We start from the raw sequence: 57436 nt of genomic DNA on the forward strand, positions 1-57436 counted from the left end.
GGCGGGCAATCGAAGGTGATCGGCGTTTGCCTGCCCGACATCTCGAACCCGGTGTTCCCGCCGATGGTCTGCGGCATCGAGGAGGAACTCGCGGCCGAAGGCTATGGCGTGCTGATCGCGAACATCGTCGGCAAGCCGAAGAACCAGGAACGGATGCTCGAGCAGATGCTCGAGCGCCAGGTGGACGGCCTGATCCTCGCGACAGCCGCGCGGCACGATCCGCTCGTGCGGCGCTGCATCCTCGACGGCGTGCCGGTGGTGCTCGTCAATCGCGGCGAGGACGGCGGCCACGTGCCGGAAGTCGTCAACGACGATTTCCTGTCGATGCGGCTCGCGGTCGAGCATCTGGTCGGGCTCGGGCACAAGCACATCGCGCACCTGTCCGGGCCGGAGCGGCTCGCGACCGGTCTGTCGCGGCTGCAGGGCTTCCAGATCGCCACCCAGCAGCACGATCTCGCGGCCAACGTCGTCGTGGAAGCAGCCGAGTTCACGCGCGAAGCCGGGCGCCTCGCCTGCGCGCAGTTGCTCGACACGCATCGCAGCGTGACCGCCATCATCGCGGCAAACGATCTGATCGCGCTCGGCTGCTACGACGTGTTTGCCGAGCGGCGGATCGTGTGCCCGAAGGACATCTCGCTGATCGGGCACAACGACATGCCGCTGCTCGACATGCTGAATCCGTCGCTGACCACGCTGCGCATCCAGCATCGCGAGATGGGCCGGCAGGCCGCGCGCCTGCTGCTCGGCATGATCACGACACCGGGCAAGGCGCCGATGCGCATCACGCTGCCGCCGGAACTGATTGTGCGTGGGTCGACCTGTGCACCGCGGGCGGCAGGCAGCCGGGCGCGCGCGACCTGACGCGTCGCGCCGATCGGCCTACCACCGAAACGGTCGCCGCCGTCACGGCGTGCGAGTGCGAATCAGGTGAGACAAATATAAGGTTGCGGGCGGCCGGAAACCTGACCGGAATGGCCTGCGGTTTGCCGGATCGTCCGATCTTCGCGGCAGCCCGGCCGATTGCGTTCACGGCGAGCTGCCGCGGGCGGTGTTGTGCCGCCCGGCCCGCGTTCGCAGCTAGTCGCGCGCAGGACGCGCGAACGGCATCGCGAGCAGGATCCTGGCGCGGCGGTCCGACCGGTTATGCAGCGCACGCCGCTCGCCCGGCGCGAGACGGCACGAATCGAACGCCTGCAATTCGACTTCGACGCCGTCCGCGTCGACGCACACCCGGCCTTCCAGCACGACGTAATGCTTCTCGACATCCGACCCGTCCATCGTCGTGTGCCCGCCCGGTTCGATCGTCGACACGCCGAGCCACAGCGATTCCGCCGGGCCCGCCTCGCGTCCTTGCAGGCGAACGCATTGCATCCCGAAGTGATTCGGCGGGAAGTAGTCGGGCGCGTCGCGAAAGCGCGTGACGTTCATGGCTTGAGCAGCACCCGGTTCGCGGTGCCGCCGAATACCGCCCGATACGCGTGTGCCGCATCCGCAAGATCGAACACGGAACCGGCATCGATCGGGAACGGCCGCAACGAACCCTGCTCGAACGACGGCAGCAACGCGTCGAGGATGTCGGCGCAGTGTCGCGTATCGAGCGCGAGCGTATCGATGCCGACGTAGGTGTGCTGTCCGCGATAGAACGCGAAGATGTCGAACGGCACCGCACGCTCGATCGTCGAGATCAGGATTTGCGTGCCACGCACGGCCATCGCGCGATTCGCACGCTCGAAGTACGGACTCCCGACCGTGTTGTAGACGATGTTCGCGCCGCGGCCGGCCGTCATCTCGAGCACGAGCTCGTCGAACGGTTCCGCGGACGCATTGATCATCGTGACATCACCGTTTGCGTGCCCGATGTACGACGGATCGTCGCGCACGACACCGATCACCTCCGCCCCCGCCATGGTCGCCAGCTGGACGGCCGCCTGCCCGACCTTGCCGTTGGCGCCCAGAACGAGCACGACGTCGCCGCGTCGCACGCCGCCGGCACGGTGCAAGCCCTCGAAAGCGGTGACGAACGGTACGCCGATCGAGCCTGCCTCGTCCATCGTCAGGTTTGCCGGTTTCTCGCGCACGCTGTGCGTCGGCACGACGAGATGGCTGGCGTGGGTGCCGTCGCGACGGATGCCGAGCTCGCCGCTGCTGCCCCAGACTTCCTTGCCGATCAGGCCCGGCGGGCCGTCGATCACGCGCCCCGCGTAGTCTCGCCCCGGCGTGCGCGGCCACACCGCGTGCGGCATGAAACCGAGCACGGCCTTCACGTCGCTCGGGTTGACGCCCGCGCTCTCGATTTCGACCAGGCAGTCGGTCGTATCGATCGTCGGGACAGGTTGCGTGTCGATGCTCAGTGCGAGCGCGCTGATATCAGCGCTTTTCTGCTGGACGCGAATGCATTTCATGCTCGATGGTTTCCTGGAAAATGTCGATTCGGACGCATGGCGCGGTGACCGTCGGCCCGTCGCGCATCCATGCGCCGCTCTTGAATACCGTGTGTCGCGTTGCACTCAGCGCGCGAGACCAAGGCATTCGCGCGCGTCGCGGCTCGTCGCGATCTCGCCGCCGAGCAGCGTGACGATCTCGCGTGCCCGCGCGACGAGCGCCGCGTTGCTTTCGGCGAGCACGCCTTTCTCGATATAGATGTTGTCCTCGAGACCGACACGCACGTGTCCGCCCGCGAGCCACGCCTGCGCGACGATCGGAAACTCGAAACGCCCGATCCCGAACGCGGACCATATCGCGCCCGGCGGCAACAGCCCGCGCGCATAGAGCAGGGTTTCCGGCGACGCCGTGAATCCATACTTGACGCCGCTGACGAAGGTCCAGAGCCCGGGGCCGTCGAGCACGCCGCTCGCAATGAGGTCCCGCGCCAGGTGGATATCGCCGGAGTCGAAAATCTCGAGCTCAGGCTTCACGCCGGCCCGGCGGATTACTTCGGCCATCCGCGTAACGTTCTTCGGCGTGTTGATCACCACATCGCCCCCCGAATTCATCGTGTTCAGGTCGAGGCTGCAGATGTCGGGCCTGAGCGCGAGTATGTGTTCCACGCGCTTTTCGGGCGGCAGGAGCGTAGTGCCCGGCGCGGCCACCTTGGGATCGTCGTCGCTCGGAATGAAACGCCCGCCCGGGCCGGTCGTCAGGTTGATGATCAGTTCGCGATCGACCGCGCGAATCCGGGCCATGACGTCGCGATAGAGATCGACGTCCATCGAGGGTCTGCCCGTGGCCGGATCGCGGACATGGATATGCACGACGGCGGCGCCGGCCTGCGCGGCTTCGAGCGAAGCATTCGCGATCTGCTCGGGCGTGACCGGCAGGCCCGGATGCTGGTCGGGTCGCGTGATGTTGCCCGTAACGGCGCAGGTAATGATGGTCTTGCGAGCATGCATCGAAAGGTCTCCAGGCAATCAGTTCAGCCGGCGGCCACCGTCGACGACGATCGTTGCGCCGGTCGTGAACGTCAACGTCGTCGCGCAGGCGACGATGGCGGTCGCGACATCGTCCGGTGCGCCGATCCGGCGAAGCGGTGTCGTCGCGGCGGCCTTTTCGTTGAAATCGTCGCCGCGCCCGGGAACGAACTGCGTATCCACGACGCCGGGCGATACATTCACCACCCGAATGCGCGGCGCAAGCGCGCGGCCGAGCGACAGCGCCATCACGTCGATGCCCGCCTTGGCCGCGCAATAGGCGACGTTGCTGCCGTTGCCGGTCGTGCCCGCGATCGACGATACGTTGACGACGAGCCCGTCGCCGGATTCGTCGAGCAGCGCGCGAAAGGCGCGGATCGCCGCGAACTGGCCGCGCCAGTTGACTTGCATGATCTCGTCGATCAGATCGTCCGTCAGTGCGTCGAGATCCGCGTGACGAACCGGCTTCGTGAAGCCGGCGGCGTTCACCAGGATGTCCGCACGCCCGTAACGCGCGCGCACCTCGTCGGCCAGTGCGGCGAGCGTCGCGCTCTCGGTGATCGTCGCGACCGCGGCGGAATGCCCGTCGCCGGGCAGCGTGTCGGCGAGGCGCTGCGCCGCATCGAGGTCGCTTCGCCCGACCACGACCACGCGCGCGCCCGCTTCGGCGAAACGCGCCGCGGTCGTGACACCTATCCCGCCCGTACCGCCGAGAACGACAGCGACTTTATCCTTCAGATTGCGTGACACGACTCTCTCCTGTTCAGTCGATCGGCGGCGTCGGGTACGTCGGCGTACCGTCGGCCATGACGAATTCGAAATCGAGCGTGTAGTACACCTCGTTCGTTTCAGCGTGTGGCCCCGTCCGCGGGTCATGACGCTCGAAATTGCCGACGAGGCGACGATTCACGCCAAATACGACGTCCGAGTCGAGATGCTCGGAATCGTCGGCAAACACCTGCGATACCAACGTCGCATAGCCTTCGGCGACGATCACGAAATGGATGTGCGCGGGCCGGTACGGATGACGGTTCTGCGCATCGAGCAGCGCGCCGACCGGGCCGTCGACGGGCACCGGGTATCCGGCCGGGCGCACGGTGCGGAAGTTGAACCACCCTTGCGCGTCGGTATGAAAGCGACCGCGCAGGTTGCGCTCGGGCTGGCTCGGATCCTGGTTCTCGTAAAGACCGACCGGCGATGCCTGCCAGACGTCGACTGTCGCGTTCGCGACCGGCCGGCCCGACACGTCGAGCACACGGCCGCGCATGAACAGCGGCGAGCCAGGCGACCCCGCGCTTGCGATCGACTGGCCTTGCTCGTAGACCGGCGAACCGCCACGGTAGAACGGCCCGAGCAATGCGCCCGGCGTACGCTCCGTCGAGTCGGAATTGTTCAGCAATGCGACGAGCGTTGAAAAACCGAGCACGTCGGCCAGGAGCACCACCTCGTTGTGTCGTTCGTTGCACGCATGCCCGGCGGCACGGATGAAGGAGAGACCGCGCTCGAACTCCTCGTCGGTCAGCTTCACCTGCTTCAGGAACGCGTGCCCATGATCGACCAGCGCATCGACGATCTCCTTCAACCGGGCGTCCCGGGTTCCCGCCATCGCCGCCTTGACGATCGCGGTAACAGACGCGGGATCGTCGGTAATCGCACTTGCAACTGTCTCTTCCGTCATGACTTTCTCCATGCAATCGTTTGCATAACTTGATGCAATAGTACTCGCCGATCTGCACCAGCGGATAGAGTGTTAACCCTGAATCAAGCGAATTATGAGGAGGAGATGGGTATCATCATGAACGCAATCGTTTGCATGAATATGGCTCGGAGCGCCTGGTGCTGTCGACGATTGCATGAGGCCAGCGTGCCCGGGCGTGCGGCGGGGCACCGTGATTCGCCCCGCGCCGGCGCAGCGGCGCGGGTCCCGGCGCCGGATCGTTATTGCCCGGGAGCGGGCGAGTCGCCGGTGCTTTTCTGGACTGCCGCCTTGTGCTCCGCCCTTTGGAGGCTCTGAGGATAATGATCGTCCTTGCTCACACGATAGCCATTCTTCTCGAGCGCGCTCAGCTCCTGGTTCCGCTTCTGCCGAGCGGCTTTGCGTTGCGCCTTGCGTTGCGCTTTCAACTCCTGCTTCGACGTCGGGGTGTCGGGGGCGGCCGATGTTCCGCCCGCATCCTGTGCGTTCGCGACCGGTGCACCCAGCAGCACGACTCCCGTCAGGACTGCGAGCGCGAGCGGCGCCAGCCTGGACTTTTTCATGTGATTCTCCTTTTTTCGTCGATGATCGAATGACAAGGTTCTACGTGCCGGCGCCGGTTCGACTGATATCGATCGTGCTTCGTCCGAGTCACGCCTCAACACGTTACACGACGGCAACGGGATTTTTATTAAGACACCTGAATTGTCCTGATCGGTGAAGCAAACGAGAGCAGACATCCGATCGGCCGAGGGGCGCGGCATGTCCTGCTGCGGCGATCGGACTGAATTTCGCGTGAAACACCATGAGCCACGAAAGCCTGTCGGGCATTCGCCCGTCTTTGCACCGAGGAAAACAACAATGAAGCTGTCATTCGAAGCCTTCGAGGCACTGGATGCGATCGACCGGACCAGCACGTTCTCCGAGGCGGCCGCGATGTTGCATCGCGTTCCGTCGACGCTCAGCTATCTCGTGCAAAAAATCGAAAGCGACCTGGGGGTCACCCTGTTCGATCGTAGTGGCCGCCGCGCAAAGCTGACTCGCGCGGGGCGAGTCGTCATCGAGGAAGGCCGCCGGTTGCTCGTTGCGGCCGAGCAACTCGAGCGGAAAGCGCAACGGATCCAGGATGGCTGGGAGACCGAACTGCGCATATGCGTCGACGAGATTGTTCCGCTGGCACGCTTCTGGCCCTATGTGCGCGAATTCGACGCGCTCGATCTGGACACGCGCTTGCACCTGTCGACCGATGTGCTTGGCGGCACCTGGGATGCACTCGTGTCGCGACGCGCGGATTTCGTGGTCGGCGCAACGGGGGAGCCGCCCGCGCTGACGGACATCGTCGCGCGCCCGATCGGCACGCTGCGTTATGTTTTCGCGGTCGCGCCGCATCACCCTCTTGCGACGATGCCGGAACCGCTCACGCTGGAAGCCGTGACTCGATACCGTTGCGCGGTGGTCAGCGGCCCTTCGCGCGAATCGCTCCTGCGTTCGTCGGCGTTCCAGCCGTCTCAACCGTATCTCGCGGTACCGACCCTCGAGGCCAAGCTGGCGGTGCAATGCGAAGGGCTTGCTGTCGGCACGCTTCCTGCAAGCATTGCCGCCCGCGCAATCGAAGAAGGCCGACTCGTCACACGCCGCGTAACCGGAATGCGCGAAACGGCCGAGTGCTACCTCGCATGGCGCGACGACGAAGCCGGCCGCGCGCTGCAATGGTGGCGAGACAAGTTCGACCACCCGGATCTGCTCGAGCGATTCATCGCGCGGCGGTGAACGCGAGCAGCCAGGTTCGCGCGGTTTTCGGAATGTGTTTCCCGTCGAGTCATTTTTATTCCTGGATGAATCGAACATTTCGAATCACCCATTCGATTTTTTCGAAATGACGTTTATAAATACGAAATAACGACTTTAAGCAATAATGTTTTACCAGCACGGGAGCGCGGCCTCGGCTACACTGTTCTTACCGGCAGCTGACAAGCAGGTTGTCAGCGCCGCGCTTAATCCGTATCCGAGGTAAATCATTATGGAATCCTTTCTTAAAGCTGTTGCGATCGGCGCGATGCTCGCCGTCCCGGTCGTATCGTTCGCGCAATCCGAACAGTCGACGATGACCCGTGCAGAAGTCCGGAACGAACTCGTTCAACTCGAAAAGGCCGGCTACAAGCCATCCATGGCCAGAAATACGCATTACCCGGAAAACCTGCAGGCTGCCCAGGCACGCGTGGCAGCCATGAACGGCCAGAACACGGGCGCCGGCCGGCAATGAGCGGGGCGTCGCAGTCGGGCGGGGCCACCCCGCCGGCCGCGCCATAGTCAGACGTTCGGGCCGCCAGTTCGCCGCGCGGCCGCTGGCAGGTTCGCAGCCGGCGTCATCGTCAACGGCCTGCGTCCCGAATGCGAACCACCCTTCGCACAATCCCCCGTACACACATCGATCGCACATCGCGGGCTGTACACCGACCGTGACGGAAAACGGCCACGCGACCCTGTCAGCGGCACTCGACAAGGTGTACTCGCACCGCGTCGTTCGATCTTCGGCATGAAATGTCGTCAAGCAACGCTGCGCTTGCGGGCCCCAACCTTCCCGGCGACTGACTCCAGCGCGGGTTCGAACCGCCCCGGCACGGCGCGCATGCCGATCGCGACGGCGGCGGGTTCGACGCGATTCCCACGTTCTTCGGCGACGACGCGTCACTTCCACGAGTGCGGCCGGGTCAGGCGTCCGCGCGAGCCAGCCGTTCACAGCCATCCCTAAAAACCGCAAAATCTGCAAACGCGCCGACCCTACATTGCTCCCCAGGAGCCCGCAATTGAAACCCCGAACCCGTACCCAATACGCGCTGCGCATGGAGCCTGTCCTGCGCTGGCTGGCAAGTCACCCCGAGGCCGACCCGGATCTGTACCAGCTGGCCGACCTCGCGTGCCTGTCGCCGTATCACTTTCACCGCGTCTACCGCGCGCTGATGGGTGAAACGGTGAACGCCACCGTGCAGCGCCTGCGCATGCACCGCGCGGCAGTCGCGTTGGGCGGGACCGGGGCGCCATTGCGTGATGTTGCGCAGCGTGCCGGCTATGCGTCGGACGCTGCCTTCACCCGCGCGTTCGGCGCGACCTTCGGCCTGTCGCCGGGGCGCTACCGCGCGGCCCGCTCCCGTCCGTTCAATCCCAAGGAGCTCGGCATGTATCCCGTCACCATCGAAACCTTCCCCGGCGCCGTCCTGGCCGCGTTGCCGCATCGCGGCAGTTATCAGGAAATCGGCCCGGTCTTCACCCGTGCGTTCATGCTGGCCGCCGCCCGCGGCCTGGCGCGTCCCGAAGCGATCGGCTTCGGCGTGTATTTCGACGATCCCGAACAGGTGCCGTCCGACCGGTTGCGCTCGATGGCGGGCATGTCCGTCGCGTCCGACGCCGACCTCGGCGACGAACTCGAGCGCTTCGAGATTCCGGCCGGCCGCTGCGCGATCCTGACTTACACCGGGCCGTACAACGAAATGGACCAGCCGTATAACTGGATGTTCTCCGAGTGGCTGCCCGCCAGCGGCATGGTGCCGGCCGATTTCCCGATGTTCGAGCAATACCTGAACGACCCGCGCACTACACCGCCCGCTCGCTTGCAAACGCGCATCTGCATGCCGCTGAAGTAAGCGCCGCGCGGCTCCGGCCGATACTGCCGGGGCCTGCCGGACGGGCACGCCCGCCGTGGCCTGTCCGCCCGGCAGGCCTAGCCGAGCCAGCGCGCGTCGGGCCAGTGGCCCTGTTCGAAGGTGCCCTTTACGCAGTCGAGCAGCACGGCGACCACACAGCGCACCGGCGCGGTCGCTTGCCGGCTGCTGGGCGCGGCCAGCACGATCGTGCGCCGCAGCCCGGGCGGCGCGAGCGGCGCCGCGCTCAGCGAGCGCTGCTCGATCTCCTGCGTGACGGCGACCGCCGGCAGAATCGTCCACCCGTGACCTTGCGCGACCAGTTCCTTCTGTACGCTCAGTGCATTGGTTTCGGCCACTACCCGCAACGTCACGTCGGCCTCGGCCGCCGCGTGCTCGATCGCCGCGCGCAGGCCCTGCGGCGCGGACGGCAGGATGAACGGCTCGCTCGCCACGCGCGACAGCGCGACCGGCCGCTTGCGCGACAGCCCCACGGACGGCGCGGCCACGGCCCACAGGCTTTCCTCGATCAGCGCCTTGACGTGCAGCGCGGGCGTTTCCTTCTGCCCGTACAACAGCGCGGCATCCACGTCGCCGGCTTCGAGCCAGTCCTGCAGGTGCCCGGCATAGCCGATAGTGAGCCGCAGGCAAATGTGCGGGTAACGCCGCGCGACCTCGCCGGCCAGCCGCGTGGCCAGCAGGTCCGACGTGCTGGCCAGCAGCCCGATGCTCACGATGCCGGCGACGGGCCCGTCGGTCGGCTGGATCTCGGCCTTGGCCCGTGCCACCTCGTTGAGGATGCGCCGCGCGTACTCGAGCATCGTCTTGCCCGACGGCGTGAGCTGCATCCCGTGGCGGCTGCGGTCGAACAGCTCCGTGCCCATGTCCTCTTCGAGCAGGCGCAACTGGCGCGACACCGCGGGCTGCACGAGATTCAGCAGGTTCGACGCACGCGTGACATTGCCGGTTTCCGCCACGGTGACGAACGCGCGCAGTTGCTTCAGATCCATCGCAGGGTCCTCGATACCGAAAACTGATCCATCGATCAAAAAATTCTATTTTTTAACGGATCCATCAAAACTTATTATGGACCGGGACGATGCCAGTGACGAGACAGGATTGATGAGCGCTTCCATTTTTTCCGCCCCCGACCAGTACCAGGCAATCCGCGATGCGGTGCGCGACCTGTGCAGCCAGTTCCCGGCCGAGTACCACCGCAAGATCGACGAAGCGCGCGGGTATCCCGAGGCGTTCGTCAACGCCTTGACGCAGGCCGGCTGGCTGGCCGCGCTGATTCCGCAGGAATACGGCGGCCCGGGCCTGTCGATGGCCGAGGCGTCGGTCATCATGGAAGAGATCAACCGCTCCGGCGGCAACTCGGGCGCATGCCACGGCCAGATGTACGTGATGAACACGATCGTGTTCAGCGGGACGGAAGCGCAGAAGCAGCACTATCTGCCGCGCATCGCGTCGGGCGAACTGCGCGTGCAGTCGATGGGCGTGACCGAGCCGACCACCGGCAGCGATACGACCAGGCTCCAGACCACGGCCGTGAAGAAAGACGGCCGTTGGGTCGTCAACGGCCAGAAGGTGTGGATTTCGCGCGTCCAGCACAGCGACCTGCTGATCCTGCTCGCGCGCACCACGCCGTTGGACCAGGTGCAGAAGAAGAGCGACGGCCTGTCGTGTTTCATCGTCGAGCTGGACAAGGCGATTGGCAACGGCCTCACCGTGCGGCCGATCCTCAATATGGTCAATCACGAGACCAACGAGCTGTTCTTCGACAATCTCGAACTGCCGGAGGACGCGCTGCTGGGCACCGAGGGCAAGGGGCTGAAGGTGATCTTCGACGGCCTGAACGCCGAGCGCACGCTGATCGCGGCCGAGTGCATCGGCGACGGTTACTGGTTCCTGGAGAAGGCGCGCGATTACGCGGTCGAGCGCAAGGTGTTCGGCCGCCCGATCGGGCAGAACCAGGGCATCCAGTTTCCGCTGGCCGAATCGTTCATCGAGCTGGAGGCCGCGAACCTGATGCGCTGGCGCGCGTGCGAGAAGATCGACGCGCGCCAGAACGCGGGGGTCGAGGCGAACATGGCCAAGTACCTGGCCGCGAAGGCGAGCTGGGAAGCCGCCAACGCTTGCCTGCAGACGCACGGCGGCTTCGGCTTCGCCTGCGAATACGACGTGGAGCGCAAGTTCCGCGAAACGCGCCTGTACCAGGTCGCACCGATCTCCACGAACATGATTCTCGGGCATGTGGCCGAGCACGTGCTGGAGCTTCCCCGTTCCTACTGACCATGCAAGCTCGAAAAGGCCCCCTGAGCGGGATGACCGTCGTCACGCTCGAACACGCGATCGCCGCGCCCTTCTGCACCCGCCAGCTCGCCGACCTCGGCGCGCGCGTGATCAAGGTGGAGCGCCCGGGCGTCGGCGATTTCGCGCGCGCCTACGATCACCGTACGCGCGGACTCGCGTCGCACTTCGTCTGGACCAACCGCTCGAAGGAAAGCCTCACGCTGGACCTGAAGCAGCCCGCCGCGCAGGACGTGCTCGGCGAGCTCATTGCCCAGGCCGACGTGCTGGTGCAGAACCTCGCACCGGGCGCGGCCGCGCGCATGGGGCTGTCGTTCGATGCGCTGCACGCGAAATATCCGCGCCTCATCGTGTGCGACATCTCCGGCTACGGCGGCGACGGCCCCTATCGCGACAAGAAGGCCTACGACCTGCTGATCCAGAGCGAGGCCGCGTTCCTGTCGATCACCGGCACCCCCGACGAGCCGAGCAAGGCCGGCAACTCGATCGCGGATATCGCGGCCGGCATGTATGCGTACACCGGCATTCTCAGTGCGCTCCTGCAGCGCGGCGTCACGGCCGAAGGCTCGCACGTGGAAATCTCGATGCTCGAGGCGCTGGCCGAGTGGATGGGCTTCCCGATGTACTACGCGTACAACGGCCAGCAGCAGCCGGGCCGCAACGGCGCGGCGCACGCGACGATCTATCCGTACGGCCCGTTCACGGCGGGCGATGGCCGCGTCGTGATGCTGGGCCTGCAGAACGAGCGCGAGTGGAAGGTGTTCTGCGACGCCGTACTGCGCGACCCGGCGCTCGCGACCGACCCGCGCTTCGACGCCAACGTGCGCCGCTCGGAACATCGCGCCGAACTGAAGGCCGTGATCGAAGCGGCGTTTGCCGGCCTTACCGCGCAGGAGGTCATCGCGCGCCTGGACGACGCGCAAATCGCCAACGCGGCCGTCAATCAGGTAGGCGATCTCTGGGCGCACCCGCAACTGCATGCCCGCCAGCGGTTTCGCGCCGTCGATTCCCCCGCCGGCGAACTGCAGGCACTGCTGCCGCCCGCCACGATCGACAGCTTCGACGTTCGCATGGACGCGGTGCCCGCGCTCGGCGAACACAGTACGACCATTCTCCGCGAGCTCGGGCGCTCCGACGCCGATATCGAACAACTGCGCGCCGCCGGCGCGATCTGAACCATGTCCACGCCCTCTTCTCCCGTGCATCACGCGCGCAGTTTCCTGTTCGTGCCGGCCACGCGCCCCGAGCGCTTTGCGAAGGCGTTCGATTCCGCAGCCGACTGCATCGTCATCGATCTCGAGGATGCAGTCGGCATCGACAGCAAGGACGCCGCGCGCGCGCAGCTCGCGCAACATCTGCCGCTGCTCGCTTCGGCGCAGCGCGCGCGCACCGTCGTGCGCGTGAATGCCGTCGGTACGCCGTGGCACGACGCGGACATCGCACTGCTGCGCGACTGGATGCCGCAAGGCGTCGCTGTGATGCTGCCGAAGTCGGAAGCGCCGAACGCGCTGCGCGCCGTCGCGGCGCAGCTCGGCGAGGAAGCGCGCATCGTCGCGCTGATCGAATCGCTGGCCGGGCTCGATGCGGCGGACGCGCTGGTGCGCGATCCGCAGGTCGTTCGCGTTGCGTTCGGTCATCTGGATTTCCAGCTCGACCTCGGCATGCGCGCATCGCCCGACGAGCCGGAGCTGGCCTTTGCGCGCAATGCGCTCGTGGCCGCGTCGCGCCGTGCACGGCTGCCCGCGCCGATCGACGGCGTGACCGTTCGTACCGACGACCCCGCCCAGCTCGCGGCCGATGCCCGGCGCGCACGCGCGTTCGGCTTCGGCGGCAAGCTGTGCATTCACCCGGCGCAGGTCGCCGGCGTGAACGAGGCGATGGGCCATTCGGCTGCCGAACAGGCGTGGGCGCACCGCGTGATCGACGAAGTCGCGAAACACGGCGGCGCGGTGTTCAGCCTGGACGGCCGCATGGTCGATCTCCCGGTGATCCGGGCCGCGGAGGCAATTGTCGCGAGCATGCGAAAGCCAGTGTAATTTTCTGAACGATCGATGCGGCTCGTCATCAATCGATGCCCGCCGACAGCCGCCTCCGTTTTCGTCCGGATCCCCCTGCTTGACCTTGAAGCTGCCTTCAAGGTTAGCCTCTGGTCTACCGTCCTTTGACGCAAGACCGCACGGGCAGACGACATGCAAACGATATTAGGGGCAAACGGCCAGATCGCCACGGAATTGGCCCGGGAACTGCACCATATGGGCACCGTGGACCTCCGTCTCGTGAGCCGCAATCCGCACAAGGTCAACGACACCGACAGCCTGGTGCCGGCCAATCTCCTTGACGCGAAGCAGACCGCGCAGGCGGTCAAGGGCAGCCGCCTCGTCTATTTCACCGCCGGCCTGCCGCCGGACACGCAACTGTGGGAAACGCAGTTTCCGGTGATGTTGAGGAACGCGCTGGATGCGTGCCGGGCCGAAGGCGCCGGATTCGCCTATTTCGACAACACCTACATGTATCCGCAGGACAGCCGGTTGCAGACGGAGGCCACGCCGTTCGCGCCGGTCGGTCGCAAGGGCAAGGTACGCGCGGCGATGGCGTCGATGGTGCTCGACGAGATGGCGCGCGGCGACATTCCGGTCCTGATCGGGCGGGCGCCGGAATTCTATGGCCCGGGCAAGACGCAGAGCTTCACGAATGCGTTGATCCTCGACAAGCTCAAGGCCGGCAAGAAGCCGAAGGTGCCGTTGCGTGACGACACGCGCCGCACGCTCATCTGGACGCCCGACGCGAGCCGCGCACTCGCGACGCTGGGCAACACGCCGGATGCGTTCGGGCAGACTTGGCATCTGCCGTGCTGCGACGACCGGCCGACGTACCGGGAGTTCGTCGCGATGGCCAGCGACGCGTTCGGACGCAAGCCAGCCTATACGATCGTCGGGAAATGGGCCTTTGCGGCCGCCGGCCTCTTCTCGCCGCAGGTGCGCGAAATCAGGGAGCTCCTGCCCCGCTACGAGCATGACAACCGCTTCGATTCCACAAAGTTCAAGCGCCGGTTTCCCGAGTTCGAGGTGACGACGTACCGGGAAGGGCTCGAACTCGTTCGACGGGAGTCCTAGGCGGACGGCGGGCCCGCCTTCGCCGCGACAGGAAAATGCTTTCTACGAATCGTTGGTTTGAGCCGCGCGGCGCTGCCCGTAGCATGGGCGCGTCACCCTCCTTCCAGCATCGGAATGTCCGCGCAAACAGACAAGGTCGTCCATTGGCTGCTCTCCAGCCTGGAGCCCAGAAGCCAGCTCTTTCACGTCGGCCAGTATTGCGGGGACTGGCAGGCGTCGACCGCCGGTCGGGCCAAGGCGAGCTTCCACATCATCCTGCACGGTGCCGCGTGGCTTCACTTTGCCGACGGGCGCGACAGCATCCCCGTCTCCGAAGGGGATGCGGTGTTCCTGCTGCGCGACGTGCCGCACGGGTTGTCGCCGAGCGCGGTCAACCCGAAGGCCTGCGCGATCGCCGAAGGCCAGCCCGTCGAGCGACGCGGGTCGATGCAACCGCTCGACCCGTCGGTCGACGGCAGCGTCGGCCTCGCGTGCGGCTTCATCGAATTCCGGTCCGCCATCTCGCGCGCGATCGTGTCGCTGTTTCCCGCGTGCCTGATCGTGCGGCGCGGCGACGGCGCCCATCGCGGCATCCACGGGCTGTTCGACCTCATTCGCGCCGAGGGCCGCCATGGCGTCGACGAGCCTTCGCCGCTGATCGACAAACTGGTCGAACTGCTGCTGTTCTACGCGGTCCGTGACGCCGCGGGGCACGATACCGTGGCCAGCGGGCTCGCATCGCTGATGCAGCGGACCGGCTTTGGCACGCTCGTGGCCGCGATCATCGATGCGCCCGGCGACGCGTGGACCACCGAGTCGATGGCCGCGTTCGCCAACATGTCGCGCACCGCGTTCTGCAAGCACTTCAGCGAAGCGTCGGGCCATCCGCCGATGCAGTTCGTCACGCTGGTGCGCATGCGGCTCGCGGCGGACCTGTTGCAGCAGGGCTTGCCGATTTCGCGTACGGGCGAACGCGTCGGCTATCAGTCGGAATCGGCATTTGCCCACGCATTCAAGCGCACGATGGGCATGCAACCCGGCGCATGGCGTCGTGACCGCGACGGCGCGTCGCAACCGGCCGCTCGCCTGCACTAGCCGGACGGCGCGACGCCGCCTCGCGGGACGAACGCACAGGAATCGCGGATGTTCGCGCATTGTCCGGCGGCGGTGCGGGCTCGACAATGATCTCACTGCCCTTCCGGAGAATCCTGTGAGTCGTCTGCCCTTGCCCACCGTCGAAACGGCCCCTGCGCCCAGCCAGCCATTCCTCGAAAAATCGCAACGTGCGAACGGCTTTCTGCCGAACCTCGTGCGCTCGCTCTCGAATGCGCCGGTCGCCCTCGAAACCTATCTGACCGTCGCCGAGATCAACGGCCGCGCGGGCCTCACGTTCGCCGAACGCGAAGCGGTTCAGATCACCGCGGCCGCCGTTCACGGCTGTGCGTTCTGCGTGGCCGGACACACCGCGGCCGCATTGAAAAAGGCGAACGTCGATCGCGCCGCAGTCGACGCGTTGCGCGACGGCGAGCCGGTGGCCGATGCGCGACTGAACGCCGTCGCTGAATTCACGCGCGCAGTGATCGCGACACGCGGCGCCGTGCCCGACGATGCGCTCGACGCGTTCCTCGCGGCCGGTTTTACCGAAGCGAACGCGCTCGAGGTGGTGCTGGGCGTGAGCCTCGCGACGCTGTGCAACTTCGCGAACAACCTGGCGCGCAACGAACTCAACCCCGAACTGGCGGCATACCGATGGGAACCCCGGACACAGGCCGCCTGACGGCGCCCGCCCTCGACGCATCGCTCGTCGACTGGCTCGACTCGAACGCGACGCAGCTCGACACGAGCGCCGACTCGAAAGCCGAGGTCGTGCCGCGCCTGGCGGCCGCCGGGCTGTTCCGGCTCGGCGTGCCGGCGAACCTCGGCGGCGCGGGCGGCACCACAACCGATGCGATCGCGAGTATCGCCGCGGTGGCCGAACATTCGCTCGCGGCGGCATTCGTGCTCTGGGGTCAGCGCAGCTTCATCGAGTATCTGCTGCAAAGCCCCAATACCGCGCTGCGCGAGCGCCTGCTGCCGGCACTGCTCGACGGGACCTGCGCCGGCGCAAGCGGCCTGTCGAACGCGATGAAATATCTGTGCGGGATCGAGTCGCTTCAGATCGAAGCCGCGCGGCGCACGGAGGCGGCCGAAGACTGCCGGTTGACGGGCCGGATGGCCTGGGTGACGAACCTGCGCGCGGAGCAGTTCGTCGTCGCGGCGGCCGTGTCGTTTCGCGATGGCCGTCCGTCCGCGATCGTCGCGATCCCGCATGACGCGCCCGGCCTGACACGCAGCGCGGATCTCGACCTGATCGCGCTGCGCGGCAGCAACACCGCCGCATTGCAGCTTGAAGACGTACCGACCGATAGCGCATGGCTGATCCACGCGGACGCGCAAGCGTTCCTGCCTGCGGTGCGGCCAGCGTTCCTCGGCTTGCAGTGCGGGCTGTCCATCGGGCTCGCGCGTCGTGCGTTGGCCGAAGCGCGCCACGCGGCGGAGACGACGCGCGGCATTCTCGGCCCCGAAGTCGATACGTGCGCGGCCGAATTGAGCGCCGCGTGTGCGCTGTTGTCATCCGGTATTGCCGACGGCAGCCTGCGCATGCACCCCAACCGCCTGTTCGAGCTGCGCATCACGCTCGCGACGCTGGTGGCGAGCGCGGTGAACCTTGAACTCGAGGCCAGCGGCGGCCGCGGCTATCTGCGCGATGCCGGGCTCGGCTTCGATCGGCGCTGGCGCGAAGCGGCGTTCATTCCGATCGTCACGCCGAGCGTGGTGCAGTTGAAGGCGCAACTCGCGGCGCAGACGCGGAGTATCGCCGCATGACGCCCGCGCTGCTGGATGCCCGCCACCTGACGCTCGGCTACGGCGAACCGCCACGCAATATCGTGCTTGCCGATGTCTCGCTGTCGGTCGACGCGGGCGAAATCGTCGCGTTGATCGGCCCGAGCGGCACCGGCAAGTCGAGCCTGCTGCGCGCACTGGCCGGCCTGGAGCAAGCGCAATCGGGCACCGTGTCGATCAACGGCGCGACGCTGCAGGGCCCGCATCCGCGGATCGCGATCGCGTTTCAGGATCCCTGCCTGCTACCGTGGCTGTCGACCGAAAGCAACGTCGCGTTCGGGCTCGCATTCAAGCATCAGGCGCGCCTCACGCGCGACCGGCAACGCGAGCGGGTCCGATCCGCGCTGCGAGCGGTCGGGCTCGAAGCCGCCGCGGCGCTGCGCCCTGCCCAACTCTCCGGCGGCATGGCGCAGCGCGCGGCGCTCGCACGTGCGTTGGCGCGTCAACCGCAGGCCCTGCTGCTCGACGAGCCATTCTCGGCGCTCGACGAAATCACGCGCGCCGCGATGCAACGGCTGCTGGTGAGCATCGTCTCGTCGACACGCTGCGCGACGGTGCTCGTGACCCATGACATCGACGAAGCGCTGCTCGTGGCCGACCGCATCGTGCTGCTCGGTACGCAAGGCCGCTTGATCGATGCATGGCATGTCGATTTCCCGCATCCGCGCGACGCGTTCGTCAGCGAACTCGGCACGATGCGCATCGACATCCTGAAGGCGTTGCAGGCCGGCATGAAGCGCCCGCACGCCACCGAACTCCCCTCCCTGACCTGACCTGCCTACCCATGTGCCAGATTCCGATGTCGCGCCGCGAATGGCTGAAGCTTGCGGCCCTGTTCACCGCGACGGGTGCCGCCCCGCTGCTGTCCGCGGCGAACGCGCACGCCGCGACGGAACCCGATGCGCCCGTTCGCATCGGCTATCTGCCGATCACCGACGCAGCGCCGCTGCTGGTGGCCCACAACAACGGCTATTTCGCGGCCGAAGGGCTGAACGTCGAGCAGCCGAAGCTGCTGCGCAGCTGGGCGCAACTCGTCGAAGCGTTCCTGTCCGGCCAGGTCAACGTCGTGCACCTGCTGTCGCCGATGACGCTCTGGGCGCGCTACGGCAGCCGCGCACCGGCGAAGGTGGTCGCATGGAATCACGTGAACGGCTCCGGGCTGACGGTCGCGCCCGACGTCGATTCGCTGCGCGACCTCGGCGGCAAGACCGTCGCGATTCCGTTCTGGTATTCGATCCACAACGTCGTGCTGCAGGACATGCTGCGCCAGCAAGGGCTCGTGCCCGTGCTCAAGCGGCGCGGCACACCGGCGGCGAACGAGGTCAACCTGGTCGTCATGGCGCCGTCGGACATGCTGCCCGCGCTCGCCGCACGCCAGATCGCCGGGTATATCGTCGCCGAGCCGTTCAACGCGACGGCGGAATTGATGAAGATCGGCAAGATCCTGCGCTTCACCGGCGATGTCTGGAAGAACCATGCGTGCTGCGTCGTGTTCATGCACGAGCACGATCTGGCGCAGCGCCCCGCGTGGTCGCAGAAAGTCGTCAACGCGATCGTGAAGGCGCAGGTGTGGGCGCGCTCGCATCCGCAGGAAACCGCGCAGTTGATGTCGAAGAACGGCGCCCACCGCTATTCGCCGCATACGCTCGCAGCGCTGGATCGCGTGCTGGTTCCGTCGGCGTCGCTTGCCGATACGTATCGTACAAGCGGCGCGATCCGCCATGCCGACTGGAACGGAAAACGGATCGACTTCCAGCCGTATCCGTTCCCGAGCTATACCGAGGCGCTGGTTCAGCGCCTGAAACGTACGGTGGTCGATGGCGACAGTGCATTTCTGGCGTCGCTCGACCCGGCGTTCGCGGCCCGCGATCTCGTCGACGACCGGTTCGTGCGCAAGAGTATCGACGCGGTCGGCGGGATGGCCGCGTTCGGTCAACCCGGCGCCTTCAAGCGAGAGGAGATCATCGTTGTCTGACGCGCTTGCCCCCCGCCGGTCATCCGCGCGCGAAACGCGTCGGCCTTCCGGCTCCCGTTACCTGGTGCGCGCTACCGCCGGATGGCTCGGCGTGGCCGGCCTCGTCGCGACCGTCGTCGTATGGTGGGCCGCGATCCATGCGTTGACCGAACCCGGCTCGCTCGGCCGGCAGTTCGCGCCGGACAGCGCGTTCGCCAGCCTGCGGGCGCTGTGTGCGGACGATCATCTGGTCGAGCACGCGCTCGTCAGCCTGCGGCGCATCGGCGTCGGGCTCGGCGCGGCGCTGCTGGCCGGCGTCCCGCTCGGGTTGCTGATCGGCCGCGTGCAATGGGTCGAGCGCGTGCTGTCGCCGACCTTCCAGTTCCTGCGAATGGTGTCGCCGTTGTCGTGGATGCCGCTTGCCGTGATGTCGTTCGGCATCGGCGACCGCGCGATCTACTTCCTGCTCGGCTTTGCCGCGCTGTGGCCCGTGCTGATGAGCACGGCGGCCGGGGTCGCCCAGATCGACCGGCGCTGGCTGCAACTCGGCGAGAGCCTGTCGGCCACCCGCCGCGAGCTGCTGCTCCACATCATGCTGCCGGCCATCGCGGGGCCGCTGCTCAACGGGATCCGGCTCGCGATCGGCATCCTGTGGATCGTGCTGGTGCCGGCCGAGATGCTGGGCGTCAGCGCGGGGCTCGGTTACCTGATCCTCGACACGCGCGACCGGCTCGCGTATTCCGAACTGACGGCAGTGATTCTCGTCATCGGCGCACTGGGGTTTACGCTCGACGGTATCGCGCGGCTATTGGCACGCGCGGTGCTGGCGACCGACCGCTAGCGCGATGCGCGGCGGCCGGTCGAACCGCGGGGCGCTTCAGTTCCACGCATGGCGTGCCGGGCGCACGCCGTTCAGGTAGTAGTTGCCGACCAGGTGATATTTCCAGCGCACCGGATCGTGCAGCGTATGCGTGCGCGCGTTGCGCCAATGCCGGTCGAGGTTGTGCTCGGCGAGCGTCGACTGCGTGCCGGCCAGCTCGAACAGCTTCTCGCCCGCGAGCAGCGCGACCTCGGTCGTCAATACCTTCGCTTCGCCGACCGCGACTGATGCGCGCGCGACGTCGTCTTCGGTCACTTCACCGCGCGCCGTGATTTCGTCGAGCGTGCGCGCCGCACGTTCGAGCAATGCCTCGGCCGCGTGCAGCTGGATGTGCAGGTGGCCGATCTCGCGAATCGTCAGCGGATCGTCGACAGCCCGCTCGACGCCGCTGTCGATCCAGGGCCGCGTGCGGGTCCGCACGAACGCCAGCGTATCGTCGATGGCCGCCTTCGCGATGCCCGCGTCGATCGCGGCCTGGATGATCTGCGACAGCGGGCCGTTGAGCGTCGGCACGTCCGACACGCGCTGCGCGGGCAGCACGTGCGACGCCGGGACGCGCGCCGCGTCGAGCACGACCGTGCCGCTCGCGGTCGTGCGTTGTCCGAAACCCGACCAGTCGTCGATCACGGTCAGCCCCGTCGTCGGTTGCGGCACATACGCAAGCCACGCCTGGTGCGCGTCGTCGAGGCCGAGCACCGGGACGTAATGGGCGAACAGCGCACCGGTCGAGTAAAACTTCGTGCCGTCGACGACGTAGTCTTCGCCGTCGCTGCGCACGCGCGTCTTCAGGTCGAGCACGTGCTTCGTGCCTTTCTCCGAGAACCCGTTGCCGAAGCGCTTTCCGCTCAATATTTCCGCGAAGAAATGACGCTTCTGCGCGTCGGTGCCAGTCAGCGTAATCACGTCGACCAGCCCGAAATGATTCTGCGGCAACTGCCCGAGCGACGGATCGGCCGCCGCGACGATCTTGATGACTTCGGTCAGCGTGACATGCGACACGCCTGCGCCACCGTATGCCTTCGGCACCGTGATCGCCCACAGCCCCGACTGCGAGAACCATTCTATTTCGTCGCGCGGCAGGCGGCGGGTGCGATCGCGCTCGGCGGCCCCTTCCGCGAGCCGCTGCGCAAGCGCGTGCGCGGCCTCGATCGCCTGCGCGTCGTCGGCAATCACACGGGCGACGTGCGGTTGTGCTTCAACCGGCCGCTCCTGAATCGTGGCGCTCGTGTCTGACATCGGACCCTCCTGTCGAATGACGAAAGCGTTCAATCTAGCAGCGCAGCGCAAGCTGTAAAAACGAGCGATTCTCGGAACGATATTCCTTTGGATAACAAACGACCTGGCGATTCTCGCGCGCGACACCGTGCTTGCGCGTCGCAATCGACGTCGCAACGTCGGCGCAGTTCACGACTGTCGCGGTAATACGCATCGACGATAACGATCTGCGAATCCGTTATTGGAACGCTCGCCGCGCGCTTCCTATACTGGCCTCCCGGCGCAATCGGCCCCGCTCTTCGAGGAACCCCGCATGACTTCGTCGCACGCAGCCCCCGACCTTTCCACCGGTACCGACTACGACACGCTCGCGAGCAGGTTCCGGCCGATCTTCGAGCGCATCGCCGCCGGCACCGCCGAACGCGAACGCCGCCGCGAACTGCCGCACGAGGCAATCGGCTGGCTGAAATCGGCGGGCTTCGGCGCGGTGCGGCTGCCGGCCGGCGCGGGCGGCGCCGGTGCATCGCTGCCGCAGTTGTTCAGGCTGCTGACCGAGCTGGCCGCTGCAGATTCCAATCTGCCGCAGGCGTTACGCGGACATTTCGCCTTCGTCGAGGACTGGCTGAACGCCCCGCCCGGCCCGCAGCGCACGACCTGGTTCGACCGCTTCGCGAGCGGCCAGCTCGTCGGCAATGCGTGGTCGGAGGCAGGTGACGTGCCGCTCGGCCAGACCGTCACGAAGGTATCGGAGCAGAACGGCCGGCTCGTGCTGAACGGCCGGAAGTTCTACAGCACGGGCAGCCTGTTCGCCGACTGGATTGACGTGTTCGCGCAGCGCGCGCACGACGGCAGCGACGTGATCGTCGCCGTCGCGACCGCACAGCCCGGCGTGATTCGCGAGGACGACTGGGACGGCTTCGGCCAGACGACGACCGGCAGCGGCACGACGCGCTTCGAGGATGCGAGCGTCGACGCCGACAACGTGATCGACTTCGCGCGCCGCTTCAAGTACCAGACCGCGTTCTATCAACTATTCCACGTCGCGACGCTGGCCGGCATCGGTCACGCAATCGTGCGCGACGCCGGCGAGCTCGTGCGCAACCGCACACGCGTGTACAGCCACGGCAACGCGGCGCGGGCGGGCGACGACGCGCAGCTGCAGCAGGTGATCGGCGAGATCGCTTCATGGGCATACGCGGCCGACGCACTCGCGCTGCGCGCCGCGCAGCCGCTTCAGCATGCCTATGAAGCGCGCTTCGGCGGCGACGAGGCGGCCGAGCACGCGGCGAACGTCGCGGCAGAGATCGAATCCGCGCAGAGCCAGCTCGTCGTGTCCGAACTCGTGCTGCGCGCGGCGACGCGCCTGTTCGACGCGCTTGGCGCGTCCGCGACGCGCACCACGACCGCACTCGACCGGCACTGGCGCAACGCGCGCACGGTGTCGTCGCACAATCCGCTCGTCTACAAGGCGCGGATCGTCGGCGACTGGGTCATCAATGGCCGTACGCCGCCGTTCGTCTGGCGTGTCGGCAACGGTGCGGGCGCCAGCGCGGAAACGGGAGCCGCACGATGAGCAAGACGATCCGCTTCAATGCGTTCGAGATGAACTGCGTCGGCCACCAGTCGCCCGGCCTGTGGGCGCATCCGCGCGACCGCTCGTGGCAGTACAAGGATCTCGACTACTGGACCGACCTCGCTCGCGTACTCGAACGCGGGATCTTCGACGCGATCTTCATCGCGGACGTGATCGGTTATTACGACGTCTACAAGGGCAGCAACTATCACGCGCTGCATCAGGCCGCGCAGATCCCGGTCAACGACCCGCTGCAGCTCGCCGCGCCGATCGCGATGGCGACCGAGCATCTCGGCATCGGCATTACCGCGTCGACGACGTTCGAGCACCCGTACACGTTCGCGCGCCGGCTGTCGACGGCCGATCATCACACGAAGGGCCGGCTCGCGTGGAACATCGTCACGTCGTACCTGGAGAGCGGCGCGAAGAACGTGGGCGATCACGGCCTGCGCACGCACGACGACCGCTATGCGGTCGCGGCCGAATACGTCGAGGTGCTGTACAAGCTGTTCGAGGGCAGTTGGGAGGATGGCGCCGTGGTGCGCGATCGCGACGGCCGCGTGTTCACGCATCCGGAAAAGGTGCACGAGATCGGCCACAAGGGCCGCTTCTTCGACGTGCCCGGCTACCACCTGTGCGAACCGTCGCCGCAGCGCACGCCGGTGCTGTTCCAGGCCGGCGCGTCCGGCCCCGGCAAGGCATTCGCCGCGCAGCATGCCGAATGCGTGTTCGTCGCCGCACCGACCCGCGAACAGCTCGCGCGCTACGTGGCCGACGTACGCGCGCAGGCCGCCGCCGCGGGACGCGATCCGGCCAAGGTGCTGATCTACAACCTCGTCACGGTGATCGTCGACGAAACCGACGAGAAGGCGCAGGCCAAGTTCGACGAGTACCGCCGCTACGTGTCGTACGACGGCTCGCTGGTGTTCATGTCGGGCTGGACCGGTATCGACTTCGGCCAGTATGCGCCGGCCGATCCGGTCCGGCGCGTCGAAACGAATGCGATCGTGTCGGCCGTCGAGCACCTGTCGGGCGGCGATACCGCGTGGACGATCGAGGCGCTGGCCACCTGGGGCGGCATCGGCGGACTCGGTCCGGTGTTCGTCGGGTCGGCCCAAACTGTCGCGGACATCCTGCAGGAATGGGTGGCGGCGACCGACGTCGACGGCTTCAATCTCGCGTACGCGGTTGCACATGAAACCTTCGAGGACGTCGTGCAGCACCTCGTTCCGGAGTTGCAGCGCCGCGGCGTGTACCCAAGCGCGTATGCGCCGGGCACGCTGCGCGAGAAGCTGTTCGGCGGCACGGCGCGGCTGCCGGACGAGCACCCTGCCGCGCAGTTTCGCGATATCGAGCAGGTCAAGCGCGAAGCCGAGCGGGAGGCTGTCGGCGCGTAGCGAGACGTCGAGGCCGGTTTGCCCGCATTCGGCGGCGACCGGCTTCAGCACAAACGGCTTCGTGCGGTTCGACGAAGCCGTTTGCGCTTTCCAGGGGGCGCGCTAACCCGCCTGCTCGCTTTTACGCGACGCTTTCGTCGTCGATGTCGCGCGCTGTCGGCTCGTAACGCACGATCAGCAGAAACACGATCGGCGTGACCGCACTGATCGCGACGACCCAGAACATGTCCGTGCCGAGACGGGCCTGCAGGATTGGCAGCACGAACAGCGCAAGCGCCTGGCCGATGCCGCACAGCGAACGCCCGAAGCCCACGCCGGTACCGCGGATCGCGGCCGGATAGGACAGCGTCGGATAGATCATCATCTGCGCACCGGGCCCGAAGCCTTCGGCGAACAGCCAGGTGCCGAGCATCAGCAGCACGACGCCTACCGCGAGCGCGCCGTGCGGATGCCCCGCGAGCGCAAGCGCGACCAGCGCGACCGTTTGCAGCGCGAAACCGGCGATCGCGACATGGCGCGACGGATAGCGATACGCGAGGCGCATGCCCAGCAAGCCGCCAGTGAATGCGAACAGCACGTTCAGCGCGAGCGAGGCCGCGATCGTCTCGAACACGCCCGCGCCGAGAAACTGCGACAGGATCGACGGCAGGAAGAACGCAATCGCCGTGTACTCGAACGGGATGCACAGGTTCATCACGCTCGCGACGAGCGTGCGCCCGAGATACGGGCGCTGGAACAGCACGCGAACGCGCACGGGCGGCGGGTTCGGCTCGCGTCGCGCGTCCTCGGCTTCGTGGGCGTGAATGCCGTACGACTCGCGCAGGATGCGCGCGGCATTGGCGAGGTCGCCCTGGTTCGCGGCCCACAGCGGCGATTCGTTCATGAACCGGTTCCGGAACAGGATGATGACGAGCGCGGGCACCGCGCCGAAGATCAGCGACGCGCGCCACAGCCATCCCGCGTGCTCGGCCGGCAGCAGGAAATACAGGCCGAAGATCAGCAGGAAGCAGACCGACGACGCGACGTACCACATCGGGCACCACGCAGCGAGCCGCGACGCCTTGTTGCCGCGCCCGTTGAACTTCGAGAATTCCGCGAGAAACGCCATCGCGACGGGCAGGTCGATGCCGACGCCGAGCCCCATCACGAAGCGTGCGCCGATCAGCACCCAGACGTTCGGCGCCAGCCCGGCCGCGATCGCCGCGACCACGAAGAACAGCATGTCGGCCATGAACACCTGGTAGCGGCCGATCCGGTCGGTCAGCCAGCCGCCGATCAGGCTGCCGAAGATCGTGCCGATCATGATCGCCGAACCGACCAGTCCGGTCAGCGCGGGCGTCAGGCCGAACTCGCGCGCGACGTCGTCGATGCCGTAGGACAGCGTCGTCAGGTCGTACGCGTCGAGAAACACGCCGCCGAGCGCCAGCAGCACGATCATCCGCGCATGGCTGACCGAACTGTCGACCGTATTGATCAGGCGTGCGACGTCGCTTGCCGAGCGGATGGGGGAAGAAACGGGTGTGGCGGGGCTTAGATCGATCGAACTCATCGCATTCCTTAGTGTTTGTCGGAATGCACGGCGATGTCGGCATGAAGCCTGGAACCGGGCTCGTGCATTCGCGATCGGCGGGGCTTCAACGGAACGCGGGCTCGTCCGCAGGCGCCCGTCATTGCGTTCCGGCAGCGGGCATTCTGTTCCCCCGATCCGGGTATCCCAAGCGATATAAAGCGATAAATTAATCGGCCTTCGTCATAAAGTTGCCCGGCCGGATCGCTTAGCAGCCGCATGCATGTTCAATCGCGGATTTCTTCGTTAACGGATCGCGCGCACTTCGTTACATTGATCGATCACCTGCCTGTTCGCGGCGCGTTGCCGCTCTTCCGGAGATTCCCCGATGAAGCTGTTCTGGTCCCGCGCGTGGCAATCCGCGGCCCTCGTCGTTGCCGCGCTTGCCGGCCTCGTATCGATTCAGGCGCACGCGGCGACACCCGCGGAAATCCGCGTCGACTATGCGTACTACTCGCCCGAGAGCCTCGTGATTCGCCACTTCGGCTGGCTCGACGACGAGTTCAAGGCCGACCGTACGTCGATTCGCTGGGTGCTGAGCCTCGGCAGCAATCGCGCGCTCGAGTACCTGAACAGCGGTGCGGTCGATTTCGGCTCGGCGGCCGGACTCGCGTCGGTGCTCGCACGCGCGAACGGCAACCCGATCCACGCGGTCTACGTGTTCTCCCGCCCCGAGTGGACGGCGCTCGTCGTCCGCAAGGATTCGCCGATCCGCACCCTCGCCGACCTGAAGGGCAAGAAAATCGCCGCGACGCGCGGCACCGATCCGTTCCTGTTCACGCTGCGCGCGCTGCACACGGCCGGCCTGACGCGTGACGACGTCGAGATCGTCAACCTGCAGCATCCGGACGGCCGCACGGCCCTCGCGAACGGTCAGGTGGATGCATGGGCCGGCCTCGATCCGCATATGGCCGCGGCGCAGCTCGACGACGGTGCGCGTCTCCTGTACCGCAACGTCGCGTTCAATACATACGGATTGCTGAACGTGCGCGACGCATTCGCCGGTCAGTATCCGCAGGCGGTCACGCGCGTGCTGAAGGTCTACGACCGTGCGCGCCAGTGGATCGTGGCGCATCCGGCCGAAACCGCGCAGATCGTCGCCGATGAATCGAAGGTGTCGCTGCCGGTCGCGAAACTGCAGCTGCAGCGCAACGACTTCAGCGACCCGGTGCCGGGCGACACCCAGCGCGCGGCGCTGAAGGCTGCCGCACCGGTGCTGACGGCCGAGCAACTGACCAAACCGGGTGTCGATCCCGCGAAGATCGTCGATACGTTGATCGATCCGTCGTTCGCGCGCCCGATCGTCGCGGCGTCGCACTGAGGTTGCCGACATGACGGATACCGCCGCACGCGGCGACGCGCTCGCAACGAATCGCACCGCGCCGGCCCGTGCGAGCCGCCGCGACCCGCTTCGCGCGTGGCGCATCGCGGGCCTCGCGCTGCCGTTCGCGTCGCTCGTGCTGCTGGAATGCGTCGTGCGGCGCGGCTGGCTGCCCGATCATCTCGTCCCGGCGCCGAGCGAGATCCTCGATACGCTCGCGCGAATGGGCGTCACGCGTGTCGCACGCCATGTCGGCGCGAGTACGCTGCGGGTCGCGGCGGGCTTTGCGGCCGGCGCCGGGCTCGCACTCGTCGTCGGCGCGGCGATGGGCCTGAGCCGACGGATCGACGTACTGCTCGAGCCGACGTTCCAGGCACTGCGCGCGATTCCGTCGCTCGCATGGGTGCCGGTGCTGTTGCTGTGGCTCGGCATCGACGAAGCGCCGAAGATCACGCTGATCGCGATCGGCGCATTCTTCCCGGTTCACCTCGCGGTGGTCGCCGGCATTCGCGACGTCGACCGCAAGCTCGTCGAGCTCGGCGCGGTGTACCGGCTCGGCCCGCTCGCGCTGTTCCGCCGCATCCTGCTGCCGGCCGCGCTGCCGCAGATCGTCACCGGCCTGCGTACCGGCCTCAGTCTCGCGTGGATGTTCATGGTGGCAGCCGAACTGATCGCGGCGACGCGCGGGCTCGGCTTCCTGTTGAGCGACGGCCGGGAAACCGGGCGCCCCGATCTCGTGTTCGGCGCGATCCTGCTGCTCGCCCTGCTCGGCAAGCTGACCGACGGCGCGATGCGGCGTATCGAGTTGCGCTGGCTCGGCTGGCGCGATGCATTCGACGGCGCGTCGCGCGAGGTATCGAAATGAGTACGGCGGCTTCTGCGCACGCGACGGCGGATACCGATACGCCGCTGCTCGACCTGCGGATCGCCCGCAAGCAATACGGGGATCGCACGATCCTCGCCGACATCGCGTTGCAAGTGGCGCGCGGCGAGATTCTCAGCGTGGTCGGTCCGAGCGGCTGCGGGAAAAGCACGCTGCTGCGGATCGTTGCCGGTCTCGACGCGCACTTCCGCGGCAACGTGAAGCTCGACGGCATCGCGCTCGATGGGCCGTCCGCGCGCGTCGGCGTGATCTTTCAGGAGCCGCGGCTGCTGCCGTGGCTGTCGATCGCGGACAACGTCGGTTTCGCGTCCGGCCCGCGCGGCGGTCGCGACCCGAGTGTCACGCGCCTGCTCGACGAAGTCGGCCTGGCCGGCGTCGCGCGGCAACTGCCGGCCACGTTGTCGGGCGGGATGGCCCAGCGTGCCGCGATCGCGCGCGGGCTGTTCGGCGAGCCGGATCTGCTGCTGCTCGACGAGCCGTTCAGCGCGGTCGACGCGATCACGCGGATGCGCTTGCAGACGCTGCTGCTCGCCGTCGTCCACCGGCACCGGATGGCCGCGATCGTCGTCACGCACGATCTCGACGAGGCGCTGTATCTCGGCGATCGCGTGCTGATGCTCACGCCGAACCCGGGCCGCATCGACGACGAGATTCGCGTCGATATCGCGCGGCCGCGCGATCGGCGCGATCCGTCGCTGGCCGCGCTGCGCGCGCGGCTGCTCGGTGCGTTCCAGCGCTTTCACGATCGTGCGGACGGCGCGGATAATCGTTCCCACGACCGTCGGGCATCCGGGCGCGCGGATTCAGCGCCGCCTCAGCGCCCGTAGAAGACGACCGGTTCCGGTTCCACACCTTCCCGCATCGCGTCGACGCGCGCCGTCCGGCCGCGTCGCGCATCCTCGGTATTGTGCAGCGGCATCCCGAGATCGAGCACGACCTGGTCGGCGCCCGGCACGCCGCCCGCCGACCAGGCTTTCAGCAGTGCGCGGATCGCCGCATACGAGCGTGTCGGGCCATTCGAGAGCCGCGCCGCCAGATCCAGCGCCGCTTGCTCGACCTCGTCTTCCGGCACCACGAAGGCGGCGATACCCAGTTCGCCGGCCGTCTTCCCCGACATCACCTCGCTCAACATCACGTAGCGCGCCGCACGCGCCGGGCCCGCCCGCTCCGCAATCCGCTGAACCGCGCCGCAGACGGGTATCGTGCCGACCGACGGCTCGATGCAGCGGAACGATGCGTTGTCTGCCGCGACGACCAGGTCGCACGCGAGCGCCAGCTCGAACGCCCCGCCCCACGCGCGACCGCGCACCGCACAGACGGTCGGAATCTGCAGCGCCTCGATCTTGCGGTATGCGTGATGCATGTCGCTGATGAAGGTGCGCCACGCGTTGAATTCCTTGTCGATGAAATCGAGGATATCGCCGCCCTGGCTGAAGTTCGGGCCCGCCGCGCGGACGAGCAGCACGCGGATATCCGATTCGCTGGCCGCGTGAATCGCGTCGCTCAGGTGGTCGGAAAACGCGTTGGCGATCAGGTTGAGCGGCGGGTTGTCGAGCACGATGTGGCCAACGGAACCGTGACGCTCGAAACGGACGGATGTCATGGGTGTCTCCTTGATGGGATGGGTGCGGGGGTTCAGGTCGGGGTGCCTGCGTGCAGGTCGAGTTCGCGGATCATGCTTTCGCGCATCGCGAACTTCTGCGCCTTGCCGGTCACGGTCATCGGCATGTCGTCGACGAAGCGGATGTAACGCGGAATCTTGAAATGCGCGATCTGGTCGCGGCAGAACGCGCGGATCTCGTCCTCGGACGCATCCTGACCGGGCTTGAGCACGATCCACGCGCAGATTTCCTCGCCGTACTTCTGATCGGGTACGCCGAATACCTGCACGGTCTGCACCTTCGGATGGCGAAACAGGAACTCCTCGATCTCGCGCGGGTAGACGTTCTCGCCGCCGCGAATGAGCATGTCCTTCACGCGCCCGACGATGTTGCAGTAGCCGTCGGCGTCGATCGTCGCGAGGTCGCCGGTATACATCCAGCCGTCGCGGATCGACTCCCGCGTGCGCACGTCGTCGTCCCAGTAGCCGAGCATGACCGAGTAGCCGCGCGTGCACAGCTCGCCCGTCTCGCCGACGGGCACGACGTTCCCGTTCATGTCGACGACCTTGCATTCCAGATGCGGCTGGATATGCCCGACCGTCGAGACCCGCTTGTCGAGCGGATCGTCCGTCGCGCTCTGGAACGACACCGGGCTGGTTTCCGTCATGCCGTAGGCGATGGTGACCTCCGTCATGTGCATGTTCACGACGACCCGCTTCATCACCTCGATCGGGCATGGCGCGCCGGCCATGATGCCGGTGCGCAGGCTGGAGAAGTCGTGCCGCGCGAAGTCCGGGTGATCGAGCTGCGCGATGAACATCGTCGGGACGCCGTGCAGCGCGGTGCAACGCTCGTCGCTCACGGCCGCCATCGTGGCCGCCGCATCGAACGCCTCGCCGGGAAAGACCATGCACGCGCCGCTGGCCGTACACGCGAGCACCGACATCACCATGCCGAAGCAGTGATACAGCGGCACGGGCACGCACAGCCGGTCCGCTTCGCGCAGGTTCATGGCCGCGGCGACGAACCGCGCATTGTTGACGATGTTCCGGTGCGTCAGCGTGGCGCCCTTGGGCGCGCCGGTGGTGCCGCTCGTGAACTGGATGTTGATCGGGTCGTTCGCGTCGAGCGTCGCGGCGATCGCGTCGAGTTCGTCCGTCGAAACATGTGCGCCGCGCGCGAGCACCTGTCGGTACGTCAGCATGCCCGGCGTGGGAATGTCCTCCATGCGAATCACCCAGCGCAGCGCGGGGAGCCTCGCCGAATCCAGTGCGCCGGGCTCGCAGTGCGGCAGCTCCGGCGCCAGCGTGCGCAGCATGTCCAGGTAACGGGACGTCTTGAACGACTCGGGCGCGACGATCGCCTTGCAGCCGACCTTGTTCAGCGCATATTCCAGCTCCGCGAGCCGATACGCGGGATTGACGTTGACGAGGATCAGCCCGAGCCGGGCCGTCGCGAACTGGGTCACGGTCCACTCGAACCGGTTGGGCGACCAGATGCCGATACGGTCACCCTGGCGCAGGCCCATCGCATGCAGGCCAGCCGCCATCGCATCGACCTCCGCCGCGAACGCCCGCCAGGTCCAGCGCACGCCCTGCTCGCGGAAGACGACGGCGGGACGTTCGCCGTGGCGCTTCACGGTGTCGGCCAGCAGTGCCGCGACCGTCAGTTCGCTCAACGCGGAATCGCCAGCGCCCCTGACGTAGGACAGTCCGCCGACCGGCAGCGTCGGATCGGCGCCCGGGTCGGGCGTTGCAGTCTGCATCTTCATGCGTGTCTCCAGAGTGTCGGCGGAGACGGGCTCACCGCGCCAGGCGCGTGAGATTCTCTCCGGGATATTTCTGGAAATCATCATCGTATCTTCCACGGAAGACGTCAAGACGGAATTGACCTGAATCGCGCGGATGGTCTTGAACCGCGTAAACGCTGATATTTCGCGGGTTTCGAGCGAATGTTCCGCTCCTGCAACACTGTATTGCGCACGGCGGCCTACGGGTATTCTGCGAGATATCCACCGAAAATCATCCATGGAAGTCGCTCCGTGCGTGTCGCGCTCCGTGACGCTTTCCCGCCAGAACGATTACCGGCACACGCGTCCAGACGCGTGTGCCGTTCCGTCAGAACATATGACGAATGCCGAGCATTACCCCGGTCTGGTCCACGCCGGCGGCCGGCCATGACGACGTGCCCGCGGTGCCGCCGTCGATCGTCAGCACGGAATTGCGCTGATTGAAGATGCGCCCCGCGGTCACGTACACCGAACTGCGCTTCGACAGCAGATACATCGCGCGCGCCGCGATGACCGACGCGCCGGCGTCGTGCCCACTCACGGTGAGATGGCCGTACTGCGCGTCGAGGACGATCCTCGGCACCGGCAGATAGGTCGCGCCGAGCCACCAGTAATTGCTGTTCGCGTCGACGACGCCCGGTGCGAGCTCGCCGTGATCGATACGGTGCAGGAAGCCGCCGCCGATCGTCGCGGTGCCGAACTTCACGTAGCCGTCGATGACGGCCCGCGTGTCGGTCTGCGAGCTGCTCGGCAGCGGCGAGCCGGGGCCGCCGCCGCCATTGTTCCGGTCGATCGCGGTTGCGATCCCCCAGCTGTCGGACTCGTACTTCAGCATCGCGGCGATCGTCTTGCATGCGCGGTAGTCGGTCGGCGACTGGCCCGCGCATCCCCCGGCGGCCGCGGGCGCGACCGCATCGCGCCCGAGCGAATAGCTGACGCCGAAGGTGAAGCCCGACGCCGTAATGCTGTAGACGATCGTGTTGTCGAGACGCGCCTGCGCCAGGTACGTATCGAGCAGCCCCGCCGCATAGATGTTCGGCCCCATCGTGTCGCCGGGTATCGCCCAGTAGATCTGCGAATACTGGCGGCCGAACGACAGCGTGCCCCACCGCCCCGACAGGCCGACGTACGCCTGCCGGCCGAACAGGCGGCCACTCTGGTTCAGCGTCCCCTGCCCCGGCGAAAAGCCCGATTCCAGCACGAAGACGGCGCTCAGGCCGCCGCCCAGGTCTTCCTTGCCGCGTATGCCCCATCGCGACGGCAGCGAACCGGTGAGCTGCGGCACCTTCACCACGCTCTGCTTCTGCGGGCCGACGTTCGTGATGTATTCGACGCCCGTATCGATGATCCCGTACAGCGTGACGCTCGATTGCGCGTGCACGGCGCCCGACGCGCATGCGGCGAGCGCCGACAGTCCGGCGCAAACCGCCTTGTACCTGGCCAACCCTTCTCCAAACCTGTTTGTCCGCAGACTCATTTTGATGCCTCCATGTGATTCTGTTCTTCCGTGGAAGATAGTAATCACACATCTTCCGTGTCAACCGTACGGCGGATCGTGAGTTACCCCTAGGCCGGCTCGCAAAGACGCCTGAACGGGGATTCATTGGATAATCCCGGTCAGTCATAGTTTTCCCTACCTCGACTTTTGGCTCACACCAATCTATCTTCCATGGAAGACGATACTGATTCGTCTGATCCGCTTCATGGAACGAGGTATGGAAATGAAAGAGTCAGAAGATCACCGGACCGCTGCCCGGAACGGGTATGCACAGTCGCCATCGGACGCTGCCGGTTTCGTCTGGAACGACGACTACGCGCTCGGTCACGGTCCGATGGACGACACCCATCACGAATTCGTCGCGTGCGTGAACGCGCTGCTCACGACGCCGGACGACGACCTCGGGCGCGCGCTCGACGCATTTGCCGCGCACGCACACAGCCATTTCGGCGACGAGGACACCGCGATGCGCGAGACGGCTTACGGCTCCGCCGGCTGCCATATCGACGAGCACGCGGCCGTGCTGCAGTCGACCGGCGAGGTGCGCGCCGCGCTGGCCGAAGGCCGGCCGCAGGTCGTCCGTGCATTCGCCCGCGCATTGGCCGGATGGTTTCCCGAGCACGTACGCGTCATGGACCAGGGTCTCGCGCGCTGGCTCGTCCAGCAACAACTGGGCGCGTCGCCGGTGGTCATCCGGCGCCGCCTTCCCGTCGCGGCCTGACGCACGCCCCCCCTTCTCATACGAGCGTCCATCATGGAACAGAACACTCCATCGTCTAACACACTGCTGCCAGTCGTCGTATCCGCGAAGACGTGGCTCGCCGACGGCATCGTCGGCTACGAACTCACGCCGCTGTCGGACGACCGCCTGCCCGACTTCGAAGCCGGTGCGCATATCGACGTACACCTGCCCGGCGGGCTCGTGCGCCAGTACTCGTTGTACGAGCTGCCCGCCGAACGGTCGCGCTACCGCATCGGCGTGCTGCGCGATCCGCAATCGCGCGGCGGATCGACGCGCCTGCACGACGACGTCCGCGCGGGCGACACGCTGTCGATCAGCGCGCCGCGCAATCACTTCGCGCTGCACCGTGGCCCCGAGCGGTCGCTGCTGTTCGCGGGCGGCATCGGCATCACGCCGATCCTCTGCATGGCGCAGCAACTGGCGCGCGAGCACCGCCCGTTCGATCTGCACTACTGCGGCCGCTCGCTGTCGCGCATGGCATTCGTCGAACACGTGCAGCAACTGTCGTCCACGGACGATCCGCACGCCCGCGTGCAGATTCATGTCGACGACGGTCCTGACGGGCAGCACCTCGATGCGCACGCCGCGATCGGCGCACCGTCGGCCGACAAGCATCTGTACGTGTGCGGGCCGACGGGTTTCATGGATCACGTCCTGCAGACCGCGCGCGCGCTCGGCTGGGACGACGCGCATCTGCATCGTGAATATTTCGCGGGGCCGCCGGTCGAGCCGTCGGACGAAGACGGCCCGTTCGAGATCGAAATCCGCAGCAGCGGCGAAGTGATCCAGGTGGGTGCCGGCCAGACGGCCGCGCATGCACTGCTGGATGCCGGATTCAACCTGCCGCTGTCGTGCGAGCAAGGCGTGTGCGGTACCTGCATGACGAAGGTGCTGGCCGGCAAGCCGGACCACCGCGACCTGTACCTGACCGACGACGAGAAAGCACGCAACGACAGCTTCATGCCGTGCTGCTCGCGTGCGAAGACTGCACGGCTGGTGCTCGATCTCTGATGCCGCCGCGCACGTGCCACTGAACACTGGAACGAGGAACTCAACATGCTGACCAAGCAGGACAATGAACTGATGTGCCGCACGGGCCCGGGCACCGCGATGGGCAACGCGATGCGCCGCTTCTGGCTGCCGGTGATCCAGTCGTCGGACCTTCCGCAGCCGAACGGCGATCCGGAAACGATCGAGCTGCTCGGGCAGCGGTTCGTGGTCTGGCGCGACCGCGATGGCCGGCCCGGCCTCTACGACGAGGGCTGCCTGCACCGCGGCGCGTCGATGCAGCTCGCCCGCGCGGACGGCGACGGCTTGCGCTGCATCTATCACGGCTGGAAATTCGCGGTGGACGGCACGGTGCTCGAAACGCCGAATGTCCCCGATCCGAAGTTCAAGAGCCGCATTCGCGGCCGCACGTATCCGGTGCGCGAGGCGGGCGGCCTGATGTGGGCGTACCTCGGTCCCGAAGGCAAGGCGCCGCCGTTCCCGCACCGCGCGTTCATGGACCAGTCCGATGCTCACCGCATCAACGTGTGCGCGATCGTCAACTGCAACTTCGTGCAGGTGATCGAAGGTCTCGTCGATTCGTCGCACCTGACCGTGCTGCACAGCTCCGCGCTCGCGCAGACCAACGCGTCCGACCTCGACTACGCGGGGAAGATCACGCACATGCAGTTCGACGCCGCCCCGACGATCGAAGCGGACGAGACGGATTTCGGCTTTCACTATGTCGCGATCCGCCAGGCCGGCGACAACCGCATCGCGCGCGTCACGTCATTCATCGCGCCGAGCTTCATTGCGAACGCGAACGGCGACGTCTGGCTCGCGGCGGTGCCGATCAACGACGAGCGCTGCTACTTCTTCCACGTGTGGTGGGATGCGGAGAAGCCGGTCGGCGAAGAACCGCTGCGCAGCGCGCAGCTCAAGTTCGTCGGTCTCGACGAGCCGACGCTGCGCAAGTACGGGATGACGCTCGACACCTGCGATTCGCCGGCGGCCATGTCGTTCGTCAACGGCTATCGGCAGGATCGCCGGGCCCAGCGCGACGGCCACTTCACCGGATTCGACGGCATCACGCAGGAAGACGCCGCGTGCAGCATTTCGAGCGGCGCGATCCGCGACCGGTCGCAGGAAATGCTGTCGACCGCCGATCTTGCGATCAGCCGCCTTCACCGCACATTGCTTGCATGCGCTCGTGCCGAGCGCGATCAGCAGGACATCCCGGCGCTGCGGGCGGAATCGGGCGGCGCCATCGGCGTATCCGGCGAGATCGGCCCGGGCGAAGACTGGCGTCGGCTGGTGCCGCATCACCGGATCGTGTCGTCGGCCGGCACACGCACGCAGCGCAATGCATGACCACCATTTGAACAGGAGTCCAACATGTTGAGCCACGAAGATAACGAGATGTTGTGCCGTGTCGGCCCGGGCACGCCCGGTGGCGCATTGATGCGGCGCTACTGGCACCCGGTGTGCACGTCCGTGCAACTGCCGGAGCCGGACTGCGCGCCGCTGCGCGTGCGACTGCTCGGCGAGCAGTACGTCGCATTCCGCGATTCGAACGGCGAGGTCGGCCTGCTCGAGGAGCTGTGCATGCATCGCGGCGCGTCGCTCGCGCTTGGCCGCGTCGAGGAAGGCGGCATTCGCTGCCTGTATCACGGCTGGAAGTTCAGCGTGTCCGGTGCCGTGCTGGAGACGCCGAACCATGCGGACCCGAAGTACGCCGCGCGGATGAAGGCGCCCGCGTTCCCGGTGCGCGAAGCCGGCGGCATCGTGTGGGCGTATGTCGGCCCGAAGGAGCTCGAACCCGCGTTCTCGCGCTATGCGTTCATGGATGCGGCGCCGGACCATCGCGTCGTGCTGCGCATCAACGTCGCGTGCAACTACCTGCAGCTGGTCGAAGGCGGCGAGGACAGCTCACACGTCGGCGTGCTGCATACCAACATGGCGCGGCCGGGCTGGAAGGACGATTCGTTCACGCGCAATCCGGACGTCGTGAATCCGGCCGCGCTCGCGTCGAACGACCTCGAACCGTCGCTGAAGATCGAGGACACGGCGTTCGGTTTTCACTATGTTGCGCTGCGCAAGACCGGCGAGCCCGGTGTGCGCAACGCGCGCGTCGTGCCGTTCATCGTGCCGTACGGCCGCATCATTCCCGCGCCGGCGTTCCTGTTCACCGTGCTCGAGGTGCCGGAAGACGACATGCACACGAGCACCTATATCGTCGTGCACGGCGACTTGCCGGTCACCGAGGACAAGATCATCGAGCTGCTGGGCCTGGACGATCCGAAGTACTACGATCGCAAGAACTGCACGTTCAACGCGAGCTGGGCCGATTCGTTCGGCCAGAGCCGCGCGCTGATGCAGGAAAACTGGACCGGCCTGCGCGGCGTCGAAGTCGAGGATGCGACGATCGGGCTGTCCCAGGGGCCGCTGTACGACCGCTCGCGCGAGCATCTGGTGCCCGCCGACCAGGCCGTCGTGCGCGTGCGCCGCGCACTGCTGGCAGCAGTCAAGCGCGTGATGAACAACGAGCAGCCGCCCGCGCTCGGGCTCGATCTGCGCGGCGTCAGCGCATGTGACCGGCCGCTCGCGGACGATGCGGCCTGGCAGGATTTGCTGCCCGCGCATCGCGATACCACCGAAGCCGTCGAAGCCTGAGGAGAACCTTGATGACCTACGATCCAACCCGCAGCCCCACGCCGGATTATCTGTCCCTGTTGCGCCTCGACGGACGCGGTTTCGTCGTGCTCGGCGCCGGCCAGGGCATCGGCGAGCAGACGGTTCATGCGCTTGCGCAGGCCGGCGCGCGCGTGCTTTGCGTCGACCGTGACGAGACGCTCGCGCGCGGCATCGCCGAAGCGGTCGACGGCATTCCGTGCACGGCCGACGCCACCTCGCGCCACGACATGCAGCGCGTGTTCGACACGGCGCGCGAGCAATTCGGCCGCATCCACGGCGTGGTCGACATCATCGGCGTGGCGGGCATCAAGCCGCTGGCCGCCGTCGACGACGCGTCATGGGCGCAGCAGTTCGACATCGTCGTGCGCCATGCGTACCTCGCGCTGCAGATCGGCGGCGAAATGATGAAGCGCGACGGCGGCGGCACGTTCGCGTTCGTCGGCTCGCTCGCGGGCGATCGCGCGGTGCCGAGCGAGGTCGCGTATGCGGCGTCGAAGGCCGCGCTGCATCATCTGGTGCGCTGCGCGGGTGTCGAGTATGCGCCGTACAACGTGCGCATCAACGCGGTGTCGCCGGGGTTCGTGCGCACGCCGCGGCTGAACCAGCGGCTGGACGCCGCGACCTGGACGCGCGTCGGCGAAGCGATCCCGATCGGGCGCGCGGCCACGCCCGCCGAGATCGCCGGCCACCTGCTGTTCCTCGCGTCCGACCTGAGCGCGCACATGGCCGGCGAGATCGTCACCGTCGACGGCGGCCTGAGCGTGAAGGCCGCGATTCCCGCGATCACGTTTGCGCCGTCGGCCACGCCCACGCCATGAGCACGATGAAACAGCCCTCCCCGCGCGACCTGATTCATCCGTCTCTACGCGCGTTCGCCGACGCGGCTGCCGCGCGGCCGAGCCTGGCGCAGATGAGCGCCGACGACGCGCGCGCCGGCATCGCCGCGCGCACGGCCGCACGGGCGGCCGGCCCGCGCATCGACAAGGTGTTCGACCTCGCGGTGCCCGGCCCGGGCGGCGGCATCCCGGTGCGCATCTACCATCCCGACGGCGCGACCGGCGTGACGCTGGCCTTTCACGGCGGCGGATGGCGGATGGGCAATCTCGACAGCTTCGACGCCGTGTGCCGGCATCTGGCCAACGACTCGGGGCTGGCCGTGATCAGCGTCGACTATCGGCTCGCGCCCGAGCATCCGTTCCCTGCCGCGCTCGAAGACGTCTGGGCGGCGACTTGCTGGGCGGCCGAGCACGGGCACGAGCACGGGCTGCCCACTGCGCGGCTGACGGTGTTCGGCGAATCGGCGGGCGGCAATCTCGCGGCCGTCGTGTGCCTGCTCGCGCGAGAGAATGCGCGGCCGCGCCTCCTCGCACAGGCGCTCGTGTATCCGGCGACGGACGCGCGCCAGCAGCACGCGTCGCGGTCGGTGTATGCGGAAGGCTTCGTGCAGCGCACGGCCGACGTCGTGCACGCGTTTCGCGAGTACGCGCTCGATCACGGCGTGTCGCCGTCGGTCTGGACGCTGTCGCCGTTCCATGCAGCGAGCCACGCGGGCCTGCCGCCGGCCCTCGTGATCACCGCCGAGTGCGACGTGCTGTGCGACGACGGCGAAGCGTATGCGCGCAAGCTTGCCGATGCGGGCGTGCCGACGACCTGCGTGCGCTATGCGGGCATGCTGCACACCTTCTACGGCATGCGCGGCGAGGTCGACGCCGCCGCGCTCGCCCAGCGGCAGGTGGCCGACATGCTGCGGGCGACCGTGCAGGCCGGGTAGCGATGCACGTGGACGTGCGACCGGGAAACTTACGTACAATGGCGGACAGCGGCACCAGTCGCCGCCCCGTTACGATCGATCCGGTCGCACCCCTTCCAAGGAAGCCATCGAGATGAGCACCGCAGACGCAAAGCAGCCCGCCCGCCGCCGAACCGCCGGCACCGCGGCGGCCCCGGCGCAGACGGAATCCGCCGCCAAGGCGAGCCTGCCGCGCAACAGCCTGATCGAACTGATCACGCTGCAGTGGCAGCACGAGCACAGCGATCTCGACCTGTCGAATTTCCTGCTGGCGATTTACTTCATGCGGATCGGCACGCTCGTCGAGCAGTCGTTCGACAAGATGTGCCAGCGCATGTGCGGCATCAGCGGCTCCGACATGCGCGTGCTGCTTGCGCTGCGCCGCAGCGGGCAACCTTACGCGAAACGCCCGACCGACCTGTACCGCGCGCTGCTCGTGACGTCGGGTGCGATCACCAAGAAGATCGACCGCCTGGCGAGCCTCGGGATGGTCGAGCGCCGACCCGATCCGGGCCATGCCGGCGGATTCATCGTGCACCTGACGCGAAAGGGGCTCGACATCGTCGAAAAGGCCGTCGTGAAGCTCGCGAACGAATCGTCGATCGCACCGGCGATGGCGCATCTCTCGGATGCCGAGCGCGCGGCCGGCAACGAATTCTGCCTGCGCACGCTGGCGTTGATGGAAGAACTGGTGGCGCCGGACGCCGACGACGCGGACAGCGCACCGCCGGCGCCGCGAGCAGGGAAAGCGCGGCGCGCGCCGCGTACCGCCAAGTAGAGGCTGGACCGGCGCGCGGCTTCGGCGCATGAGGCACAATACGCGGCCTCGAAAATCGACCACGGTCTACCCATGCGCTTCATCGTCGTCGGAACAAGCGGAGCGGGAAAATCCACCTTCTCCAGCGCACTGGCTGCTGCAGCAGGCTACCCGTACATCGAACTCGATCGACTCTACTGGGGCCCCGGCTGGACAGCCGTGCCGCCTGAACAGTTCGAGCAGGCCGTACGTGCTGCGACGACCGGCGAGCGCTGGGTCGCCGACGGGAACTACAGCGCCGTGCGCGACGTGCTGTGGTCGCGCGCCACGCACGTCGTCTGGCTCAACTTCGGACGCTGGACAGTGTTCTCCCGTGTGCTCTGGCGGACGATCAGCCGCGGGCTGATGCGTACCGAGCTTTCCCATGGCAACCGGGAATCGCTGCGGATGGCGTTCTGCTCGCGCGACTCGGTACTGCTGTGGTCGTACAGCACGTTCACCAGAAACCGCGTCAAGTTCGCGAAGCTGCGTGAGGATCCGAAATACGCGCACCTGCAATGGACGGAAATCACCGAGCCATCGCACACTCGCGCGTTCATCGAGATGCACGCCCGCGCCGGCAGTTGAGCCAGACGTGAGGGACGCCCGCGTCAGTCGTCGAACGTACCTTGATATTCCGGCGAGGCATCCGCGCGCGTGTTCAGTTCGAACATCACGCCGCCGGGCTCCCGGCAAAAGAATCGCGAACCGCGCCCGTTGTTGAAGATGTCCGTTTCCATCGCAACGCCCTCTTCCCTGAAGCGCTCGAACAGTGCGCGAACGGCTTCGAGGCTCGGCAGTTCGAACCCGATGTGAAAATTCTTCGGCCATGCGGGTACGCCGTCGCCGACGTGATCGATCACGACGTCGAAGCCCGGGCGCTTCAGGATCCAGGATTGGTCCCAGCTTCCCGCGATCGTGAAGCCGAGGTAGCGCTCGAAGAATCGGGCCGTCGCCAGCGTATCGGCCGAGGGGAAGCTCAGGTGGTTGAGCTTCATCGTGTGTGTCGTTCCGGTCATTGTCGTGCTCTCACATGCGGTGATGGGCGGAGGCCCCATGCCTTCCCGCCCGACGACTTCAGAATACGAGCGAAGGCTCACATTCAACAACTCGCATTGGAGGGCGGCCCGGACCGCGCATGAAACCCGTGCGGGGCCGCCGGTTGGGGCATGGAGACGATCGCGGTGGATTGCGCTACTCGCATTCGGGACGGGCCCACCCGATGCGGGGTACCCGGTCTGCACCCGCGTCAAACGTCGAAGGCCCGAGATCCGCGTACGGACCTCGGGCCTTCGATTTCCGGCCGGCACCCGACATCACCTGCATTGCCGGTGGATCGTGCTCAACGCCGCGCGACCGGCCATAGCGGGAAAGTCCGGCATTCACCCGGAAAGCTGCGGGCCGATATTGGGCGGGATCGGTGTCGTGAATGCCTATGAACTGCCGACCGGTCCACACAGAAAAACAGCCTGTCACTCGCATGAGAGACAGGCTGTTCGTTACATCACTTGAAACGTGCCGGTTAGAACTGGTAACCCGCGCCGACCACCGCGCCGAAGTCCGACCGCGCGTTGCCCGTCACCGATGCCTTGACGACCCAGCGGTTGCTCTCCGTCACGTACGAGTACCCCGCCGCGAAGCCCTGCTGGCCGTGATAGTTCGACGTTGCCGCCGACACCATCGAGCGCCCCGCGCCCGTCGGTTGCGGCAAGCCGGCCACCGCCATCGCCGATGCGACGCCGCCGTACATGTCCTTCTTCAGGTCGTTGAACGAGTTGTACACCTGCCCGATCCGCTGGTCGGTGTATCCCTTCGCCTGCGTCGATGCCGCCGACAGGTTGTCGTTCAGTTGCTGCACGTTCACCGCGTCGGTCGGCGCCGTCCCGGCCGCGACGTTCGTGACCTGGCGCTCGCTGCCCTTCGCGCCGACCGAGAACGAGTTGTCGCGATCGGCGACGGAGCCCTGGCCGACCGCCACGGCATTCTTGCCGGTTGCCGTTGCCGTCGACCCGATCGAACCCGCATCGGCGCGCGCGATCCAGGTCGTGTTCGCATCGGTGGCCGCCGCACGGATCTTGTCGGTGGCCGCGGCGTTCTGCAGTGCCGTGTTGAACTGGCCCATGTTCACTGCGTCGTTGTCGTGCACGCCCGCCGCAACGCCGGTCAGCACGCGGTCGCCCGCCGTGCCGGAGAAGTTCACGCTGGTGCCGCCCGTGTCCTTCCCGACCGTGATCGCGCCGTTCGGATCCTGCTGCTGCACGAGGCCGGCCTTGCCGTTCGCGATGTTGGTTACACTCCCCTGCAGGTTCGAGATATCGGTCGTGTTCTTCGACACCTGCTGGTTGGTCGCGTACAGCTGCGAGCCGTTCACCGCATCCGTGCTGGTGGCGCTGAGCGTGCCGGCCTGCACGTTGGTGATGCGCGTGCCGCCTGCTCCTCCGAGCGTGATCGTGCTCTTCGAGCTGTCGTCGTACTGCACCGCGAGCGCGCCGAGCTGGTTGAGGTTCGACTGCACGTCCTTCAGTTGCTTCACGTTCACCGCATCGGTATCGCTGGTGCCTGCGGCGACGTTCTTGAGCACGACGGCCGAATTGACGTCACCGCCCACGAGCGACACCGAATTCAGCCGGTTGCCGTTCGTGTCGACGTCGTACTTGACGACGTTCTTCACGGCCTCGCCGGCCTGGTTCGACACGTTCGTGATCTGCTGTTCGAGCGCGGTCTTTACGCCCGACAGCTGGCCGCCGTTCACCGCGTCCGTGCTGCCCGCGGCGACGTTGCCGTCGGCCACGTTCGTCAGCTTCGTCGGCGCACCGCCGCGCGCCGCGCTGTACGCGCCGAGCTTCGGATCGAACTGCAGCGCGTCCTGTTGCAGCCCGGCGATCGCGGCCGTATTGCCCGCGATGTTCGTTTCGGCGTTGCCGAGGCGCGTTTCGTGATTCTCGAGCGTCGTCGTGTTGCTGCCGACGCGGCCGTCGAGATTCGTCAGCGCATCGCCGACGTTGTTGAACGAGCCGCCGCCGACCTTGTAGGACGGCGCGCTGATCGAGCCGTCCGGGTTTGCGGTTGCGCCACCGCCGAGCGCGGCCGCAGCCCCGTCGGTCGTGCGGCGCAGCTGCGCGCCGTTCACCGCGTCCGTGCTGCCGGCCGCCACATTGCCTTCCGCAACGTTGGTCAGGTGCACCGGGCTTCCGCCGTTGCCGGCGCCGAGCGACACCTGCCGCTTGCTCGCATCGTCGTACTTCACGGCCAGCGCATCGAGCTGGCTCGTGCCGTCATGAATTGCCGCGCTCAGCTGGTCGACGTTGACTGCATCCGTGCCGTTCGTGCCGGCCGCGACGTTGCTGATCCGTTGCGGGCCATGGCCGCCGTGGCTGGCATCGTAGGCGCCGAGGCCCGGGTTCCACTGGAGCGCGTCCTGCTGGAGCGCGGCGATGTTGCCCGTATTCGTCGTCACCTGGTTGCCGACCGTCGTGATCGACTGGTTGAGCGTGTCGGTCGCCTTGCCGAGCTGGCCCACGTTCACGGCGTCGTTCGCGGCAACCCCGTCCGCGACATTGTGCAGGCCGACCGGCGACGCGGCCCCCGTCCCGCCGAGCGTGACGCCGGTGTGCGCGTCGCTGTCGTACTGCACGGCGTTCTTCGTCGCGTTGTCGATCTGGCTGGTGATCGACGTGCTCAGGTTGCCGAGCGTCGTGCTGAGGTTGTTCGTCACGCTCGTGCTGAGCGACGCGAGACCGCCGCCCAGTTGCCCGACGTTGACCGCGTCGTGCGCGTCCTTGCCATCGGCGACGTTGTGCAGCGTCGTGCCGTTCGTGCCCGCGAACGTTACCGAGTCGAAGCCGCTTGCGCCGTCGTACTTCACGTTGCGCGTATCGGCCGCCTGCAGGTTGCCGATGTTCGAGGCCGCCGTGCTCAGCGACGTGTTGATGCCGGTCACGCTGGTCTGCAGGTTCGCGATGTTCGAGGCCGCCGTCGAAATGGACGTCTGCAGTGGCGCGACGCTGCCCTTCAGCTGGCCGACGTTGACCGCGTCGGTATCGGCCACGCCGGCCGCGACGCCGCCGATCGTGGTGCCGCCGGCGCCGTCGAGCGCGATCGCCGCATGCGTGTTGTCGGTGTACTTCACGACGTTCTGCGTCGCCGTGACGATGCTGGTACTGAGGCTGTTGCCGACGTTGGTCACGCGCTGGTCGACGTTCGAGATCGTGGTCGACAGCGAATTGCCGACCGACGTCACGCGCGCATCGACGTTACCGATGCCCGTGCTGAGCGTGTTGTTCACGTTCTTCAGCTGCTGGACGTTGACGGCGTCGGTATCGGCCGCGCCGGCCGCGACGTTCTTGAGCTGGCGTTCGCTACCGATCGCGCCGAACGATACCGCGCCGCCGACCGGCGCGGCCGTGCCGCCGAACACCGGCGTGCCGCCGTTGTTCACGCCGATGCTGCCCGACCCGATCGCGACCTGGTTGTTGCCGTTCGTCTGCGCACCCGCACCGATCGCTACCGATTGCGTGCCGCCGGCGCGCGTCTGCGTCGCCGCGTCATACGACGCGCCGGCCGACACGCCATCGCTCGACGTCGGGTTGGCGCCGCCGATCGCAATCGAGCGATCGCCGCTGGCCAGCGCCGAGTGGCCGAGTGCGATCGAGCTTGTGCCGTGCGCATCCGCGACGTTGCCGAGCGCCATCGAGAAATCGCCGATCGCGGCTGACTGACGGCCGATCGCCAGTGCCGTGTTGCCTTGCGCGACGGCTACCGTGCCGATCGCGGTGGACGAGTTCGCCAGCGCCTGCGAGCCGACACCGATCGCAATCGCGCCGCCGCTGCTGCTGCCGCCGTTGCTGCTCGCGTTCGACTGGTCGCCGATCGCGATGCCGCTGGTGCCGGCCTTCGCATTCGTGCCCTGCGTCACGTTCGCGGTACTCACCGCCACGTAGTTCCCGCTCTTCGTTGCAACGCACAGCGGGTTGGTTCCGTCGATGCACTGCCCGGTCAGCGCGTTGTCCGGGTTGCCGCGGTCGACGAAATTGTCGGCGTGCGCGACGCCTGCGATCAGCACACCTGCGCCCGTGAACATCGCGGCGGCGAGCGCCGAAATCTGCTTCCTCTTCATGGCCTTCTGCTCCGTTGTATAGCGTCTTGTTTAAATTCGGATTACTTAACGTTATTGACAGCTTCGACTTCGATTGCGATTGCGACTTCAGTGCGGAACCCGATGCCGGCATCCGGCCCGGCCACATCGGTGGTGACTTGCATCGACCATTCGTTTCGACAGGACGATCGAAGCCTCCGGGCACGCCGTCTTTTTTGCGGCCCGTTCCGTTAATCTGGAAACTGCATCAGGAATACGTAATACTGTTTATGGGCGAGCCTTTCCCCGGCTGAATCCGGAGATTCGACCTGCCGTTATAAACACCTCTGATGTGATGTCGCGCCGACCGCGACCAACCCCGCTTCTTTTATTTCATCTTCGGCAACCGATGTTTCGCTTCCGTGCCACGAGCACTCGCTCGGGCGCGCATCAATTGATGCGCCGGACTCGAATCGCACAACGTCCGTCACCGCTTGTGGCGCCTTCCGCTGTGCTGTACCACCCGGCATTCAAAGTTCGGACGAATTATGGGACACGATCTTAAATTATTAAAGCCGACATTCTTTATAGATTGTGAAATTCAATACATTCAATGACTTACATGAAATATCTACGTCTCGCAAACGATTTCGCGCCGCCGACATTAATCGAAATGTTTTTCGTGGCGGATAAATACTTTGCCAAAGCGGATTTAAATTCAACTCGATCTCGAAACGATAATATCGAAGCTGACCGACAGCATCGGTTGTGCGCCGGATGTTCGCGTAAACCATGAGTACCAGCCCTTATCAACTCACGGCATTCCTGTCGTAAACCGCCATTTTTAAAATCATGAAAGCGGAATGATGCGAATAGAGCTGCCTCGTCTGGCGGGATCCGAAATAAGCTCCTACAATTCCGCTCGCATTGATTTCCGCAGTCGCGAACTTCACCACGCGAGCACGGCAATCGTCCGAGTCTTTGCCGGCTCAGTGATCAAAAAAAACGAATGCCGTGGCTTGCGACGAACGGTTGCCTGCCGCGCAGTGACGGCAATCTCCGGAATCGATGCGAGCGTGCGATGCGTGTCTGCGTCGTCATAGAGCGGCTCACGACGTTTCCCCAGAACCGGGCAGGCCACCCGCGGAAACGCAGCCAACCGCCATTCCAGAACAGGTGCACGATGCCTTCATCGATCTCCGCATTAAGCGACGCCCATATCCTGGTCGTCGACGATCAACCCGACCAGCTGCGTTTGCTGATCGACATCCTGCGCGACACGGGCTGCCGGATCAGCATCGCGTCGGACGGCATGCAGGCATGTCAGCGCGCGCAGGCGCTGTTGCCCGACCTGATCCTGATGGATGTCCGCATGCCACGGATGGACGGTTTCACCGCGTGCCGGCTGCTCGCGGCCGATCCGGCCACGCGCGCGATTCCGGTGATTTTCCTGACCGTGGCCGGCGAATTGCATGAACGCCTCGAAGGGCTGGAAATCGGCGGCGTCGACTATGTCGTGAAGCCGTTCGAGCCGGCGGAAGTGGTCGCGCGGATTCGCGTGCAGCTCGCGCGGACGACGCGCGAACGGCCCGCCGATGCGGAGCAGGCTGACGGCCCGTTCGCGGCCGGCAAGGACGACGACATCATCGTGCGCGCGGCGATCCGCCACCTGTCGCGCACGCTGAACGACCCGCCGACGGTCGAGCAGCTGGCACGCGCGGTCGGCACGCATGAAAAGCGGCTGTCGCGCGCGTTTCGCGACAATCTCGGGCAGACGGTGTTCGAGTATCTGCGGCACGAGCGGCTGCGGATCGCGCAGGATCTGCTGGATTCGACGTCGCTCAGCATTGCGAGCATCGCGAAGGAAATCGGCTTTTCCACGCCGGCCAATTTCGCGACGGCCTTTCGCGAACGCTTCGGCACCACACCGACCGAGTGGCGACGCCAGCGGCAGGCGCGCTCGCGCGCCGCAACCCGCGGGCCGCAACGCCGCGCATAGGCACGCTCGGCACGTTGGCCGAGCCCGCGATCACCAGTTGTATTTCGCGCTGGCCAGCACGGTCCGCTCGTTGCCGAACACGCATACGGCGTACGACTGGCAGCCGCTGACGTAGCGCCGGTCGAACAGGTTCGCGACGTTCAGCGCGAAACGCCAGTGCGGCATGTCGTAATGCAACGCCAGGTCATACAACGTCGCGCTCGGCACCGTCAGCGAGTTGTAGGGCGCGCCGGCCGATGCGCTCTGGTAGCGCACGCCGCCGCCGATTCCGAGCCCCGACAGCGCGCCCGTGCGCCAGGTCCAGTCGGCCCACATCGACGCCATCTGCCGCGGCAGCGGCACGGACACCGGCCAGTTGTTCAGCGACGCATCGTTCGCCTGGACGTTCTTGACGTCCTGGTACGCATACGACGCGACGATCGACAACTCGCGCGTCACCTTGCCGACCGCGCTCAGCTCGATGCCGCGCGAGCGCACCTTGCCGGTCTGCACGGATGTCGTGCCGGTCGGGTCGAGGTTCACCGGCGTCGGTGTCACGACGTTGGTCTGGTCGATCCGGTAGACGGCCGCGCTCAGCATCAGGTTCCTGCCGGGCGGCTGCCAGCGCAGCCCGGCCTCGGTCTGCGCGCCGCGCGTCGGTTTCGGCAAGCCGCTACCGAACATCCGCACGCCGATGACCGGATCGAACGACGTCGAATAGCTCACGTACGGCGACAACCCGGCGTCACCCTGATAGGTGAGCCCGACGCGCCCGGAGAACGCACTGACGTCCTGCTGCGCCTGCGTGCCCGCCGTCCGGTCGTCGAAGCGCGCGTTCACGAGATCCTCGCGGCCGCCTAGCGTCAGCGTCCAGCGCTGCCAGCGGATCTGGTCCTGCGCATACACGCCGAACGCGTTCAGCGCCGTGTACTGGTCGACATGGCCGAGCGACGTCGGACCGGAGAAGATCGCGGCCGTCACCGGCCGGTAGACGGGGTGGTACAGGTCGAGCGACGGCGCCAGCGCCAGCCGCACGCTATTGGTCGTCGTCTGCCGGTCGAATTGCAGGCCGAACAGCAGCGTATGCTCGAGCGGCCCCGTGCCGAAGCGCGCCTGAGCGTGATTGTCGATGTCGAGCCGGCTGTAGTTGAGCTGGAACAGCCCCGCGAAACGCATCATGTTCGTCGTGCTGCGCGGCACGAGTCCGTTGCCGAACACCGTCGCGTCGTCGAGCGACAGGTGCGACCAGCGCACGTCCTGGTGCAGCGTCCAGATCGCATTCACCCGATGTTCCAGCGTGTAGCCGAGCGACCATTGCTTCTTGCGGTAGTCGTTGAACGACGGGTCGCCCATGTAGATATCCTGCGACAGGCGACCGTTCGGGTTCGGCAATACGGTGCCCGACGCGGGCAGGAAGTTCGACGAAATGTCGCCGCTGTCCTGCAGGAACGTCGCGGAGACCGTCAGCGACGTGTCGGCGTTCGGCCGCCAGCGGAACGACGGCGCCAGCGCGACGCGCCGGTCGCCGTTCGGGCCCGTCACCGCGTTGCCGTCGCGCGCGATGCCGACAAAGCGGTATGCAACCTTGCCATCCGAGTCGAGCTTGTCACCGACATCGAGCATGACCTGCTTGCGCGCATCGTTGCCGATCTGCACGCCGGCTTCGCGCACGCGTTCGCCGTCGGCGAGCTTCGTATGGGCGTCGACGATCGCGCCGGGCTCGCCCGCGCCGTACAGCACCGACGTCGGCCCGCGCAGTACCGCGATCGAATCGATCGTGTACGGATCGACGCGCCAGTTCGCGATCACGGCCGTATTCGGCGCCGCCACGCCGTCGACGTACAGCGTCGGCGTGAAGCCGCGCAGCGCCGCATACCAGTCGGTCCGGCTGTCGGCGCCGAACGTCGAGAAGCCCGGCACGTAGCGCAGCGCCTGGTTCAGGTCGGCCGCGCCGGTCATCTCGATCTGTTGCGCGGTCACGATATTGATCGTTTGCGGGATCTCGGCCAGTGGCGTGTCGGTCTTCGTGCCAGCCGTGGTGCGCCGCCCGACGAGCCCGGCGGACGCGCCGTCGGTCGCACCGTTCACGTCGATGGCCGGCAGCACGGCGGCGGCCGCGCCGGCCTGCGGCGCGCCCCCTGCATCCGAAGCCTGCGCGGGCGCGCTGCCTGCCGCCGCCACGCACAATGCTCCGCCGGCCGCGATCGCCCTCGCGCGTCGCGCCGCACTCGTCCCCGTTACCATCGTTCCCTGCTCCGTCGTGCTGGTGGCCGATTCGGCCCGATCGCGGCGCGACGCATCGAACGGCGTCCGCCCTGTTTTGTCATGCTTGTGATGTCGATTGCGCGCGAGCCGGAATCCGATAGCCAGTGGCGTCGTTCGCGAGCGCAGCGATCATACCGGGCGAATATGGCGTGGTCTTCTAAAAAAGTACGCGGGCGGGCGAATCCGGTGATCGCGCAGCGGAAACGGCGCAGGCACGCCATCGATCCAGTCGGCTGCCACCGGGAAAGGCGGATGAAAGACGGGAACGCTAGACTGCGTTCGACCCGGAAACGGCCGCGGACCACACGGCCCCGCACGATGCATTGCGATGCGTCGACCACGTGCGCCCGGCGTCACGACCGTTACCACCGGGGACCGTATGCGCCGCCTGTCGACTCGACCGCTGTTCGCCGTATTGCTCTCCCTGGGCGCGTTATTCTGCGCCGCGCCGCCGGCCCACGCCTGCGACCTGCCGGCGGCCGTCACGACGATCGATCCGCCCGGCTACTATGACGACGCCGCCGGCTATGCGCGCGCCGTGAAGCCGATGCGCGATTTCATCGCCCGGCTCAACACGGCGGCAGATCACGGCGACTGGTCGTGCGCATTGAACCTGCTGGAAAGCTGGGCGCGAGCCGATGCGCTGATGGGCCGGATCTCGGGTTACCAGGGCCATTACGAGCGCTCATGGGCCGGCACCGATTTCGCGATGGTGATCCTGCGCATGCCGCGCGACGTGCGCGATGCCAATCGCGCGCGCTTCGACACGATCGATCCGTGGCTCGAACGCATCGCGATCGCGACCCGCGATGCGGAAGCGATCAACCACCTGCACAACAACCTCGTCTACTGGGCCGGACTCGACCTGATCGCCATCGGCACCGTGACCGGCAACGCGAGCCTCATCGACTCGGGGCTGCTGCGCGTTCGCGAGGGCATTCGCGACATCGGGCCCGACGGCTCGCTCGCGCGGGAAGTCAAGCGCGGCAACCGCGCGCTGCACTATCACACGTTCGCGCTGCTGCCGCTCGTGTTCGCGGCGGAGCTCGTGCAGCGGCGCCATATCGATCTCTACCGGGAAAACGACGGCGCGATCGGCCGCCTCGCGAATCTCGTGATTGCCGCGGTGGATAATCCCGCGAGCTTCACGGCCATCACGCCGGTCAAGCAGGACCTGTTCCCGTGGACGTTTCGCGATGAATTGAGCTGGGTCGAGCCGTACTACGCACGCTTTCACGATCGCCGCCTGCCGGCGATCATCGCGCCGCGCCGCCCGTTCAGCGAATGGCGGCTGGGCGGCGATGTGACGGCGGCGTGGGGTGCGCCGCTGCCGTAAGCCCGGTCACCCCCGCCCGCGCCGCATCCTCAGCGTCGCCGATGGCGACTCCCCGAACGCCCGCTTGTACTCGATCGCGAACCGCCCGAGGTGCGCGAAGCCCCATTTCAGCGCGATGTCCGTCACCGATGCGAGCCCCGGCGTCTCGTCGGCCAGCAGTTCCTCGCGCACATGTTGCAGCCGCAACTGCCGCACGAAACCCATCGGCGTGATCCCGTGGCGATTGCGGAACCCCGCGAACAGCGTGCTCGGGCTGACGCCGGCGAGTTCGGCGAGCCGCTCGATCGTCAGCGGCTCGTCGAGATGCGCGCGGATGTATTCCTCGACGCGCCGCACGTAAAACGGCGCGAGCACCACCGGCAGGTGCCGCGTGCCGTTGCGCGCGCTGTTCGGGTGGCCATGCAGCAGCAGGTTGAGCAGCGTCGATTCGAGCTGCTCGAACGCGAGCGGATGACGCAGCGGATGCGCGTCCGTCGAGATCGCGCCGGCGAGGACCGGCAGCAACTGCGCGAGACACGTCCCTTGTGGCGACGACAGGCTGAACTCCGGCTCGAATTCGACCGGCGCACGCCGGTCGTCGCCGAAGTGCCGTTGCGCATGGCGCTCCATCACTTCGCGCTCGATGCGCAGGATCACTTGCGGGCAGGCATCGCCCCACTGCATCTTCAGCGGCAGCGTCGGCGAGATCAGCGACGCGGTGCCGGGCGACGACACGAAGCGCGTCGAACCGCATTCGATCTCGGCGTCGCCGCGCAGCGGGATCTGCAACAGAAAGAAGTGTTCGAGCGGCCCGGGCTCGATGCTGACGCCGCCGCCATAGTCGAGCAGGTTCAGCGACAGGTTGCCCCAGCGCGCATGATGCATGCAGCTGTGCAGCGCACGCGATTCGCCGGTCGGCGTGAGCCGGTGCGGCTTGAATACGTCGGCGACGCGCGCGCGCACCTCGTCGACGTCGTTCGACTGCAGCATCAGGTTGTCGTGATTGAAACAGGCGGCGTCGGCCAGCCAGCCGGTTTCCGAAAATTGCGCCATCGAAGTTCTCCCGTCATGCTCGATCGCACTCGCGCCGTGCATGCATTCCCGGTATCGGGGAATCCGCCGCACGATCCGGACAGCACCCGGAGTATCCGGACAGTCCGGCCACACAAACACGCAAGTCCCGCGCAAACGACGCAAGAAGCGGACCGTTCGCGCATCGTAGAAAACTGTGCGGGCATTCCGCATCCGCACATACCCGCAGTCAGCCGCGTGCCTGCCCACGCGCGGCGGCCGGTGCAGCAGGTTTCCGGAATTCGCGGATACCGGCCGAAGAAAGCGGATAGAAGCGCCCGTTTCGTCCGCCAATACTGGGCCCGTCGCAGAGATGAACCGAATGGAGAGACCCATGAAAGGACGTTACATCGAGATTCCGTCGCCGAATGGCGGAACGTTTCGCGCGTACCTGAGCACGCCGGCCGGCGGCACGGGGCCAGGCATCGTGCTGTGCCACGAGATCTTCGGCGTGAACGAGGCGATGCGCGACGCGGCCGACTACTACGCGGAGGAAGGCTATACGGTACTCGTGCCCGATCTGTTCTGGCGCCAGGCGCCGGGGATCGAGCTCGGTTACGCGGCGGCCGATGCCGAGCGCGCCATGGCCCTGTATCGCGAATACGACGAGGACAAGGGCGTCGAGGACGTCGGCGTCGCGCTGAGCGCGCTCAGAAAGCGGCCGGAATGCACGGGCGAAGCCGGCGTGCTCGGCTACTGTCTCGGCGGCAAGCTCGCGTATCTCGCCGCGTGCCGGTTGCCTGACGTGGCCGCGGCGGTCAGCTACTACGGCGTCGGCATCGAGCACGCGCTGGACGAGGCCGCGCAATTGCGCGGGCGGCTCGTGCTGCAGATCGCGGGACAGGACCGCTTCTGCCCGCCCGACGCGCAGCAGCGCATCGCCGACGCGCTGTCCGCGCGCGACGGCGTCGAGGTGTATGTGTATCCGGGCGTCGATCACGCATTCGCCCGCGCCGGCGGCGATCATTTCGACAAAGCCGCCGCGATCATGGCCCATCAGCGCGCGATCGCCGCGTTCCGCGCCGCGCTCGGCCCGCACTACGACCTGTCCACACTGTGGGAAGCTCATCTCGAACACGAATTCGCCACGCGCAACGTCGACGCGACGATGGCCACGATGGTCGCCCAGCCGTACGTCAACCATATCCCGACGCTGACGGGCGGCGTCGGTTACGACGAGCTGAAGCGCTTCTATACGCATCACTTCGTGCATGCGAACCCGCCCGACACGACGATCACGCCGATCTCGCGCACGATCGGTGCGAGCCAGATCGTCGACGAGCTGCTGTTCTGCTTCACGCACACCACCGAGATCGACTGGATGCTGCCGGGCGTCGCGCCGACCGGCAAGCGTGTCGAGATCCCGCTCGTCGCGATCGTCAAGTTTCGCGGCGACAAGCTCTATCACGAACACATCTACTGGGACCAGGCGAGCGTGCTCGTGCAGGTCGGCCTGCTCGACCCGGCCGGGCTGCCGGTGGCCGGCGTCGAAACGGCCCGCAAGCTGCTCGACGAAACCGTGCCGTCGAACGGCCTGATGCGCCGCTGGCAGGACAGCGGGCCGTCGACGGGTGCGCGTTGACGCGCCCCTTCCCTCACTCAACGATTCCAGGAGACTCCCCATGACTGCCCTTGCAGGCAAAGTCGCGATCGTCACCGGCGGCGCCACGCTGATCGGCGCCGCGGTCGCGCAGGACCTGGTCCGCGCCGGCGCGCACGTCGCGATCCTCGATCTGGACGCGGAGAACGGCGCGCGCGTGGCCGATTCGCTCGGCGAACGCGCGATGTTCGTCGCGCTCGACATCACCGACGACCGCGCGATCGAGCGTGCGGTCGCGGCGATCGTCGAACGCTTCGATTCGATCGACGTGCTCGTCAACCTCGCGTGCAGCTACGTCGACAACGGCATCCAGGCGAGCCGCAACGACTGGCTCGCCGCGATGGACGTCAACGTCGTGTCGGCCGCGATGCTCGCGAAGGCCGTGCACCCGCACATGGCGCGGCGCGGCGGCGGCGCGATCGTGAACTTCAGCTCGATCTCGGCCCAGTGCGCGCAAACCGGCCGCTGGCTGTATCCGACGTCGAAGGCCGCGATCCGCCAGCTCACGCGCAGCATGGCGATGGATCTCGCGCCCGATCGCATTCGCGTCAACTCGGTGTCGCCGGGATGGACGTGGTCGCGCGTGATGGACGAGATGACCCACGGCGACCGCGCGAAGACCGATCGCGTCGCCGCGCCGTTCCACCTGCTCGGGCGCGTCGGCGATCCGTCCGAGGTCGCGCAGGTCGTCACGTTCCTGTGCAGCGACGCGGCGAGCTTCGTGACGGGTGCCGATTACGCGGTGGATGGCGGCTATTCCGCGATGGGCCCCGAACAGGCGGTGCCGGCCATTCCTCGCCTGGCGGAGTGACCGCGCTCGCCACCGCCCCCCTCAACCATTCCGGCCGTCACCCGGCCACCCAAGGACACTCCATGAGACGCATCGCCATCGTCGGCGCCGGCCAGTCCGGCCTGCAACTCGCCTTCGCCCTGCTCGACCAGGGCTATCACGTCACGCTCTCGACCAACCGCGACGCGGAGCAGATCCGCACGGGCAAGGTCATGTCGAGCCAGTGCATGTTCCACACGTCGCTGCAGATCGAGCGCGACCTCGGCCTGAATGCGTGGGAGGAAGCGTGCCCGTCCGTCGAAGGGATCGGCATCGCGGTGCCGCACCCGGACGGTAACGGCCGCAAGGCGATCGACTGGTCGTCGCGGCTGACGCGCTATGCGCAGTCGGTCGATCAGCGCGTGAAGATGGCCGACTGGCTCGACGGCGTCCGGCGCCGCGGCGCGGACGTGCGTATCGGCGACGTCGGCGTACCGGAGCTCGAGGAACTGACGCGCAGCCATGATCTCGTGCTGCTCGCGGCCGGCAAGGGTGAAATCGTCAACCTGCTCGGCCGCGACGACGCGCGCAGCGCATTCGACCGCCCGCAACGCGCGCTGGCGCTCACCTACGTGAAGGGGATGACGCCGAGCCAGCCGTACTCGCGCGTGCGCTTCAACCTGCTGCCCGGCATCGGCGAGTACTTCGTGTTTCCCGCGCTGACCACGACAGGTCCGTGCGAAATCATGGTGTTCGAAGGCATTCCGGGCAGCCCGCTCGACTGCTGGGCCGACGTGAAGACGCCCGAGCAGCATCTGGAGCGTAGCCTGTCGTTCCTGAAGCAGTACGTGCCGTGGGAATTCGACCGCTGCCGCGACGTCGAGCTGACCGATCCGAACGGCACGCTGGCCGGGCGCTTCGCGCCGACCGTGCGCAAGCCGTTCTTCCGGTTGCCGTCAGGCCGCACGGTGTTCGGGATGGCCGATGCGGTGGTCGTCAACGATCCGATCACGGGCCAGGGATCGAACAACGCCGCGAAATGCGCGAAGGCGTACTTCGACGCGATCGTCGCGCGCGATGCCGCGCCGTTCGGCGAGGACTGGATGCAGCAGACGTTCGAAGGCTACTGGGCGTACGCGCAGAATGTCGTGCGCTGGACCAACTCGCTGCTCACGCCGCCGCCGCCGCACATCCTCGAACTGCTCGGCGCGGCCGGCCAACTGCCGTCACTCGCGTCGGCGATCGTCGACGGCTTCGACGATCCGCGCCGGTTCTCGCCGTGGTGGTTCGAGCCTTCGGCCTGCGCGGCGATGATCCGCGAACACAGTGTGCGGGCGGCATGAACGCCATGGAAACGACCATGACCGAGCGTCCCGCCATCGACCCGATGCAACTGCGTGCCGCGTTCGGGCAGTTCCCGACCGGCGTCACCGTGATCACCACCTGCGCGGCCGACGGGCGCAAGGTGGGCCTCACCGCCAATTCGTTCTCGTCACTGTCGCTCGACCCGCCGCTCGTGCTGTGGAGTCTTCGCAAGGTTGCGCCGAGCCGGCCGGATTTCATCGCGGCCACCCACTTCGCGATCAACATCCTCGCGCACGACCAGATCGAACTGTCGCGCCGCTTCGCGACGCCCAGCGCCGACAAGTTCGAAGGCGTGCTGCATGTCGAATCGGACAGTGGCGGCGTGCCCTGCCTCGACGGCGCGAGTGCGCGCTTCGTGTGCCGCAACGTCGGCCACTACGAAGGCGGCGATCACCTGCTCTTCATCGGCGAGATCGAGCAGTTCGATGCATTCGGCAAGGCGCCGCTCGTGTTCCATGCCGGCCAGTATCGCGCGATCGCCGACCATCCCGATCTTTTTCGCACCATTTGATTAGTTATACGAATAAATAACCAGGAGGTGGTGAACATGACATTCGGCTCTCGCCTGCTCGTCGTCGCAGGCCTTGCGATCACGGGCATCGCCACAAGCGCGCCGGCCAACGCGACCGACCTGCCGTCGGTCAACCTCGGCATGACCAGTTTCCTCGACGGGATGCCGCCGGCCGGCTCCGGCTGGTACGGCACGCAGTACCTGCAGTACTACACGGCCGGCCGCGTCAACGACAACGCAGGCAACAAGGTCGGGCTGCCGAAGCAGGACATCGACCTGTTCGCGGGGCTGAGCCAGCTCGTCTATCAGTCGCCGATGACGTTCGCGGGCATGCATCCGGGCCTGGACGTGATCCTGCCGTGGATCGCGTCCGCGCGGACTGACGACGGCATCGGCAATGTCGCGTTGAATGCGCGCGCCGGGTTCGGCGACCTGCTGATCGGCCCGTTCATCCAGTTCGATCCGGTGATGGGCGCGCAGGGCCCGCGCTTCGCGCAGCGGGTGGAATTCCAGTTCATCGCGCCGACCGGCGCATACGATCCGTCGCGCGCGATCAACCCGGGCAGTCATTTCTGGTCGTTCGACCCGTACTGGGCGGCGACGCTGTGGCTCACGCCGAGATGGACCGTGTCGTGGCGGCTGCACTATCTGTGGAACGCGACCAACCATCAGCCGGCCGCGTCGCTCGGCCCCGACGTGACGTCGACGCAGGCCGGCCAGGCGATCCACGTGAACTTCGCGACCGAGTACGAAGTGCGCCCGGGCCTGCGCCTGGGGCTCAACGGCTACTGGCTGCGCCAGACCACCGACATGAAGGAAAACGGTCAGGACGTGCCCGGCACGCGGGAGGCCGTGTTCGCGATCGGGCCGGGCGCGATGATCAGCTTCTCGCCGCACGACCACCTGCTGTTCAACGCGTACTTCGAGACCTATGCGCGCAACCGGCCGCAGGGGACGCGGATGGTGCTGCGCTACGTGCATCACTTCCAGTGACGCGCGCGGCCGGATCGCCGGGCCGGATCGCTTTCCGCAGACGAATCGGGCCGGCGGCAACGCGCGCTGCCGGCCGCGACGCGGCTGTCCTATAGTTTTTGGAGAAGGCAGGAAAGAAGTTCGTCACGAACCCGGAGGGACCGCGCCATGGCTACTTCAGCAACCTTCCGGTGCGTGCCGCGCGCGGCGAAACGGCTGGTGCGGCGCATGGTTGCCGTCGCACCGGCCGTCGTCATCGGGCTCACGGTGTCCGCGTGCGGCGGCGACAGTTCGCCCGCATCGGGCGGGCCCACGTTCGCGAACGCGGCGCGCCCGCAGATCAATGCACTGCTGTCGGACACGATGACGGCCGGCGCGGTCGTCTACGTGCAGTCGCCGCAGGGCAACTGGCTCGAATCGTTCGGCACGGCCGTGCGCGGCACGAACACGCCGATCCCGACCAACGCGCACTTTCGCGTCGGCAGCATCACGAAGACGTGGACCGGCACGGTGATCCTGCAACTCGTGCAGGAAGGCAGGCTGAGCCTGGGCGACACCGTCGACAAGTTCGTCGCCAACGTGCCCAACGGCAATACGATCACGATCGAGCAGTTGCTGCGGATGCGCAGCGGCCTCTACAACTACTCGACCAGCCTCGCGTTCAACCAGACGCTCGATGCGCAGCCGGAGAAGGTCTGGACCACGACGGAACTGCTGAACATTGCCGAAGGCCAGCCGGTCTATTTCGCGCCGGGCGCCGATTTCCGCTACTCGAACACCAACACGGTGCTGCTCGGGCTC

General features: G+C 66.8%; 50 protein-coding genes and 1 pseudogene (2 of these 51 running past the window's edge). 35 read left to right on the plus strand and 16 right to left on the minus strand.

Annotated elements, in window-relative coordinates; genetic code table 11:
• On the plus strand, positions 1 to 861 hold the 3' portion of the coding sequence (locus KEC55_RS33170) for a LacI family DNA-binding transcriptional regulator (RefSeq protein ID WP_282511558.1). The gene continues 204 nt to the left of window position 1, outside the view; 861 of the gene's 1065 nt are visible here — the last part of the coding sequence; the start codon falls outside the window, past its left edge; the stop codon is at positions 859 to 861.
• Positions 862 to 1077: 216 nt separating this feature from the next.
• On the opposite strand, the gene KEC55_RS33175 is transcribed toward KEC55_RS33170, so the two are convergent.
• From KEC55_RS33175 to KEC55_RS33200, 6 genes are all read right to left on the minus strand, one after another.
• Positions 1078 to 1428: a cupin domain-containing protein gene (locus KEC55_RS33175; protein ID WP_282511560.1), complete on the minus strand. Its 351-nt coding sequence runs from the start codon at positions 1426 to 1428 to the stop codon at positions 1078 to 1080.
• A complete protein-coding gene (locus tag KEC55_RS33180) occupies positions 1425 to 2402 on the minus strand; it encodes a quinone oxidoreductase family protein (RefSeq protein ID WP_282511562.1) in 978 nt (325 codons plus the stop codon). Before KEC55_RS33180 ends, KEC55_RS33175 begins: the two co-directional genes overlap by 4 nt.
• Before the next feature lie 105 nt (positions 2403 to 2507).
• Complete coding sequence (locus KEC55_RS33185) at positions 2508 to 3389, minus strand: 3-keto-5-aminohexanoate cleavage protein (RefSeq protein ID WP_282511564.1); 882 nt, start codon at positions 3387 to 3389, stop codon at positions 2508 to 2510.
• A gap of 18 nt (positions 3390 to 3407) precedes the next feature.
• Positions 3408 to 4157, minus strand: coding sequence for an SDR family NAD(P)-dependent oxidoreductase (locus KEC55_RS33190; RefSeq protein ID WP_282511566.1), 750 nt, complete (start codon positions 4155 to 4157; stop codon positions 3408 to 3410).
• 13 nt (positions 4158 to 4170) lie between these two features.
• The gene (locus tag KEC55_RS33195) at positions 4171 to 5085 is read right to left on the minus strand and encodes a dioxygenase (RefSeq protein ID WP_282511568.1); all 915 of its coding nucleotides are present in this window, start codon (positions 5083 to 5085) and stop codon (positions 4171 to 4173) included.
• A gap of 260 nt (positions 5086 to 5345) precedes the next feature.
• On the minus strand, positions 5346 to 5666 hold the full coding sequence (locus KEC55_RS33200; RefSeq protein ID WP_282511570.1) for a DUF4148 domain-containing protein: 321 nt from the start codon (positions 5664 to 5666) through the stop codon (positions 5346 to 5348).
• Between the two features lie 298 nt (positions 5667 to 5964).
• Between KEC55_RS33200 and KEC55_RS33205 the strand changes: the two genes are divergently transcribed.
• From KEC55_RS33205 to KEC55_RS33215, 3 genes and pseudogenes are all read left to right on the plus strand, one after another.
• The gene (locus KEC55_RS33205; RefSeq protein ID WP_282513093.1) at positions 5965 to 6873 is read left to right on the plus strand and encodes a LysR family transcriptional regulator; all 909 of its coding nucleotides are present in this window, start codon (positions 5965 to 5967) and stop codon (positions 6871 to 6873) included.
• A gap of 250 nt (positions 6874 to 7123) precedes the next feature.
• Positions 7124 to 7413, plus strand: a pseudogene (locus KEC55_RS33210) (DUF4148 domain-containing protein).
• A 497-nt stretch (positions 7414 to 7910) separates the two neighbouring features.
• Positions 7911 to 8744, plus strand: a complete 834-nt coding sequence (locus tag KEC55_RS33215) for an AraC family transcriptional regulator (protein WP_282511572.1) — start codon at positions 7911 to 7913, stop codon at positions 8742 to 8744.
• A gap of 77 nt (positions 8745 to 8821) precedes the next feature.
• Here the strand turns inward: KEC55_RS33215 and KEC55_RS33220 are convergent, their stop codons facing one another.
• Positions 8822 to 9751 carry a LysR family transcriptional regulator gene (locus KEC55_RS33220; protein WP_282511574.1) on the minus strand — a complete coding sequence of 310 codons (930 nt, stop codon included), beginning with the start codon at positions 9749 to 9751 and terminating at the stop codon, positions 8822 to 8824.
• Positions 9752 to 9863: 112 nt separating this feature from the next.
• On the opposite strand from KEC55_RS33220, the gene KEC55_RS33225 reads away from it, so the two are divergent.
• The 10 genes from KEC55_RS33225 (at position 9864) to KEC55_RS33270 (ending at position 19824) form a co-directional block, all read left to right on the plus strand.
• The gene (locus KEC55_RS33225; protein ID WP_282511576.1) at positions 9864 to 11036 is read left to right on the plus strand and encodes an acyl-CoA dehydrogenase family protein; all 1173 of its coding nucleotides are present in this window, start codon (positions 9864 to 9866) and stop codon (positions 11034 to 11036) included.
• A gap of 2 nt (positions 11037 to 11038) precedes the next feature.
• On the plus strand, positions 11039 to 12229 hold the full coding sequence (locus tag KEC55_RS33230) for a CaiB/BaiF CoA transferase family protein (RefSeq protein WP_282511578.1): 1191 nt from the start codon (positions 11039 to 11041) through the stop codon (positions 12227 to 12229).
• 3 nt (positions 12230 to 12232) lie between these two features.
• Positions 12233 to 13090 (plus strand): HpcH/HpaI aldolase/citrate lyase family protein, encoded by an 858-nt coding sequence (locus KEC55_RS33235; RefSeq protein WP_282511580.1) that lies wholly within the window; start codon positions 12233 to 12235, stop codon positions 13088 to 13090.
• A gap of 153 nt (positions 13091 to 13243) precedes the next feature.
• A complete protein-coding gene (locus KEC55_RS33240; protein ID WP_282511582.1) occupies positions 13244 to 14167 on the plus strand; it encodes an SDR family oxidoreductase in 924 nt (307 codons plus the stop codon).
• 114 nt (positions 14168 to 14281) lie between these two features.
• Positions 14282 to 15241, plus strand: a complete 960-nt coding sequence (locus KEC55_RS33245) for an AraC family transcriptional regulator (protein ID WP_282511584.1) — start codon at positions 14282 to 14284, stop codon at positions 15239 to 15241.
• A 115-nt stretch (positions 15242 to 15356) separates the two neighbouring features.
• Entirely contained in the window at positions 15357 to 15923 is a 567-nt protein-coding gene (locus tag KEC55_RS33250) for a carboxymuconolactone decarboxylase family protein (RefSeq protein WP_282513095.1), read from the plus strand.
• Complete coding sequence (locus KEC55_RS33255; RefSeq protein WP_282511586.1) at positions 15896 to 17011, plus strand: acyl-CoA dehydrogenase family protein; 1116 nt, start codon at positions 15896 to 15898, stop codon at positions 17009 to 17011. The genes KEC55_RS33250 and KEC55_RS33255 overlap by 28 nt, the downstream gene beginning before the upstream one ends.
• Positions 17008 to 17802: an ABC transporter ATP-binding protein gene (locus tag KEC55_RS33260; RefSeq protein WP_282511588.1), complete on the plus strand. Its 795-nt coding sequence runs from the start codon at positions 17008 to 17010 to the stop codon at positions 17800 to 17802. Before KEC55_RS33255 ends, KEC55_RS33260 begins: the two co-directional genes overlap by 4 nt.
• Before the next feature lie 11 nt (positions 17803 to 17813).
• Positions 17814 to 19004, plus strand: coding sequence for an ABC transporter substrate-binding protein (locus KEC55_RS33265; RefSeq protein WP_282511590.1), 1191 nt, complete (start codon positions 17814 to 17816; stop codon positions 19002 to 19004).
• Positions 18997 to 19824: an ABC transporter permease gene (locus KEC55_RS33270; RefSeq protein WP_282511592.1), complete on the plus strand. Its 828-nt coding sequence runs from the start codon at positions 18997 to 18999 to the stop codon at positions 19822 to 19824. Before KEC55_RS33265 ends, KEC55_RS33270 begins: the two co-directional genes overlap by 8 nt.
• Before the next feature lie 36 nt (positions 19825 to 19860).
• Here KEC55_RS33270 and KEC55_RS33275 read toward each other — a convergent pair whose 3' ends face one another.
• Positions 19861 to 21099: an SfnB family sulfur acquisition oxidoreductase gene (locus tag KEC55_RS33275; protein WP_282511593.1), complete on the minus strand. Its 1239-nt coding sequence runs from the start codon at positions 21097 to 21099 to the stop codon at positions 19861 to 19863.
• A gap of 292 nt (positions 21100 to 21391) precedes the next feature.
• On the opposite strand from KEC55_RS33275, the gene KEC55_RS33280 reads away from it, so the two are divergent.
• Both KEC55_RS33280 and KEC55_RS33285 read left to right on the plus strand, forming a co-directional pair.
• On the plus strand, positions 21392 to 22651 hold the full coding sequence (locus KEC55_RS33280; RefSeq protein WP_282511595.1) for an acyl-CoA dehydrogenase family protein: 1260 nt from the start codon (positions 21392 to 21394) through the stop codon (positions 22649 to 22651).
• Positions 22648 to 24048, plus strand: a complete 1401-nt coding sequence (locus tag KEC55_RS33285; RefSeq protein ID WP_282511597.1) for an LLM class flavin-dependent oxidoreductase — start codon at positions 22648 to 22650, stop codon at positions 24046 to 24048. Before KEC55_RS33280 ends, KEC55_RS33285 begins: the two co-directional genes overlap by 4 nt.
• Before the next feature lie 121 nt (positions 24049 to 24169).
• Here the strand turns inward: KEC55_RS33285 and KEC55_RS33290 are convergent, their stop codons facing one another.
• Positions 24170 to 25597 carry an MFS transporter gene (locus tag KEC55_RS33290; protein WP_282511599.1) on the minus strand — a complete coding sequence of 476 codons (1428 nt, stop codon included), beginning with the start codon at positions 25595 to 25597 and terminating at the stop codon, positions 24170 to 24172.
• Between the two features lie 346 nt (positions 25598 to 25943).
• On the opposite strand from KEC55_RS33290, the gene KEC55_RS33295 reads away from it, so the two are divergent.
• Genes KEC55_RS33295 through KEC55_RS33305 form a run of 3 tightly spaced genes read left to right on the plus strand, consistent with a single transcriptional unit; the run spans position 25944 to position 28646 of the window.
• Positions 25944 to 26936 (plus strand): aliphatic sulfonate ABC transporter substrate-binding protein, encoded by a 993-nt coding sequence (locus KEC55_RS33295; RefSeq protein ID WP_282511601.1) that lies wholly within the window; start codon positions 25944 to 25946, stop codon positions 26934 to 26936.
• A 10-nt stretch (positions 26937 to 26946) separates the two neighbouring features.
• Entirely contained in the window at positions 26947 to 27801 is an 855-nt protein-coding gene (locus tag KEC55_RS33300; RefSeq protein WP_282511603.1) for an ABC transporter permease, read from the plus strand.
• Positions 27798 to 28646, plus strand: a complete 849-nt coding sequence (locus tag KEC55_RS33305; protein ID WP_282511605.1) for an ABC transporter ATP-binding protein — start codon at positions 27798 to 27800, stop codon at positions 28644 to 28646. The genes KEC55_RS33300 and KEC55_RS33305 overlap by 4 nt, the downstream gene beginning before the upstream one ends.
• On the opposite strand, the gene KEC55_RS33310 is transcribed toward KEC55_RS33305, so the two are convergent.
• The 3 genes from KEC55_RS33310 to KEC55_RS33320 all read right to left on the minus strand — a co-directional run bounded on the left by KEC55_RS33310 (position 28634) and on the right by KEC55_RS33320 (position 32653).
• Entirely contained in the window at positions 28634 to 29422 is a 789-nt protein-coding gene (locus tag KEC55_RS33310; RefSeq protein ID WP_282511607.1) for an enoyl-CoA hydratase/isomerase family protein, read from the minus strand. The genes KEC55_RS33305 and KEC55_RS33310 overlap by 13 nt on opposite strands.
• Positions 29423 to 29454: 32 nt before the next feature.
• A complete protein-coding gene (locus KEC55_RS33315) occupies positions 29455 to 31191 on the minus strand; it encodes an AMP-binding protein (protein WP_282513097.1) in 1737 nt (578 codons plus the stop codon).
• Positions 31192 to 31537: 346 nt separating this feature from the next.
• On the minus strand, positions 31538 to 32653 hold the full coding sequence (locus tag KEC55_RS33320) for a porin (RefSeq protein WP_282511609.1): 1116 nt from the start codon (positions 32651 to 32653) through the stop codon (positions 31538 to 31540).
• A gap of 277 nt (positions 32654 to 32930) precedes the next feature.
• Here KEC55_RS33320 and KEC55_RS33325 point away from each other — a divergent pair, with 277 nt between their 5' ends.
• The 8 genes from KEC55_RS33325 to KEC55_RS33360 all read left to right on the plus strand — a co-directional run bounded on the left by KEC55_RS33325 (position 32931) and on the right by KEC55_RS33360 (position 40303).
• Entirely contained in the window at positions 32931 to 33428 is a 498-nt protein-coding gene (locus KEC55_RS33325) for a bacteriohemerythrin (RefSeq protein ID WP_282511611.1), read from the plus strand.
• Positions 33429 to 33461: 33 nt separating this feature from the next.
• On the plus strand, positions 33462 to 34460 hold the full coding sequence (locus tag KEC55_RS33330) for a PDR/VanB family oxidoreductase (protein WP_282511613.1): 999 nt from the start codon (positions 33462 to 33464) through the stop codon (positions 34458 to 34460).
• Positions 34461 to 34505: 45 nt separating this feature from the next.
• Positions 34506 to 35807, plus strand: a complete 1302-nt coding sequence (locus KEC55_RS33335; RefSeq protein WP_282511615.1) for a Rieske 2Fe-2S domain-containing protein — start codon at positions 34506 to 34508, stop codon at positions 35805 to 35807.
• Positions 35808 to 35831: 24 nt separating this feature from the next.
• Entirely contained in the window at positions 35832 to 37109 is a 1278-nt protein-coding gene (locus KEC55_RS33340) for a Rieske 2Fe-2S domain-containing protein (RefSeq protein ID WP_282511617.1), read from the plus strand.
• An 11-nt stretch (positions 37110 to 37120) separates the two neighbouring features.
• The gene (locus KEC55_RS33345) at positions 37121 to 37948 is read left to right on the plus strand and encodes an SDR family NAD(P)-dependent oxidoreductase (protein ID WP_282511619.1); all 828 of its coding nucleotides are present in this window, start codon (positions 37121 to 37123) and stop codon (positions 37946 to 37948) included.
• A gap of 5 nt (positions 37949 to 37953) precedes the next feature.
• Positions 37954 to 38901, plus strand: a complete 948-nt coding sequence (locus KEC55_RS33350; RefSeq protein ID WP_282511621.1) for an alpha/beta hydrolase — start codon at positions 37954 to 37956, stop codon at positions 38899 to 38901.
• Positions 38902 to 39013: 112 nt separating this feature from the next.
• A complete protein-coding gene (locus KEC55_RS33355; protein WP_282511623.1) occupies positions 39014 to 39697 on the plus strand; it encodes a MarR family winged helix-turn-helix transcriptional regulator in 684 nt (227 codons plus the stop codon).
• Positions 39698 to 39769: 72 nt separating this feature from the next.
• Positions 39770 to 40303: a toxin gene (locus tag KEC55_RS33360; RefSeq protein ID WP_282511625.1), complete on the plus strand. Its 534-nt coding sequence runs from the start codon at positions 39770 to 39772 to the stop codon at positions 40301 to 40303.
• 23 nt (positions 40304 to 40326) lie between these two features.
• Here the strand turns inward: KEC55_RS33360 and KEC55_RS33365 are convergent, their stop codons facing one another.
• The gene (locus KEC55_RS33365; RefSeq protein ID WP_282511626.1) at positions 40327 to 40734 is read right to left on the minus strand and encodes a VOC family protein; all 408 of its coding nucleotides are present in this window, start codon (positions 40732 to 40734) and stop codon (positions 40327 to 40329) included.
• 503 nt (positions 40735 to 41237) lie between these two features.
• Positions 41238 to 44831 carry a YadA family autotransporter adhesin gene (locus KEC55_RS33370; RefSeq protein ID WP_282511627.1) on the minus strand — a complete coding sequence of 1198 codons (3594 nt, stop codon included), beginning with the start codon at positions 44829 to 44831 and terminating at the stop codon, positions 41238 to 41240.
• Positions 44832 to 45972: 1141 nt separating this feature from the next.
• Here KEC55_RS33370 and KEC55_RS33375 point away from each other — a divergent pair.
• Complete coding sequence (locus tag KEC55_RS33375) at positions 45973 to 46788, plus strand: response regulator transcription factor (RefSeq protein WP_282511628.1); 816 nt, start codon at positions 45973 to 45975, stop codon at positions 46786 to 46788.
• 30 nt (positions 46789 to 46818) lie between these two features.
• Here KEC55_RS33375 and KEC55_RS33380 read toward each other — a convergent pair whose 3' ends face one another.
• The gene (locus KEC55_RS33380; RefSeq protein WP_282511629.1) at positions 46819 to 49011 is read right to left on the minus strand and encodes a TonB-dependent siderophore receptor; all 2193 of its coding nucleotides are present in this window, start codon (positions 49009 to 49011) and stop codon (positions 46819 to 46821) included.
• 400 nt (positions 49012 to 49411) lie between these two features.
• Here KEC55_RS33380 and KEC55_RS33385 point away from each other — a divergent pair, with 400 nt between their 5' ends.
• Entirely contained in the window at positions 49412 to 50368 is a 957-nt protein-coding gene (locus tag KEC55_RS33385) for a mannuronate-specific alginate lyase (RefSeq protein WP_282511630.1), read from the plus strand.
• Positions 50369 to 50374: 6 nt separating this feature from the next.
• Here the strand turns inward: KEC55_RS33385 and KEC55_RS33390 are convergent, their stop codons facing one another.
• On the minus strand, positions 50375 to 51400 hold the full coding sequence (locus KEC55_RS33390; RefSeq protein WP_282511631.1) for an AraC family transcriptional regulator: 1026 nt from the start codon (positions 51398 to 51400) through the stop codon (positions 50375 to 50377).
• A 352-nt stretch (positions 51401 to 51752) separates the two neighbouring features.
• On the opposite strand from KEC55_RS33390, the gene KEC55_RS33395 reads away from it, so the two are divergent.
• The 6 genes from KEC55_RS33395 to KEC55_RS33420 all read left to right on the plus strand — a co-directional run.
• Complete coding sequence (locus KEC55_RS33395) at positions 51753 to 53000, plus strand: dienelactone hydrolase family protein (protein WP_282511633.1); 1248 nt, start codon at positions 51753 to 51755, stop codon at positions 52998 to 53000.
• A gap of 40 nt (positions 53001 to 53040) precedes the next feature.
• Positions 53041 to 53829 (plus strand): SDR family oxidoreductase, encoded by a 789-nt coding sequence (locus KEC55_RS33400; RefSeq protein ID WP_282511635.1) that lies wholly within the window; start codon positions 53041 to 53043, stop codon positions 53827 to 53829.
• Between the two features lie 62 nt (positions 53830 to 53891).
• The gene (locus KEC55_RS33405) at positions 53892 to 55130 is read left to right on the plus strand and encodes a styrene monooxygenase/indole monooxygenase family protein (RefSeq protein WP_282511637.1); all 1239 of its coding nucleotides are present in this window, start codon (positions 53892 to 53894) and stop codon (positions 55128 to 55130) included.
• A 5-nt stretch (positions 55131 to 55135) separates the two neighbouring features.
• The gene (locus KEC55_RS33410) at positions 55136 to 55663 is read left to right on the plus strand and encodes a flavin reductase family protein (protein ID WP_282511639.1); all 528 of its coding nucleotides are present in this window, start codon (positions 55136 to 55138) and stop codon (positions 55661 to 55663) included.
• 36 nt (positions 55664 to 55699) lie between these two features.
• Positions 55700 to 56656, plus strand: a complete 957-nt coding sequence (locus tag KEC55_RS33415; protein ID WP_282511641.1) for a SphA family protein — start codon at positions 55700 to 55702, stop codon at positions 56654 to 56656.
• A gap of 147 nt (positions 56657 to 56803) precedes the next feature.
• Positions 56804 to 57436, plus strand: partial view of a serine hydrolase domain-containing protein gene (locus KEC55_RS33420; protein ID WP_282511643.1) — the 5' portion only. The gene runs 630 nt beyond the window's last position; 633 of the gene's 1263 nt are visible here — the first part of the coding sequence; the start codon lies at positions 56804 to 56806; the stop codon falls past the right edge of the window.

This window comes from Burkholderia cepacia (genome assembly GCF_029962485.1).
Classification (GTDB): domain Bacteria; phylum Pseudomonadota; class Gammaproteobacteria; order Burkholderiales; family Burkholderiaceae; genus Burkholderia.

Coding starts and splice junctions, on each gene's coding strand:
- KEC55_RS33345 (WP_282511619.1), top strand. CDS start 37,121: ATGACCTACGATCCAACCCGCAGCCCCACGCCGGATTATCTGTCCCTG.
- KEC55_RS33175 (WP_282511560.1), bottom strand. CDS start 1,428: ATGAACGTCACGCGCTTTCGCGACGCGCCCGACTACTTCCCGCCGAAT.
- KEC55_RS33325 (WP_282511611.1), top strand. CDS start 32,931: ATGAAAGAGTCAGAAGATCACCGGACCGCTGCCCGGAACGGGTATGCA.
- KEC55_RS33335 (WP_282511615.1), top strand. CDS start 34,506: ATGCTGACCAAGCAGGACAATGAACTGATGTGCCGCACGGGCCCGGGC.
- KEC55_RS33350 (WP_282511621.1), top strand. CDS start 37,954: ATGAAACAGCCCTCCCCGCGCGACCTGATTCATCCGTCTCTACGCGCG.
- KEC55_RS33380 (WP_282511629.1), bottom strand. CDS start 49,011: ATGGTAACGGGGACGAGTGCGGCGCGACGCGCGAGGGCGATCGCGGCC.
- KEC55_RS33180 (WP_282511562.1), bottom strand. CDS start 2,402: ATGAAATGCATTCGCGTCCAGCAGAAAAGCGCTGATATCAGCGCGCTC.
- KEC55_RS33195 (WP_282511568.1), bottom strand. CDS start 5,085: ATGACGGAAGAGACAGTTGCAAGTGCGATTACCGACGATCCCGCGTCT.
- KEC55_RS33260 (WP_282511588.1), top strand. CDS start 17,008: ATGACGCCCGCGCTGCTGGATGCCCGCCACCTGACGCTCGGCTACGGC.
- KEC55_RS33360 (WP_282511625.1), top strand. CDS start 39,770: ATGCGCTTCATCGTCGTCGGAACAAGCGGAGCGGGAAAATCCACCTTC.
- KEC55_RS33205 (WP_282513093.1), top strand. CDS start 5,965: ATGAAGCTGTCATTCGAAGCCTTCGAGGCACTGGATGCGATCGACCGG.
- KEC55_RS33310 (WP_282511607.1), bottom strand. CDS start 29,422: ATGACATCCGTCCGTTTCGAGCGTCACGGTTCCGTTGGCCACATCGTG.
- KEC55_RS33200 (WP_282511570.1), bottom strand. CDS start 5,666: ATGAAAAAGTCCAGGCTGGCGCCGCTCGCGCTCGCAGTCCTGACGGGA.
- KEC55_RS33315 (WP_282513097.1), bottom strand. CDS start 31,191: ATGAAGATGCAGACTGCAACGCCCGACCCGGGCGCCGATCCGACGCTG.
- KEC55_RS33400 (WP_282511635.1), top strand. CDS start 53,041: ATGACTGCCCTTGCAGGCAAAGTCGCGATCGTCACCGGCGGCGCCACG.
- KEC55_RS33230 (WP_282511578.1), top strand. CDS start 11,039: ATGCAAGCTCGAAAAGGCCCCCTGAGCGGGATGACCGTCGTCACGCTC.
- KEC55_RS33185 (WP_282511564.1), bottom strand. CDS start 3,389: ATGCATGCTCGCAAGACCATCATTACCTGCGCCGTTACGGGCAACATC.
- KEC55_RS33220 (WP_282511574.1), bottom strand. CDS start 9,751: ATGGATCTGAAGCAACTGCGCGCGTTCGTCACCGTGGCGGAAACCGGC.
- KEC55_RS33295 (WP_282511601.1), top strand. CDS start 25,944: ATGAAGCTGTTCTGGTCCCGCGCGTGGCAATCCGCGGCCCTCGTCGTT.
- KEC55_RS33355 (WP_282511623.1), top strand. CDS start 39,014: ATGAGCACCGCAGACGCAAAGCAGCCCGCCCGCCGCCGAACCGCCGGC.
- KEC55_RS33265 (WP_282511590.1), top strand. CDS start 17,814: ATGTGCCAGATTCCGATGTCGCGCCGCGAATGGCTGAAGCTTGCGGCC.
- KEC55_RS33410 (WP_282511639.1), top strand. CDS start 55,136: ATGGAAACGACCATGACCGAGCGTCCCGCCATCGACCCGATGCAACTG.
- KEC55_RS33370 (WP_282511627.1), bottom strand. CDS start 44,831: ATGAAGAGGAAGCAGATTTCGGCGCTCGCCGCCGCGATGTTCACGGGC.
- KEC55_RS33330 (WP_282511613.1), top strand. CDS start 33,462: ATGGAACAGAACACTCCATCGTCTAACACACTGCTGCCAGTCGTCGTA.
- KEC55_RS33225 (WP_282511576.1), top strand. CDS start 9,864: ATGAGCGCTTCCATTTTTTCCGCCCCCGACCAGTACCAGGCAATCCGC.
- KEC55_RS33275 (WP_282511593.1), bottom strand. CDS start 21,099: ATGTCAGACACGAGCGCCACGATTCAGGAGCGGCCGGTTGAAGCACAA.
- KEC55_RS33280 (WP_282511595.1), top strand. CDS start 21,392: ATGACTTCGTCGCACGCAGCCCCCGACCTTTCCACCGGTACCGACTAC.
- KEC55_RS33395 (WP_282511633.1), top strand. CDS start 51,753: ATGAAAGGACGTTACATCGAGATTCCGTCGCCGAATGGCGGAACGTTT.
- KEC55_RS33255 (WP_282511586.1), top strand. CDS start 15,896: ATGGGAACCCCGGACACAGGCCGCCTGACGGCGCCCGCCCTCGACGCA.
- KEC55_RS33365 (WP_282511626.1), bottom strand. CDS start 40,734: ATGACCGGAACGACACACACGATGAAGCTCAACCACCTGAGCTTCCCC.
- KEC55_RS33385 (WP_282511630.1), top strand. CDS start 49,412: ATGCGCCGCCTGTCGACTCGACCGCTGTTCGCCGTATTGCTCTCCCTG.
- KEC55_RS33415 (WP_282511641.1), top strand. CDS start 55,700: ATGACATTCGGCTCTCGCCTGCTCGTCGTCGCAGGCCTTGCGATCACG.
- KEC55_RS33375 (WP_282511628.1), top strand. CDS start 45,973: ATGCCTTCATCGATCTCCGCATTAAGCGACGCCCATATCCTGGTCGTC.
- KEC55_RS33300 (WP_282511603.1), top strand. CDS start 26,947: ATGACGGATACCGCCGCACGCGGCGACGCGCTCGCAACGAATCGCACC.
- KEC55_RS33285 (WP_282511597.1), top strand. CDS start 22,648: ATGAGCAAGACGATCCGCTTCAATGCGTTCGAGATGAACTGCGTCGGC.
- KEC55_RS33245 (WP_282511584.1), top strand. CDS start 14,282: ATGTCCGCGCAAACAGACAAGGTCGTCCATTGGCTGCTCTCCAGCCTG.
- KEC55_RS33390 (WP_282511631.1), bottom strand. CDS start 51,400: ATGGCGCAATTTTCGGAAACCGGCTGGCTGGCCGACGCCGCCTGTTTC.
- KEC55_RS33405 (WP_282511637.1), top strand. CDS start 53,892: ATGAGACGCATCGCCATCGTCGGCGCCGGCCAGTCCGGCCTGCAACTC.
- KEC55_RS33235 (WP_282511580.1), top strand. CDS start 12,233: ATGTCCACGCCCTCTTCTCCCGTGCATCACGCGCGCAGTTTCCTGTTC.
- KEC55_RS33340 (WP_282511617.1), top strand. CDS start 35,832: ATGTTGAGCCACGAAGATAACGAGATGTTGTGCCGTGTCGGCCCGGGC.
- KEC55_RS33290 (WP_282511599.1), bottom strand. CDS start 25,597: ATGAGTTCGATCGATCTAAGCCCCGCCACACCCGTTTCTTCCCCCATC.
- KEC55_RS33305 (WP_282511605.1), top strand. CDS start 27,798: ATGAGTACGGCGGCTTCTGCGCACGCGACGGCGGATACCGATACGCCG.
- KEC55_RS33240 (WP_282511582.1), top strand. CDS start 13,244: ATGCAAACGATATTAGGGGCAAACGGCCAGATCGCCACGGAATTGGCC.